Origin of the sequence: Methylorubrum sp. POS3 (assembly GCF_043352485.1) — a bacterium.
GTDB lineage: Bacteria > Pseudomonadota > Alphaproteobacteria > Rhizobiales > Beijerinckiaceae > Methylobacterium > Methylobacterium suomiense.
Genome location: NZ_JAPRBT010000001.1, coordinates 644,422 through 686,691, shown reverse-complemented (window position 1 = coordinate 686,691; position 42,270 = coordinate 644,422). Strand labels below are relative to the sequence as shown.

The 42,270-nt window shown below is 68.4% G+C and carries 42 protein-coding genes, 1 pseudogene and 1 riboswitch; of the genes and pseudogenes, 22 read left to right on the top strand and 21 right to left on the bottom strand.

Going from position 1 to position 42,270, the window contains the following annotated elements:
* Positions 1 to 543 precede the first annotated feature (543 nt).
* Positions 544 to 751, top strand: a riboswitch (cobalamin riboswitch).
* Positions 752 to 940: 189 nt separating this feature from the next.
* From OWC43_RS03305 to OWC43_RS03285, 5 genes are read left to right on the top strand one after another with little or no spacing between them, the layout of a single operon-like run.
* Positions 941 to 3,076 carry a TonB-dependent siderophore receptor gene (locus OWC43_RS03305; protein ID WP_393958478.1) on the top strand — a complete coding sequence of 712 codons (2,136 nt, stop codon included), beginning with the start codon at positions 941 to 943 and terminating at the stop codon, positions 3,074 to 3,076.
* The gene (locus OWC43_RS03300) at positions 3,076 to 3,819 is read left to right on the top strand and encodes an ABC transporter ATP-binding protein (RefSeq protein WP_393955700.1); all 744 of its coding nucleotides are present in this window, start codon (positions 3,076 to 3,078) and stop codon (positions 3,817 to 3,819) included. The genes OWC43_RS03305 and OWC43_RS03300 overlap by 1 nt, the downstream gene beginning before the upstream one ends.
* On the top strand, positions 3,816 to 5,228 hold the full coding sequence (locus OWC43_RS03295) for a DUF3526 domain-containing protein (RefSeq protein ID WP_393955699.1): 1,413 nt from the start codon (positions 3,816 to 3,818) through the stop codon (positions 5,226 to 5,228). Before OWC43_RS03300 ends, OWC43_RS03295 begins: the two co-directional genes overlap by 4 nt.
* Entirely contained in the window at positions 5,225 to 6,712 is a 1,488-nt protein-coding gene (locus OWC43_RS03290) for a DUF3526 domain-containing protein (RefSeq protein WP_393955698.1), read from the top strand. Before OWC43_RS03295 ends, OWC43_RS03290 begins: the two co-directional genes overlap by 4 nt.
* A gap of 56 nt (positions 6,713 to 6,768) precedes the next feature.
* Positions 6,769 to 7,902 (top strand): DUF1624 domain-containing protein, encoded by a 1,134-nt coding sequence (locus OWC43_RS03285; protein WP_393955697.1) that lies wholly within the window; start codon positions 6,769 to 6,771, stop codon positions 7,900 to 7,902.
* A gap of 624 nt (positions 7,903 to 8,526) precedes the next feature.
* Here the strand turns inward: OWC43_RS03285 and cysC are convergent.
* The 3 genes from cysC to OWC43_RS03270 form a co-directional block, all read right to left on the bottom strand.
* The gene (gene cysC / locus OWC43_RS03280; RefSeq protein WP_393955696.1) at positions 8,527 to 9,117 is read right to left on the bottom strand and encodes an adenylyl-sulfate kinase; all 591 of its coding nucleotides are present in this window, start codon (positions 9,115 to 9,117) and stop codon (positions 8,527 to 8,529) included.
* A gap of 70 nt (positions 9,118 to 9,187) precedes the next feature.
* Positions 9,188 to 10,228 (bottom strand): sulfotransferase family protein, encoded by a 1,041-nt coding sequence (locus OWC43_RS03275; RefSeq protein ID WP_393955695.1) that lies wholly within the window; start codon positions 10,226 to 10,228, stop codon positions 9,188 to 9,190.
* Positions 10,229 to 11,161, bottom strand: a complete 933-nt coding sequence (locus tag OWC43_RS03270; RefSeq protein ID WP_393955694.1) for a glycosyltransferase family 2 protein — start codon at positions 11,159 to 11,161, stop codon at positions 10,229 to 10,231.
* A 780-nt stretch (positions 11,162 to 11,941) separates the two neighbouring features.
* Between OWC43_RS03270 and OWC43_RS03265 the strand changes: the two are divergent.
* A pseudogene (locus OWC43_RS03265) lies at positions 11,942 to 12,283 on the top strand (SDR family oxidoreductase); the annotation flags it as partial.
* An 11-nt stretch (positions 12,284 to 12,294) separates the two neighbouring features.
* On the opposite strand, the gene OWC43_RS03260 reads toward OWC43_RS03265, so the two are convergent.
* Positions 12,295 to 12,672 (bottom strand): hypothetical protein, encoded by a 378-nt coding sequence (locus tag OWC43_RS03260; protein WP_393955693.1) that lies wholly within the window; start codon positions 12,670 to 12,672, stop codon positions 12,295 to 12,297.
* 103 nt (positions 12,673 to 12,775) lie between these two features.
* Here OWC43_RS03260 and OWC43_RS03255 point away from each other — a divergent pair, with 103 nt between their 5' ends.
* Together OWC43_RS03255 and OWC43_RS03250 are read left to right on the top strand one after the other, a co-directional pair.
* Positions 12,776 to 12,946, top strand: coding sequence for a hypothetical protein (locus tag OWC43_RS03255; protein ID WP_393955692.1), 171 nt, complete (start codon positions 12,776 to 12,778; stop codon positions 12,944 to 12,946).
* Positions 12,943 to 13,809 (top strand): C40 family peptidase, encoded by an 867-nt coding sequence (locus OWC43_RS03250; RefSeq protein WP_393958477.1) that lies wholly within the window; start codon positions 12,943 to 12,945, stop codon positions 13,807 to 13,809. Before OWC43_RS03255 ends, OWC43_RS03250 begins: the two co-directional genes overlap by 4 nt.
* 4 nt (positions 13,810 to 13,813) lie before the next feature.
* On the opposite strand, the gene OWC43_RS03245 is transcribed toward OWC43_RS03250, so the two are convergent.
* The 4 genes from OWC43_RS03245 to OWC43_RS03230 all read right to left on the bottom strand — a co-directional run bounded on the left by OWC43_RS03245 (position 13,814) and on the right by OWC43_RS03230 (position 16,900).
* On the bottom strand, positions 13,814 to 14,287 hold the full coding sequence (locus OWC43_RS03245; protein WP_137830126.1) for a low molecular weight phosphatase family protein: 474 nt from the start codon (positions 14,285 to 14,287) through the stop codon (positions 13,814 to 13,816).
* Positions 14,288 to 14,456: 169 nt separating this feature from the next.
* Positions 14,457 to 14,960, bottom strand: a complete 504-nt coding sequence (locus OWC43_RS03240; RefSeq protein ID WP_137830125.1) for a UPF0262 family protein — start codon at positions 14,958 to 14,960, stop codon at positions 14,457 to 14,459.
* Between the two features lie 145 nt (positions 14,961 to 15,105).
* Positions 15,106 to 16,401 (bottom strand): histidinol dehydrogenase, encoded by a 1,296-nt coding sequence (hisD, locus tag OWC43_RS03235; RefSeq protein ID WP_137830124.1) that lies wholly within the window; start codon positions 16,399 to 16,401, stop codon positions 15,106 to 15,108.
* 43 nt (positions 16,402 to 16,444) lie between these two features.
* Complete coding sequence (locus OWC43_RS03230) at positions 16,445 to 16,900, bottom strand: DUF2948 family protein (protein WP_393955691.1); 456 nt, start codon at positions 16,898 to 16,900, stop codon at positions 16,445 to 16,447.
* Positions 16,901 to 17,225: 325 nt separating this feature from the next.
* Here OWC43_RS03230 and OWC43_RS03225 point away from each other — a divergent pair, with 325 nt between their 5' ends.
* Complete coding sequence (locus OWC43_RS03225) at positions 17,226 to 17,651, top strand: hypothetical protein (RefSeq protein WP_393955690.1); 426 nt, start codon at positions 17,226 to 17,228, stop codon at positions 17,649 to 17,651.
* Positions 17,652 to 17,717: 66 nt separating this feature from the next.
* On the opposite strand, the gene murA is transcribed toward OWC43_RS03225, so the two are convergent.
* Positions 17,718 to 19,007 carry a UDP-N-acetylglucosamine 1-carboxyvinyltransferase gene (murA, locus tag OWC43_RS03220; RefSeq protein WP_137830121.1) on the bottom strand — a complete coding sequence of 430 codons (1,290 nt, stop codon included), beginning with the start codon at positions 19,005 to 19,007 and terminating at the stop codon, positions 17,718 to 17,720.
* A gap of 752 nt (positions 19,008 to 19,759) precedes the next feature.
* Between murA and hemA the strand changes: the two genes are divergently transcribed.
* Positions 19,760 to 21,172 (top strand): 5-aminolevulinate synthase, encoded by a 1,413-nt coding sequence (gene hemA, locus OWC43_RS03215; protein ID WP_393955689.1) that lies wholly within the window; start codon positions 19,760 to 19,762, stop codon positions 21,170 to 21,172.
* A gap of 11 nt (positions 21,173 to 21,183) precedes the next feature.
* On the top strand, positions 21,184 to 21,672 hold the full coding sequence (locus OWC43_RS03210; RefSeq protein ID WP_393955688.1) for a hypothetical protein: 489 nt from the start codon (positions 21,184 to 21,186) through the stop codon (positions 21,670 to 21,672).
* Here the strand turns inward: OWC43_RS03210 and OWC43_RS03205 are convergent.
* Positions 21,633 to 22,376, bottom strand: coding sequence for an MBL fold metallo-hydrolase (locus OWC43_RS03205; RefSeq protein ID WP_393955687.1), 744 nt, complete (start codon positions 22,374 to 22,376; stop codon positions 21,633 to 21,635). The two genes, OWC43_RS03210 and OWC43_RS03205, sit on opposite strands and share 40 nt — an antisense overlap.
* Positions 22,377 to 22,546: 170 nt before the next feature.
* On the opposite strand from OWC43_RS03205, the gene OWC43_RS03200 reads away from it, so the two are divergent.
* The 3 genes from OWC43_RS03200 to OWC43_RS03190 all read left to right on the top strand — a co-directional run bounded on the left by OWC43_RS03200 (position 22,547) and on the right by OWC43_RS03190 (position 25,023).
* A complete protein-coding gene (locus OWC43_RS03200) occupies positions 22,547 to 23,104 on the top strand; it encodes a DUF4337 domain-containing protein (RefSeq protein ID WP_393955686.1) in 558 nt (185 codons plus the stop codon).
* Positions 23,105 to 23,141: 37 nt separating this feature from the next.
* A complete protein-coding gene (locus OWC43_RS03195) occupies positions 23,142 to 24,284 on the top strand; it encodes a helix-turn-helix transcriptional regulator (protein ID WP_393955685.1) in 1,143 nt (380 codons plus the stop codon).
* A gap of 208 nt (positions 24,285 to 24,492) precedes the next feature.
* Entirely contained in the window at positions 24,493 to 25,023 is a 531-nt protein-coding gene (locus OWC43_RS03190; protein ID WP_137830115.1) for a phosphate-starvation-inducible PsiE family protein, read from the top strand.
* Between the two features lies 1 nt (position 25,024).
* Here OWC43_RS03190 and OWC43_RS03185 read toward each other — a convergent pair whose 3' ends face one another.
* Positions 25,025 to 25,264: a hypothetical protein gene (locus tag OWC43_RS03185; protein WP_393955684.1), complete on the bottom strand. Its 240-nt coding sequence runs from the start codon at positions 25,262 to 25,264 to the stop codon at positions 25,025 to 25,027.
* A gap of 170 nt (positions 25,265 to 25,434) precedes the next feature.
* On the opposite strand from OWC43_RS03185, the gene OWC43_RS03180 reads away from it, so the two are divergent.
* Together OWC43_RS03180 and OWC43_RS03175 are read left to right on the top strand one after the other, a co-directional pair.
* Entirely contained in the window at positions 25,435 to 26,082 is a 648-nt protein-coding gene (locus OWC43_RS03180; RefSeq protein ID WP_393955683.1) for a DUF938 domain-containing protein, read from the top strand.
* Between the two features lie 178 nt (positions 26,083 to 26,260).
* Positions 26,261 to 27,436: a tlde1 domain-containing protein gene (locus OWC43_RS03175; RefSeq protein WP_393955682.1), complete on the top strand. Its 1,176-nt coding sequence runs from the start codon at positions 26,261 to 26,263 to the stop codon at positions 27,434 to 27,436.
* A 41-nt stretch (positions 27,437 to 27,477) separates the two neighbouring features.
* Here OWC43_RS03175 and OWC43_RS03170 read toward each other — a convergent pair whose 3' ends face one another.
* The 8 genes from OWC43_RS03170 to OWC43_RS03135 form a co-directional block, all read right to left on the bottom strand.
* Positions 27,478 to 27,705 (bottom strand): DUF3606 domain-containing protein, encoded by a 228-nt coding sequence (locus OWC43_RS03170; RefSeq protein WP_393955681.1) that lies wholly within the window; start codon positions 27,703 to 27,705, stop codon positions 27,478 to 27,480.
* A 55-nt stretch (positions 27,706 to 27,760) separates the two neighbouring features.
* A complete protein-coding gene (locus tag OWC43_RS03165) occupies positions 27,761 to 28,897 on the bottom strand; it encodes an acyltransferase family protein (protein ID WP_393955680.1) in 1,137 nt (378 codons plus the stop codon).
* 111 nt (positions 28,898 to 29,008) lie between these two features.
* On the bottom strand, positions 29,009 to 29,386 hold the full coding sequence (locus tag OWC43_RS03160; RefSeq protein ID WP_393955679.1) for a restriction endonuclease: 378 nt from the start codon (positions 29,384 to 29,386) through the stop codon (positions 29,009 to 29,011).
* 88 nt (positions 29,387 to 29,474) lie between these two features.
* Positions 29,475 to 30,797 carry an AmpG family muropeptide MFS transporter gene (locus OWC43_RS03155; RefSeq protein ID WP_393955678.1) on the bottom strand — a complete coding sequence of 441 codons (1,323 nt, stop codon included), beginning with the start codon at positions 30,795 to 30,797 and terminating at the stop codon, positions 29,475 to 29,477.
* A 126-nt stretch (positions 30,798 to 30,923) separates the two neighbouring features.
* Positions 30,924 to 32,987 carry a family 2A encapsulin nanocompartment cargo protein cysteine desulfurase gene (locus OWC43_RS03150; RefSeq protein WP_393955677.1) on the bottom strand — a complete coding sequence of 688 codons (2,064 nt, stop codon included), beginning with the start codon at positions 32,985 to 32,987 and terminating at the stop codon, positions 30,924 to 30,926.
* Positions 32,974 to 34,365 carry a family 2B encapsulin nanocompartment shell protein gene (locus tag OWC43_RS03145; RefSeq protein WP_393955676.1) on the bottom strand — a complete coding sequence of 464 codons (1,392 nt, stop codon included), beginning with the start codon at positions 34,363 to 34,365 and terminating at the stop codon, positions 32,974 to 32,976. Before OWC43_RS03145 ends, OWC43_RS03150 begins: the two co-directional genes overlap by 14 nt.
* A gap of 483 nt (positions 34,366 to 34,848) precedes the next feature.
* The gene (gene cysE / locus OWC43_RS03140) at positions 34,849 to 35,727 is read right to left on the bottom strand and encodes a serine O-acetyltransferase (protein ID WP_393955675.1); all 879 of its coding nucleotides are present in this window, start codon (positions 35,725 to 35,727) and stop codon (positions 34,849 to 34,851) included.
* Between the two features lie 11 nt (positions 35,728 to 35,738).
* Positions 35,739 to 36,041, bottom strand: coding sequence for a hypothetical protein (locus OWC43_RS03135; protein ID WP_373324408.1), 303 nt, complete (start codon positions 36,039 to 36,041; stop codon positions 35,739 to 35,741).
* Between the two features lie 164 nt (positions 36,042 to 36,205).
* Between OWC43_RS03135 and OWC43_RS03130 the strand changes: the two genes are divergently transcribed.
* Genes OWC43_RS03130 through OWC43_RS03120 form a run of 3 tightly spaced genes read left to right on the top strand, consistent with a single transcriptional unit; the run spans position 36,206 to position 37,507 of the window.
* On the top strand, positions 36,206 to 36,634 hold the full coding sequence (locus OWC43_RS03130) for a TIGR01244 family sulfur transferase (RefSeq protein ID WP_137830105.1): 429 nt from the start codon (positions 36,206 to 36,208) through the stop codon (positions 36,632 to 36,634).
* 31 nt (positions 36,635 to 36,665) lie between these two features.
* Positions 36,666 to 37,082: a YeeE/YedE family protein gene (locus OWC43_RS03125; RefSeq protein ID WP_393955674.1), complete on the top strand. Its 417-nt coding sequence runs from the start codon at positions 36,666 to 36,668 to the stop codon at positions 37,080 to 37,082.
* The gene (locus tag OWC43_RS03120) at positions 37,079 to 37,507 is read left to right on the top strand and encodes a DUF6691 family protein (RefSeq protein ID WP_393955673.1); all 429 of its coding nucleotides are present in this window, start codon (positions 37,079 to 37,081) and stop codon (positions 37,505 to 37,507) included. The genes OWC43_RS03125 and OWC43_RS03120 overlap by 4 nt, the downstream gene beginning before the upstream one ends.
* Positions 37,508 to 37,529: 22 nt before the next feature.
* Here OWC43_RS03120 and OWC43_RS03115 read toward each other — a convergent pair whose 3' ends face one another.
* Together OWC43_RS03115 and OWC43_RS03110 are read right to left on the bottom strand one after the other, a co-directional pair.
* A complete protein-coding gene (locus tag OWC43_RS03115; protein ID WP_393955672.1) occupies positions 37,530 to 37,868 on the bottom strand; it encodes a hypothetical protein in 339 nt (112 codons plus the stop codon).
* 297 nt (positions 37,869 to 38,165) lie between these two features.
* Entirely contained in the window at positions 38,166 to 38,576 is a 411-nt protein-coding gene (locus tag OWC43_RS03110; protein WP_137830101.1) for a flagellar biosynthesis repressor FlbT, read from the bottom strand.
* Positions 38,577 to 38,779: 203 nt separating this feature from the next.
* Here OWC43_RS03110 and OWC43_RS03105 point away from each other — a divergent pair, with 203 nt between their 5' ends.
* The 3 genes from OWC43_RS03105 to OWC43_RS03095 all read left to right on the top strand — a co-directional run.
* Entirely contained in the window at positions 38,780 to 39,952 is a 1,173-nt protein-coding gene (locus OWC43_RS03105) for a flagellin (protein ID WP_393955671.1), read from the top strand.
* A 117-nt stretch (positions 39,953 to 40,069) separates the two neighbouring features.
* Complete coding sequence (locus OWC43_RS03100) at positions 40,070 to 41,515, top strand: PepSY domain-containing protein (RefSeq protein WP_393955670.1); 1,446 nt, start codon at positions 40,070 to 40,072, stop codon at positions 41,513 to 41,515.
* Between the two features lie 322 nt (positions 41,516 to 41,837).
* Positions 41,838 to 42,270 (top strand): ABC transporter ATP-binding protein (locus OWC43_RS03095; RefSeq protein ID WP_393955669.1); only part of this gene is annotated, 433 nt, incomplete at its 3' end.

The following is a 42,270-nucleotide window of genomic DNA, read 5'->3' as shown; positions in this document are numbered from 1 at the left end:
GCGCTTCATCCCGACCTCCTCAGATCGGAAACTACTCTACCAGATCAGGGCGTTTTCACACAGCCTGCACCCTTAGCGGACCTTTGGCTGTCGCGACTTTGCTGTCCCCTAGAATTTTATAGTTACCCCGGCAGCAGATCGAGTTACGCTGCAGACTTCAAAGGTGGTGGATGCACGAAAAGGGCAATTTTCATGCATCCGGTTTCAAGAGCCACGGGTGCAGCGTGAGCCACAGTTTTATGGCGTCTTTGCCCTATGCTTTCGGGGAGCCGCATCGCGCCATAAGCGGTCTTCGAATGGGGCTGCTGGAATGGCCGCTTGGCTTCTGAAAGTTGCCGTTGGCATGGAATGGCAGGTCCAGACGGTTACAACATCTCGACGATGTATTGCATTAAAGGGGCGGGCCGAGCCTGCCCGGCCAGGTGATAGATCGCGCGACGCGTGTGGCCCTGCGTATCGAGACACCTGTGTCCCAGATGCCACAAGAGATGTAACACTGTTGCATTGTGCGTTGCGGTGCATTGACCGGGCCAGCCTCATCGGCGAGGTTCGAATTGCCAAGGTTCCCGCGGATTTCGGTCCGTGGGCGAAGAGGGAATTCGGTGGGCTCTTTGGAGCGAGGCCGAAGCTGCCCCCGCAACTGTGAGCGGCGAGCCCCTGCCGTCCGGGTCACTGGTGCCACGCACCGGGAAGGCCAGGCCGGGGCACCGACCCGCGAGCCAGGAGACCTGCCTTGGGCAACGAAACGTCTCTCGGGCGGGGTGCCCCGGCGGAGCGCAGGAGTGGGCCCGGCTGAACATGCCGGTTCCCGCGAGGGCACCCGCACGGCCGCCGCTCGACAACCTTGAGCGCCTCGGTGACCGTTCGTTCGAACCCGCCTGTCCCGAACTCTGCGGCTTCCGCCGGAGGCCGCCGCGTCCCACGCCTCGCCCTGGCCGCGATCCTCTCGGCCGGCGCACCGGGCTTTGAGGCCCGCGCGCAGGAGAGCACGACGCTCGACGAGATCTCGGTCGCCGGAGAGGGCTCGGGTCGAGCAGCTGGCAACGCTCCCCCGTCGGGACGGGCGACGGTCCCCGGCGCGATCGGCCTGATCGGACCGACGCCGGGCTACCGGGCCGACCGGGCGGTCAGTTCGACCAAGACCGACACGCCCCAGCGCGACGTGCCCCAGATCGTCACAGTGGCTCCGCGCGAGGTCATCACCGATCTGGCCGCCACCCGCGTCGATCGCGTCTTCAACTACACGCCGGGCGTCGCCCAGCAGAACAATTTCGGCGGGCTGTCGATCTTCAGCTACGCCATCCGCGGCACCACCACCTCGGAGATCTACAAGAACGGCTTCCCGCTCAACCGCGGCACGCCGCCCCCGCCCGACGCCCAGAACGTCGAGCGCATCGAGGTGCTCAAAGGGCCCGGCGGCGGATTGTTCGGGCGCAGCGATCCGGGTGGGCTCGTCAACATCATCACCAAGCAGCCTACCGCGGAGCGCTTCGTCGAGATGGGCGGGCTGTGGGGCTCGTTCGAGCAGTTCCGCGGCACCGTCGATTCCGGCGGCGCGCTCAACGAGGACGGCACTCTCCTCTACCGCTTCAACCTCGCGGCGGGCCGTCAGAACAGCTTCCGCGATTTCGTGGACAGCGACCGGCTGCTCGTCGCGCCGGTGATCTCCTGGCAGGTCACGCCCGACACCAGGATCACCGTCGAGACCGAGTTCCTGCGCAACCGCATCGTATTTGATCGTGGCGTGATCGCAGTCAACGGACGGCTCGGCGTCATCCCGATCTCACGCTTCCTCGGCGAGCCGGGACAGAGCACGTACCAGACCAACAACTCGATGCAGGTACGGGTCGACCACCGCTTCGATGCCGACTGGCAGATGCGGCTCGCCACCTACTTCAACACCGGCACGCTTGAGGGTGAGTCCGCCGAAATCCGTGCAATTGCCGCCGACAATCGCACCGTCTCGCGCGACCGCAACGTGCGCGATTACCGCTGGGACGTGGCGATCGGGCAGGCGGAAGTCGTCGGTCGCTTCGACACGGCGGGCATCGGCCATACCCTGCTGCTCGGCTTCGAGCGCGAGAGCACCGACAGCCGGACGGTCTACAACCGCTCGACCATCGCGACGAATCCTTTTGCCATCGACATCTACGATCCACGCTACGGCCAGCCGCTCCCGCCGATCAATCGCTTTCGTAACAACATCGAGCGGATCACCAACACCGCCCTCTATGCGCAGGACCAGATCGCGCTGAGCCCGGAATGGAAGGCGCTGGTCGGCGCGCGCTTCGACTTCTTCGAGCAATCGTTCCGCGAGCGCATCCCCCGCTCTCAGGTGGACCAGACCTACTTCGCAGCCACGCCGCGCGCCGGTCTCGTCTACCAGCCGATCCCCGAACTCGCCCTCTACGCCAATGTCGGTACCAGCTTCCGACCGAATATCGGCCCGGACGCGGCCGCCTCGTCGCGCTCCGGCCCCTTCGCTCCGGAGACCGGCATCGGCTATGATGTCGGCGCGAAGATCGACCTGTTCGGCGGTGCCCTTGGCCTGACGGCGGCAGCCTTCCGGGTCGACCGGCGCAACGTGCTGACGCCCGACCCCAACAACACGGCCTTTTCACTGGCAGCGGGCGGCGTCCGCGGCCAGGGCTTCGAGTTGACTGCTGCGGGCCAGATCACGCCGGAGATCAAGCTGCTGGCAGGCTACGTCTTCGCCGACGCGGTGGTGACCGAGGACAACGTCCTGCCGGTGGGCTCGCCGCTCATCAACGTGCCGCGCCACTCGGGCAGCCTGCTCGCGGTCCACGAGGTGCAGGCCGGGCCGTGGAAGGGGTTCGGGATCGGCGGCGGCGTGCGCGGCGTCGGCGAGCGGGCAGCGGACTCCGCCAACACGTTCAGCCTGCCGGCCTATATCGCGGTCGATGCCTTGGCCTATTACCGCTACGAGAACTTCCGCTTCGGCCTGAACGTCGAGAACGTCTTCGACAGCGAGTATTACGAGAGCTCGCTCAACCGCTTCCGGGTCTATCCGGGCGCGCCGCGTCGCTTCACCGGCACGATGACGGTGCGGTTCTGATGGGCGCGTCCGTTCCTCCCACCGACGCGCCAGTTCTGGCGATCGGCGGCGCGGTCAAGCGCTTCGGGAGCCGGACGGCACTGAGTGGCCTCGACCTGCGCCTTGGCGACGGCGAAGTCTTCGCACTGCTCGGCCCGAACGGGGCGGGCAAGACCACGACGATCAACCTGATCCTCGGCTTCCTCAAGGCGGATGCCGGCACGGTCCGGGTCTGCGGGATCGATGCCGGAGCGGATCCCGTCGGCGCGCGGCGGCACGTGGCCTACATCCCTGAGCAGGTCGCGCTCTACCCCGGCCTCTCGGGCGTGGAGAACCTGCGCTACTTCACGACGCTCGCCGGCCTCGATCTGTCGAAGGACGAGGCGCACGCCCTGCTCGCCGAAGCTGGGCTCACCCTGGAGGCCCATAGGCGGAAGGCCGGCGCCTACTCGAAGGGCATGCGCCAGAAGGTCGGCATCGCGGTGGCGCTGGCGCGCCGGGCGCGGCTGCTGCTCCTCGACGAGCCGACCTCCGGACTCGACCCCAGCGCCGCCGCGGACTTCTCCGCCACCATCCGCGCGGCGGCCGGGCGGGGCACCGCGATCCTGATGGCGACCCACGACCTCTACCGGGTGCACGAGATGGCCGGCCGCGTTGGCGTGCTGAGCGGCGGGCGGATCGTCGAGGAGATAGATCCCAAGACCCTCGACCACGTCGCCCTGGAGCGCCTCTACATCGACCGGCTCGCGGAGAGCACGGCATGAGGAGGATCGGTGCGGAACTCGCTTTGTGCCTGCACGACGCGCGGCTTCGGTGGATCGGCGCGGTGCTGGTCCTGCTGCTCGCCGTCGCCGGGCTCGGCGCGTGGCGCGACGCCGTGCGCTATGGGGCCCAGGTCGACGCCGTCACCGCCGCCGAGCGCGCGCGCTGGCTCGGGCAGGATGCCAAGAACCCGCATTCGGCCGACCATTTCGGCCTGTGGGTGTTCAAGCCCTCGTCGCCGCTCGCCGTACTCGACCCCGGCAGCGAGCCCTATACCGGCCGGATGGTGCGGGTGGAGGCCCACGTCTTCAACGACGCGGTCTACCGCGCCGTTCAGGATGCAGGCCCGCTCGCCCGCGCCGGCCTCGGCAGCGTCGCCGACATCGTCGGACTTGTGGTGCCGCTCGCCGCGATCCTGCTCGGCTTCTCCGCCTTCGCGGCCGACCGGGAGCGCGGCACGCTGCGTCTCGCCCTCGGCAACGGCATCGCGCCGGGCCGTCTCTTCGCCGACCGGTTCGCGGCGCTGACGGCTGCTCTTGTCCTCGTTATCGGCCTGCCGCTCCTGGGGATCGGTACGCTCGCCGCCCTCGGCCGGGACGCCGCGAGCTGGCAGGACACCGCGGGCTGGCACGCTTGGCCGCGCCTGTTGGTCTGGATCGCGGCGCAACTCGCCTACGCCGCTCTGTTCCTGCTCGTCGCGATGCTGGTCTCCCTCAGGGCCCGCACGGCCCGCCATGCGCTGGCCGCCGCGCTCGCGATCTGGGTCGGCCTCTGCATCGTCGCGCCCCGCCTCGCCACCGCCGCGGTCGAGACCCTTGTGCCGGCCGTATCCTACCGCGAGGTCCGCGCCCGCATCGACGCAGAGATGCGCCCGCACCGGACGGCGGAGGCCAACGACGACCGCAGCCGAGAGATCCTGGCCCGCTACGGCGTGAGCCAGCCCCAGGAACTGCCCATCGACCTGCGCGGCTTGATGATGGTCGAGAACGACGACCACCACTTCGCCCTCTACGACCGCGAGTTCGGCGCCTTCTTCGACGGGATCGCGGGCCGGGAGCGGGTCTTCGCCTGGGCCGGCCTCCTCTCCCCGCGCATCGCTCTGCAAGCCCTGTCGCAGACGCTCGCCGGTACCGACTTCGCCGAGCACGCCCACTTCGTCTGGACGGCGGAGGCCTATCGCCGCTCGATCTCGGAGCGGATGAACACCGAGATCCGCGACCGCCCCCAGCACGGCGGCACGACCCTTGTCGCCGGACCCGAACTGTGGGGGGAAATCCCGCCCTTCGCCCATACGCCGCTGCCGTTGACCCGCGCGCTGGCGGACGCCGCCGTCCCGGCCCTCGTGCTCGCCCTCTGGCTCGCCGGGCTCGTCGGCCTGTGCGTCCCCCTGGTCCGAAGGCTGAAGCCGTGAGCGCCGCCCGCTTCCCCCGGCTGCTCGCGGCCGAACTGCGCCTGATCCTGCGCGAGCGCCTCACCTGGGCGATCCTGGTCGCCCTCGTCGCATCGCTCTGCTTCGCCGCATGGACCGGCGCCGATCGTGTCGCCGCCGCACGCACGGCCCTGGCGGCAGCCGTCGCCGACAGCGAACGCGCCGTCCGCGATGCCAAGGCGGCGCATCTGCGCTACGGCCGGCCGGCGGCGATCAAGGTCAACTACTGGCAGGATCCGACCGACGCCTTCGGCTATCGGACCTACTTCATGGCGGCCTACGCGGTGAAGCCGCCGACGCCGCTGGCCATCCTCGCCGCCGGCCAGTCCGACGTGCAGCCGGCGGTGACGAAGGTCGATTTCGGTTTCAGCACGGTCTTCGACGATACCGCCACCGAGATCGGCTCCGCCGCCGCCCTGCGGCTCGGCCCGTTCGACCTCGCCTTCGTCCTGATCGTCCTCGTTCCGCTCGCGATCATCGCGCTCGCCGGCACGCGGCTCTCCTCCGAGCACGACAGCGGCATCCTGCGGATGATCGCGGCGCAGCCCACGGGTCCGCGCCGCGTGGCCGGCGCCAAGTTCGCCGCCGCCGCCCTCGTCGCCGTCACTGCAACGCTCGGCGGGACGTCGCTCGCCCTCGTGCTCTCGGGCGGCCTCGGCGACTTCGCCGGTTGGTCGTGGACGGCGGCGCTGCTTGCGGCGGCGCTTGCGGCCTACGTCGTCTTCTGGGTCGCGGCCTGCGCGCTGGCGGCGAGCCTGTGGCGCGGGGCGGTGGGCGCGCTGGCCGGCCTCGTGCTGGCCTGGGCCTGCCTTACGGTCGCCCTGCCCACCGCGCTCGGCCTCGCGGTTGATGTCTTGTCGCCGATCCCGTCGCGGATCGCCGCAATCGACGCGAGCCGGCAGGCGCAGGCGCGCTTCTACGTCGGGGACGAGGCCCGGAGGGTCACGGCCGCGTGGCTCGCCACGAAGCTCCCGGAGGACGTGCGCCGGCCCGAACTCGCCGACGTGCCCGAACTAAAGCGCCTCGCCCGCGACGCCCATTACGACGAGGCCCTGGCCGACCATCACCGGGCGGCGTGCGCGCAGGCGCTGGCGGCCTCGGCCTGGAGCCGATGGCTCGCCCTGTTCTCGCCCGCCACCGCCCTCACGCTCGCGCTGGAGACCGCCTCGGGCACCGATGCCGGGCGGCATGCGGTCTTCCTCACCGAGGCCGCCGCCTACCGGCGAAGTCTGCGCGCCTTCTTCGAGCCGCGCATCCTCGCTCAAGCCGTCACCCCAGCGCCCGTCTGCGCGGGTTGCCCGGCGCGCCTCGACTTTGACGCCTATGACGCCGTACCGGCCTTCGCGCCCGCCGACGCACGCGCGGCCGCCGAGCGTCAGGCGTTTCTGACCCTGGCCTGCCTCGGAGCGGCGGCCCTCCTCCTCACGGCGCTCGCAGCGCGGCGTCTGAAGCAATGGCCGGCATGATTGCTCCCCACGTCGACCCGATGTCCGCACCGTCATCCACCGCAGGATCACTGGTCGTGCCCGCCCGCATCGTCTCGATCGATGCCCTGCGCGGACTGGTGATGGTGCTGATGCTCCTCGACCACCTGCGCGAAACGTGGTTCCTGCACGTGCCGGTCGCCGACCCGATCGACGCGAGGACCGCCCTGCCGGCCCTGTATCTGGCCCGCCTCGCGGTCAGCCTGTGCGCGCCGATCTTCATCGCGCTGACGGGCGTGGCCGCCTACCTGTTCGGCACCCGGCATACCCTGGCGGAGACGCGCACCTATCTGGTGAAACGCGGTCTCGTGCTGATGGCCTTCGAGATCCTCTACCTCTCCGAGCTGTACTGGGGCGTGGCCAGCCCTACGCTCTGGCTCCAGGTGATCTGGTGCATCGGCGTGTGCATGATCGTCCTGGCGGCGCTGATCGGCCTGCCGCGCTTCGTTCTCCTCGCGGTCGGGCTCGTGATCGTGTGCGGTCACAACCTCCTCGACCCGATCCAACTCCGGCCCGACCAGCCGCTGTTTCCCGTCTGGGCCATGCTGCACCAGCGCGACGTCATCGCGCTTCCGCTCGGGCTGGTTGCCAAGACGACCTATCCGGTGCTGCCCTGGATCGGCGTCATCGTGCTCGGATACGCCATCGGCCCGTGGTTCCTGCCCGGCGTCGCCCCGCACGCGCGCGAGCGCCGTTTCGTGGTGCTCGGCGGCGCGATGCTGGTCACCTTCGTGCTGCTGCGCCTGACGAACGGCTACGGCGACACGCCCTGGTTCGTCGTCGAGGACAGCGCCCTGCGGACCGCAATGAGCTTCTTCGCGTTGACGAAGTATCCGCCGTCACTGCTGTTCCTGCTGCTGACCCTCGGGACCGGGGCGCTGCTGCTCGTCGCGCTGGAGCGGATCGGCAACCGCCCGCTCGTCGCGGCGCTGGCAGTGTTCGGCGGCGCGCCGATGTTCTTCTACCTGTTCCATTTAACGGTGCTACGGCTGCTCTATCACGGCGCCTTCGCGATCTGGGGCGCGACCCAGGGCACCGTGTTCGGCGTCGCCGACTACGGGTGGGTTGTGGTGTGGTACGCCGGGCTGATCGTGCCCCTTTACCTGCCGACGGCCCGGTTCTCACGCTTCAAGGCGTCGAGGCGCGACATCGCTTGGCTCAAGTACCTGTAGGGTCAAGTCGATCGGTCTGGCCAGGCGAAGGGCTTCTTATGGCGCGAAGCCGAACAAGGTGGAGGCGAACTCCTGACCCGTTGCGGACTTTCGACTGTTGCCCCGTGGATGTCCGCTGCGCTTCGAAAGCTGCCCTGAGGGCCAATTAATCCATGGGTGCTGCAGAGGTTTTTGGGGAACCCGAAAAGGGCGATTTTCATGCATCCGCTCTCATTAGCCACGGGTGCAGCGTAAGCCACTGATTCATAGCGGCTTTGCCCCGTACACTTGGGGCGCCGCATTGTGCGATGAGCCGACCTTGGGCCGGCACGTACTGAACCGCCGCTGTGAACCGCCGCTTCCGACCCTAATCGGACCCTCTTAAGGTCCGCTTGTGGCTGACTCGAATCGGTCTAGACCCTTGGCATCACGTGCCTCGAATTTCTGATTCAGACCCGCATGAGACGACAGAAGCGTCTCACGGCGCCGCCTCGCTTGGGCATACCCGAACGGGCGTTGCGCCACCGGTGTTTTACCCGTGAGTTTCGGCACGGCTAACTCGCTGGCGGGGCGCGTGGTGCCCAGTCGGTCGAAACTCTTGATTTATGAATATCCGGCGAGGCTTAACTGCACATAGATCTAATATCAATTGCGCCCAGTTGACAAAATGTTATCTACATCGTCACTAAACGATTTGAGCATCTCTAATCTACTAAGGTTGAGCAAAGCATCGAACAGTGGGCGTGCCGTGTCTGCGACCGTGAAGCCGGGAGTGGATAGCGTCAGGTCCGGCGCCGCAGGCCGTTCGTATGGCGCAGAAATACCGGTGAAATCGGAAATCACTCCGGCGCGTGCCCGGTCATAGAGCCCCTTCGGGTCGCGCGCTTCGCAGACTGCCAGCGGGGTATCGATGAAGACTTCCAAGAAGGGGATATCGCCCGCAAGCACCCGCGCTGCCTGTCGTTCGGCCTGAAATGGCGAAATCAGCGAGACGATTACGACGAGGCCGGCGTCCGCCATCAGCCGAGCAGTTTCGGCAGCTCGCCGAATGTTCTCCACCCGATCGGCTGCGGTAAAGCCGAGGTCCCGGCTGAGCCCGTGACGCAGGTTATCGCCGTCGAGCACCATGCTGCTGCGACCAGCCTCGGTGAGTGCCCGGTCAACGGCGTTGGCGACGCTCGACTTGCCAGCACCCGAGAGACCGGTCAGCCAAGCGATGACGGGACGCTGTCCCATCCGCTCCCATCTCACCTCGCGCGGTTGCAGCGGCTGCGGTGTCAAGTTCGTGCCTATCTCATGCAAAGTGCTAAACCGATCTCCCACGTGCCCTCGAAATCAAATAATCACTAATATTCGATATGCGGTGCCGATTTGCCAGGAAAGCTCTAATAACATTGAGCGGTAGCAAGCATAGCTCGCTCATTATATAAGTATAACTCTTTTGAGCGGTGCCGCCCTGATAGTTAAGGGCCGCCATGGTGCGGCCCGTGACCAATTCGATGAGGCCGATCTCTTTCTCGGACAATGTCCGAGTCCAGCGCCGGCTCGGTTCGTCGGAAACGCCGCGAACCGTGCCGGCATCCGTATAGGAACTGTTCACCTGCATGATGTCGAGCATGTTGGGCGAATAGGGCAGATCGAGCCAAGCACAGAGCGGTCTGATCGTCCCACTCGGGTCACTCAACAGATCCTCGAATTTCAAAAAGTAGATCGCATTCTCACCATGCCTCGTTCGGGCTGCAACGGCCGACTTGACGGCGCTGTTCCACATCAAACACTGAATGAGGAGGCTGTAGGACTTTCGGACCCGATCTTCTTCTGCCCTGAGCCGGCCTTTCATGTCTTCGTCAAGGATCTGCCCCTCGAACCACCGGTTTTTCCAATCTCGATATGACGCGACGACGCCCCTCGGATCGCGATGACAGAAAATGATCCGAGCTGACGGATAGGCGCGTCGAATGTCGTCGATTCGAAAAACGTGCCGTGGGGTTTTCTCGCCCCAGAACGGCAGCCAGTCAGGCATTTTCGCCCTGCAATGTTCTTCGAACATCTCGTCTGCGGACCGGGCTCGGACACCGTGCCGTTGCGTGATCGCCACGTGGGCCGGACTGGCCGCCGGATATCGGTGCAAGCCGTAGGCGTGATGCTGCAGAGCTTCGAAATATGCTGTGACGAGACCAGCATCCTGCGCATCGCACTCGCTATCGGGGCGTTTGAGGCGCGGGCGCAAATCGTCGAAATAATGCGTCTCTTTCGAGATATGGACCGACGGGCAATTGTTGAGGATCGAGCGAGTCAGCTCCGTACCACTGCGCGATGGGCCGACGATGAAAATCGGGATCGACATTCAATGCGCTCTCGAACTCTGGTCTTTGCCCCATTCGTACGTTCTTAAAGGCGTCGTGTACGCCCAGATACGTCCAATCATCACACCCAGAATATAAATCGCGACTTTCGGCCAAGGCTGCGAGCCACCGATCCTCGGACCGGATGGCGCTACAGCCTCGCGCGGTTGGTAACCGAGCGACCGAAGCTGTCGCAGACCGAGCGCGATGCGCCGTCTGACACGGATGATCGGTCGCCATCTCGTCGGCAATCTTACAATGATCTGGATTTCGTCCGCGATGATCCGCTCCTCCGGCGGAACGGAAAGGCGCATGAATGTATCGTCGGCCAGAACATCCGGCATCTCTCCCCAGCATGCCCGGCCTTTCTCGGAAAGGCCGATGACGTACTGGAAAGCGCCGTTCCGTATATAGTTTGAAGCGATCCACACGTCGTTGAACGCTTTCGCGAAGCAGGTCGCCCCCTCATAGCGAAACGCCGCTCGAGGGCTAATCATCATCGCGTTCGACGTGGCGAGGCGCGCAGCGAGACGGGAGAGGTCGGATCCTCGGATCTCGACATCGGCGTCGACGTAAAAGCGCGGAAACCGGTCGGTGATCGCCTCTGCGGCTCGGATGCCGCGCGCCTTGCCGGGTCGGATTGTCTCGACCGTACGAATGCGCGCATCCGAAACGCTGGCGACGATCGTCGCACTCGCATCGGTGCAGCCGTTCAGCGCCACGACGACCTGCGCATCCGGTGGCAAGCCGTCGCGAATGAGGCGGAGAAAGCGCTCAAGCACAGCGGCTTCATTGTAGACGGGTACGATGACGGCAAAACCCACGGATGCGTAGGATGTCTTGGCAGTATCGACTTTGCAATTTGAAGCGTCTTCAGACAATTGCAACTCAATCAGCTCCAGCGCCGCTTCTATCGGTCTCGTATATTCCAGCAATCCTGTTTGATTCGGATCGTGGTCATCCTGCGCCCATGAACGGAGGACAGCCGACGAAGACTAAACAGCGATCAGCGGTCGGATCAAGGGTGGTGACCGAAGGTACGACTATAGCAAAGTGTGTAGCGAAGCTATTATTGCGTCTTCCGCGGCAATTGCAATGTCCCTTCGTAAGGGCTTCAACGTTGAGGCCGCCGCTATTGCCGGAGCGAAGATTATTGGTTTCTATTGCCACCCGCGGACTATATGTTAGACATGAAAACAGCTTCGGCACATCGTTGTTGGGTCTCAACTTGGTACTTGCAAGGGCTGTATTGATAGCTTCAGTGCGATTGATGCAAACTACACAATCGCCTAGAACTTGTGCCAACCGTAGGACAACAATCCCTGCTCGAAAATTTTCGAGAATAACGTTTATCGAAAGTCTCGATCTGTCCAGAAGCGCACATGCTGAGTTGCGCTCGGTTCCGTAGGCGCCCCTTGTGCGAATATCGGGAAACGTGGACTGCGTCCGCTTCCAGGCGTCGAGCTACTCCCCGCTCCCCACCCGATGCGGTCCCTGAGAAGGTCCGCTTCCAGGCTGTTGACCCACCCGTGCCCTCGTTAGGGCCAACGAGATGTCGAGCCGGAACTAAACATTCGACTGGCGGGAACAACCTGCATCTATCGGTGCGTTCCGATCCCCACGGGGATGGGCGTGTGACCTTGCCCCCTGTTTGCCCCCGTTCATAACCAGAGTCCGTTCTGGTTCTGGTCCTGTTTGGACCGGGTTGCAAACGCGCCGAAGCCTTCGCCGACACCCTCGCACCCGGCGGAACGCTGGCCTTCATGTCATCGATCCTCGGCAGCGTCGCGCTCAACGAGGATGGCGGTTGGGAGAATTACCGGGCCAGCAAGGCGGCCCTGAACACCAACGCCCGCAGTTTCGCCGTACGCCACGCCGAGCGCGATTACGGCATCCTGCTGCTGCATCCGGGTTGGGTCCGCACCGATATGGGCGGCGCCGAGGCCGATCTCGACGTGGAAACCAGCGTCGGCGGCATGATCGCGGTGATCGAAGCCTTCGCCGGGCGCCGCGACGTGGCCTATCTCGACCACCGCGGCGAAACGCTGGCCTGGTGACCGGACGGGGGTCAGCGCCGCGGTTCGAAGGGGCGTCCGCGGCGCTCGACCACGACGGCGGGGCGACTGCGCCGCTCGACGATCACCGCCCGGGGCGGTGCCCGGTTGGGGCTCGCGGGCGACATGATGCGCTGCTCGATGCGCTGCTCGGGTGACCGCTGCGGGCGGGAGGCGGCCTTGGCCGCCGAGAGCACGTGCGGACGCACCTCGTCCGCAGCGAGGCCGATCAGGCCCGCGGCGATCTCGACCTGCTGCTCGACATCGTCGGCCAAATCCTGCGCGGCGGCGACCGCCTCGGCGATCGTCGGCGGCTCGCGCCGCACCCGGATCGGCGGCAGATCCTGGAAGCTCTTGGGCGTCTTCTTCACGGCACGACTCGCGGTGTTCATGCGTGATCTTAGGATGGTCCGCTCGGTTTGTGCATTGCAACGAAATCGGGCGTGACGGACCACCGGCCGCATGGCTGCCCGGTGGATGCTCCCAACGGCGACCATGCAGGATGCGCGCCGCGCCGGTTCCGACACCATCACATTCGTTGAAGTGAGCGCCGAAGCTGCGACCGATCGACCCATTCCGGTCAATATGCCGCAACGCAGCAGCGAAGCGGCTGAATTTGGCGGCGTCGAAATCCCGCCCGGATCATGCGTTCAATCGAAGCGATGACCTTCGATCTCGATCCCCGACTCACCCCCGCCCGGCCCGATCTCGCCGATATCCGCCTGCGCGGGCAGGTCGAGGCGCAGCGTTTCGTCGAGGGCCGCGCTGCCCGGATCGTCGTTCCCTCCGCCCCCTTGCGCCGCCGGCCGGACCCGGAGGCCGGGCTCGAGACCGAGGCGGTGATGGGCGACGCCGTGACGGTCTACGACATCCGTGACGGCTTCGCCTTCGCCCAGATCGCGCGGGACGGCTATGTCGGCTATCTGCCCGAGGCCGCCCTCGGACTCGCGGACCCGGCGCCGACCCACCGGATCGCGGTTCTGCGCAGCTTCATCTATCCCGCTCCCGATCTGAAGCGGCCACATATCGCGCATCTGAGCCTGGGCGCCGCCTTCGCGGCCGAGGCGCGCGAGGGCGAGTATTGGCGGCTGGGAAGCGGACGCTACGTCTTCGCCGATCACGCGGTGCCGCTCGGACGGACCGAACCGGACGCCGTTGCGGTCGCCGAACGCCTCGTCGGCACACCCTATCTGTGGGGCGGACGGACCAGCCTCGGGCTCGATTGCTCCGGTCTCGTCCAGCTCAGCCTGGAAAGCGCGGGACTGCCCTGTCCACGGGACGCCGACCAGCAGGAGCGGGCCCTCGGCACGGCTTTGCCCCCCGGCCTCGAAGGCTTGCGCCGCGGCGACCTCGTGTTCTGGAAGGGCCATGTCGGGATGATGCTCGACGCGGACCGCCTCATCCACGCCAACGGCCACCACATGACGGTGGCGGTGGAGCCGCTCACGGTCGCCGTGGCGCGGATCGCCGAGAAGAGTTTCGGGGCGGTGACCTCGATCCGGCGGCTGGCGGCGACCCCGGAGGCCTGACGCATCACCCCTTCAGGCGCGCCTTGATCCGGTAGGTGAGGCCGTCGCGCACGTCGCGGTAGCCGTCGAGGCGCTGCTCGCGCGTGCCGTCCTGGTTGAGCGTCGGGTCCGGTGTCGGCCAGTACTCCACATCCGCCGCGATCGTATGGGTCAGCTCCAGCGCCCGGTGATGGGCTTCGGGCGAGAGGGTGACGATCAGGTCGAAGTTCAGCCCCTCCCAATCCTCCAACTGCTCGATGGTGCGCGGCTTGTGGCGGGTCGCGTCGATGCCGATCTCGTCGAGGGCGGCGATCATGAACGGATCGCTCGGCTCGCCCGAGCGCACGCCCGCCGATTGCACGTAGATCGACTTGCCGAAATAGTGACGCGCGACCGCCTCCGCCGCGAGCGAGCGCACCGCGTTGAAATTGCACATGAACAGGACGGACTGCACCCGCCGTTTCTTCGGCCCGCTCCCCGGGATCGCGTCGTCCGCCATGCCCCGCCTTACGAAGGCCGTCTCGGGTTTACCGTCATAGGGGCGCCCCGCGCTCCTCGAAAGCGCAACGTTCTGCCGCTCGGCGCGAAGCCGCGGGCAGGATGATGCGCGTGGTTCCTCGCCGCATCGGCGGTCTCCGAAAACCGGCGGCCACCGCTCGGGCCGGGCTTCACCCCTTCCAGTGCAAGGCGAAGACCAGGGTGAACAGGCGGCGCGCCGTGTTGTGGTCGAGATCGACCTTGCCCTCGAGGCGTTGGCGCAGCAGCTCCGAGGCCTCGTTGTGCAGGCCGCGCCGGCCCATGTCGATCGCCTCGATCTGCGTCGGCGAGGCGGTGCGGATCGCGCTGTAATAGCTCTCGCAGATCATCTCGTAGTCGCGGATGACCCGCCGGAACGGCGTCAGCGAGAGCAGATGGGTCATGACCGGCTCGCCGGCCTCCGTCGTGATCGCGAAGGAGAGCTTGTTCTCCACGAGGCCGAGCGCCAGCGCGTAGGGGCCCTCGTCGCGATCGGGAATCGTGAAGGTGTTCTCCTCCAGGATGTCGTAGATCGCGATGGCGCGCTCGTGCTCCTGGTCCGGGTTGCCGCGGCCGATCGAGGCCTCGTCGAGGCGCACCGCCGCGAGCCGGTTCCTCGGTTTCTCCCCCGCCGCTCGCGCCGCTTCGGCCTTCATCGCCGCCGCCTTCTTCTTCCGGTCCCAATCCGGGGCACCGCTTCGGTCACATGAGCCGAAAGCCCGCGCCACAGGCAAGTTTTTAGTGTCTCTGATGAAACGCGCGCCGCCGCACCGGACCCGGAGGGAGCGTCCGGCGCGGTCCTCAGAGATTCAGGCGGATCGCCACCGAGCGGGCATGCCCGTCGAGCCCCTCCGAATGCCCCAGCGCGATGGCCGCGGGTCCGAGGGCCCGGAGCGCCTCGGGGTCGCAGCGTAGGATCGAGGTGCGCTTCATGAAGTCGAGGACGCCGAGGCCCGAGGAGAACCGGGCCGAGCGCGCGGTGGGCAGCACGTGGTTCGGGCCGCCGACATAGTCGCCGATGGCCTCCGGCGTGTGCGAACCGAGGAAGATCGCGCCGGCATTGCGGATCTTGCGCGAGAGGTCGTCGGCGTCCTCGGTCTCGATCTCGAGATGCTCGGGGGCGATGGCATCGACCAGAGGCACCGCCTCATCGAAGTTCCGCACCCGGATGATCGCGCCGTAATCGCGCCAGCTGGCCCGGGCGATGGTCTCGCGCGCCAGGGTCGCCAGGGCCCGCTCGACCGCCTGCTCGGTGGCCTCCGCCAATTCGTCCGAATCGGTGATGAGCACGGCCTGGGCCGCGACGTCGTGCTCGGCCTGGGCCAGGAGGTCGGCGGCGATCCAGTCGGGATTGGCGTGGCCGTCGGCCAGGATCAGCACCTCGGAGGGGCCGGCGATCATGTCGATGCCGACCTGCCCGAACACCCGGCGCTTGGCCGCCGCGACCCAGGCGTTGCCGGGGCCGACGATCTTGGCGACCGGTGGAATGCTTTCCGTGCCGTAAGCCAGCGCGGCGACGGCCTGCGCGCCGCCGACGCGATAGATCTCGGTCACGCCGGAGAGATGGGCCGCCGCGAGCACCAGCGGGTTGAGCTGGCCTTCCGGGGTAGGCACCACCATGACGATGCGCGGCACGCCGGCCACACGGGCCGGCACGGCGTTCATCAGCACCGATGAGGGGTAGCTCGCGGTCCCGCCCGGCACGTAGAGGCCGACCGATTCGAGCGCGGTCCAGCGCCAGCCCGCGGTGACGCCGAGATCGTCGGTGGAGAGGTGGTCCTCCGGGATCTGGCGGCGGTGATAGGCCTCGATCCGCTCGGCGGCGAGTTCGAGGGCGGCGCGCGCCTCGGCCGGGCAGGCCGCGACCGCGGCCTCCACTTCCTCGGCGGTGATCCGCAGGGAGGCTTCCGAGAAATCCTGGCCGAGACGGTCGAAGCGGCGGGTGTAGTCCACCAGGGCGGCGTCGCCCCCCGAGACGACGCCACTGATGATGCCGCGCACGGTCTCGTCCACGTCCTCGGCGATCTCGCGCTTGAGGCCGAGCAGGCGCTTGAAGGCTTGCGCGAAATCGGGCGCGCGGCTGTCGAGACGAATCATCGGGCGGGGCCGGTCTTGAGAGGACGGGGGGCGGAAATCGGGATCACGGGCGGCTCTCGACGAGGGGGCGCACGGCCTCGTGATCGGGCGTGCCGTCGGCTTCCCAGACGGGGCCGAGATCCTTCAGACGCACCTCGATGCATTCGAGGTCGAGGCGGATCGCGGCACCGCCGGAGAAGACGAGCGTCGCGGTCCCGGAGGGGGCTTCGCCCTCCTCGAAGGTGATCGCGAGCAGGCTCAGGGTGTCGTCGGTGGCGGCACCCGGGGTGATGCCTCGCGTCTTCACGCCATTGACCCGCTCGAAATGCACCCCGGCGAGGCGCCGCCGGGGCGGCTCCCCGGGCGCGACCGACCGGTCGAAGCGGCGCGCCGCCAGCACGAAGCGGTGCTCGCCCGGCAGCCACGCGAGATCGCCCGCCCGGAGGACCGCGTCCTGAAGGTGCGCGGAGATCACGGCGAGATCCTCGGCATCGAGGGCAGCGAGCTTGAGAAGCTCCATCGTTGGCTCCGGGCGCCCGAGAGGGGCCGATGACGGGAGAAGTTGGGGCGTAGGTAGCGACGCGGTCCCGTCCCGGCAACCGGACCGGTGCCCGGGCTCGGTTCTCGAACACCGATCGACCCGTGAGCCGGACTGGCCGGGGGCCGGTTTTCTTCGCCTGCGCGGTCCGCCGATCACCTGTCGGGACCGGTCAGTCCCGTTGCCGACCTGCACGAATATCCATTTTTCAGGTTTCGCGCGACAGAGATGGATCAATTTCAATCATCATCGACTGTTCAGGCATCCCTGTGCAGATTTCCCCGCCGCATCTGCAAGGGGGAAAACAATGCGACGTGGACTACCGGCGTTGGGCGCCGTTCTGATTTTCGGCTGGGCCATCGGTCCGGCGGCGGCCCAATCCTGGTACGGGGACGAGCCGGCCTACCGCTCCCGCTATGCGCCCGGCTCCAGCTCCGGTTACCCGGGCGGGTATCGCTCCGGCTATGGGCATGAGGTCGGCCCGGGCTATCGCTCAGGCTATGGATACGACGACGGGTACGGTCCGCCCCGCCGTCCCGCACCGCCTCCCGCGTATGACGGAAGAAAGCCACCGCCGCCGCCGGCACGGGTGCGCCGCTACGACGGGGATCCCCGCGCGAGCCTCTGCGTCACCCCACGCGGCAATTGCTCGACCTGGGTCGCGCCCTACGACAGCCCCTGCGCCTGCGACATTCCGGGTTTCGGGGTCAAGCGCGGCGCCGTCCGCGGCTGAGCGTCGAGCCGCAAGGGGGATCGGCGTCGGGCATCGGCTTTCGGCCCGATGCCCGGATCGCATGGTTCAGGCGCGCACGCGCTCGATCTGCGCGCCGCAACGGGCGAGCTTGGCCTCCAGTGCCTCGAAGCCGCGATCGAGGTGATAGACCCGGTTGATCTGGGTCTCGCCCTCGGCGGCCAGCGCCCCGATCACCAGGGAGACCGAGGCGCGCAGATCGGTGGCCATCACCGGTGCGCCCTTGAGGCGCTCCACGCCCTCGACCACGGCGAGGTCGCCGTCGAGGCGGATCTTCGCGCCGAGCCGCGCCAGCTCCTGCACATGCATGAAGCGGTTCTCGAAGATCGTCTCGCGGATGCGGGACTGACCCTTGGCCAGGGTCATCAGCGCCATGAACTGGGCCTGGAGATCGGTCGGGAAGCCGGGGAACGGGTCGGTCGTGATGTCCACGGGGTTGATCCCGCCGCCGTTGCGGCGCACCCGGATGCCGCCCGGAATCTCGCTGACCTCGGCGCCGGTGGCCGACAGCGTGTCGAGGGCGGAGGCCAGCAGGTCGGCGCGGGTGTTGACCAGCGAGAGATCGCCGCCGGTCATGGCCACCGCCATGGCGTAGGTCCCGGTTTCGATCCGGTCGGGCAGCACCTCGTGGCGGGCGCCGGACAGGCGGGCCACGCCCTCGACGACGATGCGGGAGCTGCCCGCGCCCTCGATCCGCGCGCCCATCTTGGTGAGGCAATCGGCGAGATCGACCACCTCCGGCTCGCGGGCGGCGTTGTCGATCACGGTGGTGCCGTAGGCGAGCGCCGCCGCCATCAGCGCTACATGCGTGCCGCCGACCGTGACCTTGGGGAAGTCGATCGCGGCACCGCGCAGGCCGTTCTTGGTCTTGGCGACGACGTAGCCGCCGTCGATCTCGATCTCGGCCCCGAGCTTCTCCAGCGCCATGATCAGCAGATCGACCGGCCGCGTGCCGATGGCGCAGCCGCCCGGCAGCGACACCTTCGCCTCGCCGAAGCGCGCCAGCAGGGGCGCGATCACCCAGAAGCTCGCCCGCATGGTCGAGACGAGATCGTAGGGCGCGGTGGTGTCGATGACGTTCGAGGCGGTGAGCCGCACCGTCTGACCGGTCTCGGTGGTCTGGCCCGGACGCTTGCCGACGACCATGTGATCGACGCCGTGATTGCCGAGGATGCGGGTGAGGGCGGCGATGTCGGCGAGCCGCGGCACGTTGATCAGTTCCAGCGTCTCGCCGGTCAGCAGGCTCGCGATCATCAGCGGCAGGGCCGCGTTCTTGGCCCCCGAGATCGGGATCGTGCCGTTGAGCGGCGCGCCGCCGGTGATGTGGATACGGTCCATGGGGGTCCTCGGCTCGCGCCCCTCGGGGGCTGCGCGGCGGTCGCGTCGCTGTCCTGCGGATGCGCGGCGGGCCGGCGCATCGTCGTCAAGGGGTGGTATAGGCGCAGTCCGGCGAAAAGAAGAAGCGTCACCGCAGGATCGTTGCCCGTGCGGGGTCAAGGATCCGAACGATCCCGCTCCGGCGGCGGCGATGGGGCGGGCGGTGCTGTCTCGGCTGGCTCCTCATGGCTGCGGCCGCGGGCCTGCGCCTTGCGGCGGCGGAGGTTGTCGCGGAGGGCCGCCTTGAGTCGGGCGGCGCGGTCATCGTTCGTGGACATGGGAATCCGGGCCTGCGGGGCTGCGGAGGAGATTACACGGTGGCCGTCCCACGCCGAAGCCGGCCGGCTTCCTCGCCCGTCCGTTCGTCGCAGCGCCGAACTCGCGACGCATCGTCGCCCGAACCGGCCTCTTTCCCGACCTGTGGAACGCGCGATTCCGTCGCGTTTGGGGCCATGCAAAGCAGGAATGTCTCTAACCTACCTTGAACCAGTTCGAAAATACGACCAATCTCGCGGCTGTAGCGGAACCGGCGTGAGGCGGGACCGCCGGCCGGACGATGACGCGCTGATGAAGCGCCGCCCGCGAAGGACGGGCGATCCTCGTCGTCGGACCGCGAGCGGCCCGGACCTGCCCAACGGATCAGGCTCAGGCCCGGATTCTTTACCCGAGGCGTCCAAGAAGAACGCCCGGCCAGCACACAGCGTCGAGGACGGATGCCCGTGAACCTGATGCCCGTGAAAGTCGCCGACCGTGCCGCCACCAAGGCGGCAATCCCCGACCATGCACTCATGGGCGGTGACGGCGGCGTGGACGACGCGACCGCCATCGACGCTTGCAACCTTCATGCCGGAGCCGGCCGCCAGGCCGCCGCACGCCCGGCCGGCCCGCGCACCGATTACGAAACCTATTTCCGTGGCGCCCTCGACCGGCTCCATAGCGAGCGCCGCTACCGCGTCTTCGCCGATATCGAGCGCATTTCCGGCCGCTTCCCACAGGCGACGTGGCGCCGGCCCGAGGGCGGGACCCGCGAGATCACGGTGTGGTGCTCCAACGATTATCTCGGCATGGGCCAGCACCCCGAGGTCGTCGAGGCCATGACCCAGACCGCCGCCCGTTGCGGCGTCGGCGCGGGCGGCACCCGCAACATCGCCGGCAACAACTCGCCGCTGGTCGATCTGGAGCGTGAACTCGCCGATCTCCACGGCAAGGAGGCTGGCCTCGTCTTCACCTCGGGCTACGTCTCGAATCAATCCGGTATCTCGACGATCGCCAAGCTGATCCCGGACTGCCTGATCCTGTCGGATGCCTTCAACCACAATTCGATGATCGAGGGCGTACGCCATTCGGGCTGCGAGAAGCGCGTCTTCCGCCACAACGATCTCGGCCATCTTGAGGAGCTCCTGATCGAGGCCGGCGACCGGCCGAAGCTGATCTGCTTCGAATCGGTCTACTCGATGGACGGCGACGTGGCCCCGATCGCCGCGATCTGCGACCTCGCCGACGCCTACGGCGCCATGACCTATCTCGACGAGGTCCACGCGGTCGGCCTCTACGGCGAGCGCGGTGCCGGCATCGCCGAACGCGATCGGGTGATGCACCGGGTCGACGTGATCGAGGGCACGCTCGCCAAGGGCTTCGGCTGCGTCGGTGGCTACATCACCGGTTCGGCCATCCTGTGCGACGCCGTCCGCAGCCACGCCGCCGGCTTCATCTTCACCACGGCGCTCCCGCCCGCCATCGCCGCCGCGGCCCGAGCCTCGGTGCGCTACCTCAAGCGGTCGTGCACGGAGCGCGAGGCGCATCAGCGTCAGGCCGCCCAGACCAAGGCGGCACTCGCCGCGGCCGGCCTGCCGGTTCTCGCCACCGAGACCCATATCGTGCCGGTGATGGTGGGCGATGCCGAGCTGTGCAAGGCGGCGGCGGACCATCTGCTGGAGCGCCACGGCATCTACATCCAGCCGATCAACTATCCGACCGTCCCGCGCGGCACCGAGCGCCTGCGCATCACGCCCTCGCCGTTCCACGACGAGGCGCGCATCGCCGCGCTGACGGCAGCCCTGGTCGAGACCTGGGACACGCTGGACCTGCCGCGAGCTGGCACGGTGTTCGCAGCGGCAGCGGAATAGTCGGACCTCTCGTGAGGCCCGCCAGCCTCTGCGAGGTGGTCGAGCGGGCCCGCGGCGACGGCGATTGGGATCATCACCTCCAGAACTTCCTCGATGCCTTCTACGCGCGCGATGGTGATGGCGCGGCGCAGCTCGCGATGATCGCGGAGGATCCGGGCTTCCTCGATCGGGCCCGGCCCGATGCGTTCCTCGGCGGAGTCGGCGAGCATCTCGCCCGGCGCTGGCGCCTGCCCTCCATTCCGCTCTGGGTGCGCGACGCACGACGCTACCTCGCCACCGCGATGTTCTGGCCCGACGAGCGCAATCTGCGCGGCTACCTGCTCTGCGTGAGCCCGGTCGCCTTCCGGGTCCGCCTGATCTTCACCGGACCCGATCCGCTTCAGCGCGCCCGCTTTCCCTATCATCGCGGCGTCATTCGCTATCCCCTGACCTTTCCGCCGGAGGCCGCCGCGGCACCGGATCAGAAGACGACGACGAGCCCATCCTCCGCCGCGATGTAGCCGTCGGGCTCGCGGGCGAGCATGTCCGGGCTCATATGGGTCAGCATCAGTCGCTTGGGGGCGATCTCCGGCAGGCGGGTCCGCAGCGTGGCCCAGTCGAGATGGAACTTGACCGGGCGGGTGTCCGTGTAGCCCTCGGCGATCATCAGGTCGGCCCCGTGCCCGGCCGCGACGATGTCCTCCACCCATTCGGTATCGCCGGTATAGGCCACCACCTTGCCGCCCCGACTCAGGCGCAGGGCTTGCGCGGGCGCGCCGGACGGATGGCGCATGGTGAAGGCTTCGGCCCGCACGCCGTCCACCTCCACCGGGTGCCCGGCCGCAATCTCCACGATCTCTACCGGGAAGCGCCGCTCGGCGGTGCTGGAGCCGGGAAACAGCACTTCCATCGCCGCCGGCAACCGCTCGCGCAGGCCCGGCGGCCCGACGATCGTCAGGGGTGATTCGCGTCCGCTCACCAGCTGACCGTCGAGGATCAACCAGGGAAGGCCGCCGAAATGGTCGCCGTGGAGATGGGTGAGAAACACCGTGCGGATGCCGTTCGGATCGACGCCGAACCGGCGGATCGCGATCAGCGCCGAGGCACCGCAATCGATCAGGAAGGCGCCGTGCCCGTCGCCCTCGCGCGCTTCGACATGGAAGCAGGTGTGGAAGCGCCCGCCCGAGCCGAAAGCATCGCCGCAGCCGAGAACCTGAAGGCGCATGGTGTCCAGCCGAATCCAGAATGAAACATCGCCCGGCATTTCGGGCGCGCAACGCTGCGGGCAACCGCGCGAAGCCGCGTCGAGCCGCCTTTTGGGTTTGCACTCCGGTCGAAGATCGGCTGTGACTCCCGGTTAACGAAACCGGTACTCACAAGCGAAGGACGGACGGCATGTCGGGTGGGCACGGAGCGGTCGAGAGTTCGAACAAGCGCGTCGCGTTGCTGATCTCGGTGCTGGCGCTGTTTCTGGCCGGGGCCGAGACCTTGGCCAAGAGCGCGCAGACCGAGGCGCTTGGTGCCAATATCGAGGCCGCCAACCAATGGGCCTATTTCCAGGCCCGCACCATTCGCGGCACCGTGCTCAAGACCGCCGACGAGGCGCTCGCCCTGCTGCCGCCGGGCGCCGATCCGGCCGCGCTCAAAGCCAAGCGCGACGAGTGGGCCGCCACCATGGCGCGCTGGGAATCGGATCCCGCCAAGGGCGAGGGCCGCAAGGAGCTGTCGGCCAAGGCGCAGGGGGCGGAGGTGCGGCGCGACCTCGCCCTCGAACGCTACCACCATTACGAACTGGCCTCCGCGGCGATCCAGATCGGCATCGTGCTGGCCTCCGCCGAGGTCATCACAGGGATCGTCGCGCTCGCCTTCGCGGGCGGGTTGCTCGGCGTGATTGGCCTTGGGCTTGCGAGCTTCGGCCTGTTCGCCCCCCACGCCCTGCCGTTCTTCCACTGATGCCGCGCAGGGAAGAACCGGTGATGCCACTGCCGCCATGAACGTTCCGCGGCGCCCGTTCCGGCCTCATCTCGACCTCGAGTCCGCCGTACCGTCGGCGGCCTCGCTGGCGCTGATCGACCGGATCTACGAGGCGGCGGCGGTTCCGGAATTGTGGCGGTCGGTGCTGATCGACCTCGCCCGGCTCGCCGGAGCACCGGAGGCGGTGCTGATCGTCTCGACCGGCACCCGCTTCCGCGACTGGGTGACGACATCGCCGGAATTCGATGCCTTGGTGGTGGCGCATACCGAGCGCTTCCCCGACAACATCCGCACCCGGCGGCTGCTGGAGGCGCGTCATCCGGGCTTCCTCGCCGATCTCGAAGCGGTCGCGCCGGAGGAGATCGCCACCGAACCCCTCTATCAGGATTTCCTGATCCCCCGCGGCTACGGGTCGGGCATCGCCACCGCCGTGATGGTGCCGAGCGGCGACAGCGTCATCATCAATTGCGAGCGTCCGCATGCCGCGGGAGCCTTCGACCACCAGACGATCGCCGCCCTCGATACCTTGCGCCCGCATCTCGCCCGGGCGGCCCTGCTCTCGGCGCGGCTCGAGATGGAGCGGATCGCCACCACCACCCGCACCCTCGAAATGCTCGGCCTGCCCGCCGCCGTCCTCGGCACGGGCGGCCGCCTGCTCTCGGCCAATGCCGGACTCACCGCGCTGATGCCGCACACGCTCAGCGACCAGCCGACCCGGCTCGCCGTGGTCGATCCCGCCGCCGACCGGCTCTTGCGCGAAGCCCTTGGCGGTCCCGGACAGGCCGGGCCGATGCCGGTGCGCTCGATCCCGATCCCGGCGCAGGGGGAGCGCCCGCCGGTGATTCTCCACCTCGTGCCGGTGCGGGGCGCGGCTCACGACGTGTTCGCCCGGGCCCGCGCGGTGCTGATCGCCACGCCCGTCGTCGCCCGCGAGGTGCCGAGCGCGGAGGTGGTGCAGGGCCTGTTCGATCTGACACCGGCGGAAGCCCGCCTCGCCGCCCTGATCGCCGCGGGCGACGCCCCGGTGCCGGCGGCGGCCAAGCTCGGCATCACGCCCAGCACGGCCCGCTCCGTGCTCAAGCGCGTCTTCCAGAAGACCGGCGTGTCCCGGCAGGCCGAACTTGTGGGCTTGCTGGCCGGTACCGCATTGCCGGAATAGGGCAGCCGACCACGCTCGGTACGGCGATCAAGTGAAGTGTCGTCACGGCTTCAGCCCGACACCCACCGCGCCGATCTGTGCCGCCCGGTAGAGAAAGTCTCCGAAGCGTGTCGTCACGCCCGCCGAACGAGCGGCGAGGACTTCCCGTCGCGCTGGACGATTGTCCGCCGATCCTGTCAGATCGGCAAAACGATCGGGGAGGCAAGCGATGACTGACAACGGGGAAGATCAAGGCCGACTGACGCGGGCGGCAAGCTTCGTTTTTCTCCATACCGAGCACGCGATCTACGCAGCACTCGGGATCCTGCTCGCCCTCACCGCCCTGGTGGCTTTGATCGACGCCGCAGGACTGACATTCAGCGCCATGCTCGCCCTCGGGGGCGCGGATCAGATCCTCGAAGTGGTGGATCGGCTGCTGTTCCTGCTGATGCTGATCGAGATCCTGCACACGGTGCGGGTGTCGATGCGCTCGGGCCGATTGACCTGCGAACCGTTCCTGATCGTCGGGCTCATCGCCTCGATCCGCCGGGTGCTGGTGATCACCCTGCAATCCTCGGAGATCACCCACGCCAAGGATTGGTCGCCGGAGAAGCAGGCGCTGTTCCAGGCCTCCATGATCGAACTCGCCGTGCTGGCCGGGCTGATCCTGACCATGGTGTTCGCGATCTTCGTTCTCCATCGCGCCCGCGACGACGGCAGGCCGGCGGGCGAGGAGACGCAGGAGCATGCCGGCGGCTGACTCAACCGTCCCGCTTCACCCCGGCCGCGTGCTGAAGCGGGCGCTCCTCCAAGAGCACGAGGCAGGCGAGCGCCAGGCCGAGACAGGCGGCCGGCAGCATCATGGCGACGAGGCCGATCAGGATCGAGCGGGTCTCCGCCGGGTGAGGGCCGGACTCGGACGCAGCGGTCCATCGGCACGATGCGGTGCATTCAAGACGGCAAGCCCCGGGGAGCGGGACGATGGATCGGCGAGGGGCCATCGGGCCCGCTTCGTGGGCCGGGATGGCGCGTGGGAGAGCCCGGCAGGGGCCGGCGCCGGGCCGAGCGGATTGCGCCGAGGAGAGCTTGATCGGCGCCCCGGGGGGACGCAAGCAGGGAGTATCCGGCCGAACCTGCGGTCGAGTCCAGGCAGGATTGCGAGAGTGACATCGTGAGCGGCGCGCCCATCGGTGACGAGGCCCTGTTCGCGCCGGCGGCGGCCCGCAACGGTTCTGCGATCCTCGATGTCCTGCGCGGCATCCTGCCGCCCATCGGCCATGTGCTGGAGGTGGCGAGCGGGACGGGCGAGCATGCCGTCCGGTTCGCCGCGGCCCTGCCGGCCCTCCGTTGGCAGCCGACCGATCCGGAGCCGCGCGCGCTGGGGAGCATCGCGGCCCATGCCCGGGCCGCCGCCCTGCCGAATGTCCTGGCACCGATCGAGCTCGACGTCCGGGCGCAGGTCTGGCCGGTGACGCGGGCGGACGCGATCCTGTGCATCAACATGATACACATCGCGCCCTGGGCGGCGACCGAAGGGCTGCTCGCCGGCGCCGGCCGCCTGCTGCCGGAAGGCGGTCCGCTCTTCCTCTACGGTCCGTTCCGCCTCGGCGGCGGCCACACCGCCGAGAGCAATGCCCGCTTCGACCTAGATCTGCGGTTCCGCGATCCGGATTGGGGCGTGCGCGATCTCGAGGCCGTTCTCGCCGAAGCGGCCGGACACGGCCTGCATCTCGCCGAGCGGATCGCCATGCCGGCCAACAATCTCAGCGTCGTCCTGCGGAAAGACGGCCCGCCCGCCCCCTCGACCACCACAGGGTGAGCGAAGGGTGAAGGTTTTGCGCCGTGCTTTTAGTCGCCATTAACCAAGATCCCGTTCAATGACGGAGGCTTAAACGAAGATCCTCTCCTAACGGCGGAGCCCTCCCGGGCCTCACCCGCATGTCCGCGGGGGAGGGCGGGCGGCCGTGTGGGAACCCCGCGTTGCTGAGTATCCCCGCATGGACATCGCCGCGCTCGTTCAGGGCCAGCCCGCCCGGCCCGTCCGCCGCCGCAACCGTCTGCCGGTCGCGGCCCTCGCCCTCACGGCGGTGAGCGGCCTCGCCCTTGCCGGCCTGCTGCGCCAGGGTGAGACGCCGAAGATCGCGACGGTCGAGGTCGCTCCGGCGATCCACGCCGCTTCGCTTCCGGAAGAGGCGATGCCGGCCCCCGCCGACCTCGCCTGGATGCTCGATCCCAACCCGACCGTCGACACCCAGACGTCGGGCTTCGCGCCCCGGGCGGCGTCCGTCGCGACGGCTTTCCGGACGCCCGAGCCGGCAGCGCGCGCGACGCAGGTCGCCGGTCGCGCCGTCGAGACCGCGGCCCCGATCGCCGCGATGGCGGCACCCGAGCCGGCAACGGCCCGGACGCCGGTCTCCGCCCGTCTCGCCCTCACCGTGCCGCTGCCGGTGCGTCGCCCGGCCGAATTCCGCTACGAGCCGCGGGAGCAGACCGCCCGCCTCGCGACCCCGATTCCCCGCGCGACGTCGCGGCAGGCCCGGGAATCGACCCGGCAGGTGTTCAGCGCGGCCGTGACCGACGATCGCTCCTTCTTCGAGAAGCTGTTCGGCGGCGAATCCTCACCGAATACCGCGCCGGCCAGCTCGGGTACGGCCCTGGCTTATGCCGGGCTGGAGAGCGGGGCGGTGGACTCGGCCGCGCGGCGGCGGCTCGTCCCGGGGCCGGTGGCCGAGCCGGGCGTTGCCGTCTACGACATCAGCGCGGCGACGGTGACCTTGCCGAGCGGCGAGGTGCTGGAGGCGCATTCCGGCCTCGGCGTCGCGCAGGACAATCCGGATTACGTCCATCTGCGCATGCGTGGCGCCACGCCGCCCGGCGTCTACGACCTGCGGGAGCGCGAGGCATTATTCCACGGCGTGCGGGCGATCCGCCTCAATCCGGTGGGCGGCTCGGCGGCGATCCACGGGCGCGACGGCATCCTCGCCCATACCTACATGCTCGGGCCGAGCGGCGCCTCGAACGGCTGTGTCGTGTTCCGGCAGTACGACCGCTTCCTGCGGGCCTATCTGCGCGGAGAAGTCCGACGCATCGTCGTCGTGCCCGGCACCGCCCCCGGCATCTTCGCCAGCCGACGCGGCACCCGCCGCTCGGCCTCCGCCGCCGACGGGAACTAGCCCTTCGCCTTGTTCGGCGGAGCGGCCTCGCGCGTCCGAAATCAGACGATGCCGCTCGCCTCGTAGGGCCAGGGCTTGCCGAGATGGGCGGCGACCTGAGCCGGGTCGGGGCCGACGGCCTCGACCGCCGCCTGGACCTGCTCCACCGGAACCTCGAAGCGGCGCGCCCAGTAGGCGCGGTCGCGCGGCTCCTTCAGGACGACCGCGGCAGGGTCCCCGCTCGCCTCGCCCGCCATCCGTCCCTCCGCACCGATCCGCTCGTCCGCCATGCTCCGGCCGCTCCCTGGTGGCCCGGACCATCCGGGCGCTCGCCGGGGAGAACCGTCACGGGGCGGGCGCGGGTTCCGGGCGTGCGAGACCGGGTGAGGCGCGGCGGGACTTCGCCGGCTCGGGGACGATGTGGAAGGCCGCCGGGCGACGGAACAGGAAGTCCAGCCGCGTCCCCCGCACGAAACGCTCGAAGGCGAGGGGCACGACGACGGCGACCGCCGTCACGATCAGGCTGGCGAGCCCGATATCGATGGCGATCCCCGACTTGGCGATGACCGTGCGGGTCACGGCCATCGGCAGGAAGAAGCCGAGATAGATCACGATGGAGCGCTGGCCGCAGGCGCGGAGCGCCGCCGTGACCGGTCCGCCGGCGCGGGTCATCAGGTTGGCGAAGGCGACGATGGCGAGCGCGCCGATGCTGCCGAGGGCGAGGCTCACCACCGGCAGGCCGGCGGCGGAGGGGTGCGAGGGCAGGCCCGTCGGTGCGAAGACCAGTACGGCCTCCAGCAGCGCCCAGGCGGCCAGCCCGGCGAGCGCGAGTCCGGCACGGGCGCGCACCCGGTCGGCAAACCGAAAGATCCACTCGGCGAACAGGTAGCCGCCCAGGAAATAGACGTAGCGGGCGCAGAACTCGTCCACGAGGAGCGGCAGGCTCGAGGTCGGCAGCAGCTGGAGCAAAGCGGCGGCGCCGAGCAGGACGAGCGGCGGCACCCGGCGGTGCAGGAGTTTCGTCACCACCGAGAACACGGCGAGCAGGTAGACGAACCACAGGGTCGAGTACGGCACCACCAGGGCCTCGGCCAGATGCAGGCCGAAGGCCGCGAGCTTACCCTCCGTGCCGACCGCGTCGGCGGTGATCAGCCCGACCTTGAACAGCGACTGGATCAGCACCCACAGGACGTAGAAATAGGCGAAATGGACCACGCGCCGGTCGGCGAACAGGCGCCAGTCGCGGTCGATCACGCGGCCGAGGAACAGGCCCGAGAGCAGGAAGAAGTCGGGGATCCGGAACGGCTTGGCGAAGGCCACGATCGTATGCATGAAGCCCTCGCCTCCGAGCGCCTCGCCGGTGCCGAGCGTCGAATGCATCATCACGACGAGGATGATGCACAGGCCCTTGGCGACATCGACCCAGGCCAGCCGGGACGTTTCCTCGGGATGCGGGCGGAGGGGTTGCGTGGCGCCAGCCATGGAAATCCGGGCCTCGTGATCGGGCGAACCATCCCCGACCCTGACGGCACGCGGTTAACCCGGCCCCGCCGCCGCACCGAATGTTGGCGATGTGGTTAATGCCGCCGAACCTCACCGGCGCGCCCGGCCCTCGCCGCGGCGCTCGCGGGTCTGGCGGGTGGGGGCGTGGAAGTCGTCGGGCTTGTCCCGCACCCAGGCGAGGAAGCGGGCGATCTCGGGATCGGCCCGCAGCGCCTCGACCTCCGCGAGCCGTCGGGCGATCTCGGCCTCGCTGTAGCGGGCGTGGATCGCCGAATGGCAGATCTGATGGAGCCGCACGGTCGCCCCGCGGGCCCCGCCTTTCAGCTTCGGAGTCAGGTGATGGACGCTCTGGCGGGCATGGCGCGGGATCGGCCGCTCGCAGAGCGGGCAGACCGGGAGCGCATCGGGCTTCGGCCCATGCGTATCGGGATCATCGTCGCGCCAGCGCCGGACCCTGCGCCCTACCAAGCGTCCCTCCCTTCTTGCGGTGAGAGAACGGCGAAGGCGGTCGTTGTTTCCGCAGGCATTCGGGCTCGCGCCGGCCGCCGGAATGCGGTCAATGCCCCGTACGCGGCGGCGCCTCGTCGGAGATGCCGACCTTGGCCCAGACGTAGACGGCGAGCAAAGCCACCGGCACGCCGATCAGCGAGGTGAGGACGAAGAACCACGCGAAGCCCGTCCACTCGACGAGGAATCCCGAGAACCCGGCGAGCACGCTGCCGGGAAAGGCGCAGAGCGAGGTCAGAAGCCCGAACTGGCTCGCGGCATGCTCGGTCGAGGCCAGGGTCGACATGTAGGTGATCAGCACCACCGAGGCGAAGGCGTAGGCGAACCCGTCGATGCTGACGGCGGTCGCGAAGGTCCAGAAGGCCGTCCCGCCGTCGCCGCCATGCGCGGCGAGATAGGCCAGGCTCAGATGCGAGGCCGAGGCCGCGACGGTGCCGATGAGGAGGCTCGGCAGCATGCCGATGCGCGGGATCAGCGCACCGGCGAGGAAGGTGCCGCCGAGCCCGATCCAAAAGCCGAACAGCTTGGTGACCGTGGCGATGTCGGTGTTGGAGAAGCCCTGATGCTTGAACAGGGGCACCGCCATCGCGTTCGCGACGTAGCCCGGCATGCGGAAGCCCGCGACCAGCAGCAGGATCGCCGGCGCCATCGGCCCGAGCCGCCGGAGCAGGTCGCGGATCGGGCTCCAGACCGTATCGACGAATCCGGCCCGGGGCGGGTGGGGCGCTTGGTCCGAGGGCGGTTCGGGGGCGAACACGGCGGCGACCATGCCGACCAGCATCAGCGCGCCCATGGCGAGATAGGCGCCGCGCCAGCCGATGCGGTCGGCCAGGAACAGGGCGCCGGCCCCCGCCGCGAGGTTGCCGATCCGCCAGCCGATCTCGGTCCAGGAGGAGAGCACCGCCTGCTTCTCGGGCGGGCGCACGCTGGTGATGCGCCATCCATCGATGACGAGGTCGAGCGTGGCGCCGGCAAATCCCAGGGCGACCGAGAAGGCGATCGTCCAGGCGAGCCAGTGGGCCGGGTCGCCGAAGGCGATGCCGGTCAGCATCGCCATCACGCCGAGTTGCGCCACGACGATCCAGCCGCGCCGCCGGCCGAGGAGGCGCCCCAGCAGCGGCGGGTCGTAACGGTCGAGGAACGGCGCCCAGACGAACTTGAACTTGTAGGCCAGCGTCAGCTCGCTGAGCAGGCCGATCGTCGCGAGCGAGATGCCGACATCGGACAGCCACGCCGATTGCGTGCCGTAGACCAGCAGGAACGGCATGCCGGAGGTGAAGCCGAGCCCGAGCGCGGGCGCGATCCGCCGGTCGGTGAACAGGGCCGACCAGAACGGCGTGCTCTCCGAAACCGCTTTCGTCGGCGCGTTCATGCTGGTCCGGCTCCGCTGTGGATGGGCTTGATAGGCCGCGCCGTGAGGGTGCGCCAAGCGGTTCGCAGACGCCAAGCGGCCGCCACGGGATCGCGGCGGCCGCTCGGTCTTGCACGGGCCGTGCCCTCAATGCCGCGGCAAGGTCCGCAGCGCGCGCAGGAACACGTCCACATCCTCGCGGGTGTTGTAGAAGGCGAGCGAGGCGCGCACCGATTGGTCGACGCCGAAGCGGCGCAAGGCCGGCAGGGCGCAGTGATGCCCCGAGCGCACGGCGACGCCGTGGGCATCGAGATGGTGGGCGACCGTCTCGTTCTTGAGCCCATCGACCGTGAAGGACATCACGCTCGCCTTGTGGCGGGCGGTGCCGATCAGGCGCAGACCCTTGATGTCGGCCAAGCCTTCCTGCGCATAGTCGAGCAGGTCGTGCTCGTAGGCCGAGATCGCCGGGAGCCCCACGCTCTCGAGGTAATCGAGCGCCGCACCGAGGCCGACCGCACCGGCGATGTCCGGCGTGCCCGCCTCGAACTTTTCCGGCGCGCCCTTGTAGACGGTCTTCGCGAAGGTGACGTCCTCGATCATGTGGCCGCCGCCCTGCCACGGCGGCATCGCCTCCAGCAGGTGCTTCTTGCCGTACAGGGCGCCGATGCCGGTCGGCCCGAACACCTTGTGACCGGAGAACACCAGGAAGTCGGCGTCGAGCGCCTGCACGTCGATCGGGATATGCGGCGTCGATTGCGCGGCATCGACCAGCACCGGCACGCCGTAGGCATGCGCGAGCGCGATGATCTCCTGGATCGGGTTCACCGTGCCGAGCGCATTGGCGACATGCGTCACCGAGACGATCTTGGTGCGGCCCGAGAGCAGGGCGGCGTATTGCTCGAAGATGATGTCGCCGCGGTCGTCCACCGGGATCACCCGGATCGTCGCGCCGGTCTGCTGCGCCAGGAGCTGCCAGGGCACGATGTTGGCGTGGTGCTCGATCGTCGAGACGATGATCTCGTCGCCGGGGCCGATATTCGCGCGACCGTAGGAATTGGCGACGAGGTTGATCGCCTCCGTCGTGCCGCGCAGGAAGACGATGTCGTCCTTCGAGGGCGCGTTGAGGAAGCGGCGGGTCTTCTCGCGTCCGCCCTCGAACAGGTCGGTCGAGCGCGCCGCCAGCGTGTGCGCCGCCCGGTGGATGTTCGAGTTGTGGCGACCGTAGAACTCGGATGTCGCGTCGATCACGCTCTGCGGCTTGTGGGTGGTGGCCGCGTTGTCCAGCCACACGAGGCGGTGCCCGTTCACGCTTTGATGCAGCGCCGGGAAATCCTTTCGCACATGCTCGACATCGAACGGCGCGCCGGCCGGCACCGAGCCGTGCGAGGTCACCCGCGGGGCGGGGCCGTGATGGCGCGACGGCTCGACCCGGGGCTGGGCGTGACCCTTGGCCTTACGCGCGGGCGGGGGTGCCGGGCTCAGGAAGTAGTAATCGCCCGTGTTGTCGGGTGCCGGCACGCTCGGATGCGGCAGATGGCCGGTGCGCGAAAAGTGTTCCTGCGCCACATCCTTTCCGCCCCCTTTGCCGCCTTGCGACGGATCGGCGGGCACGAGCTGCGGCGCCAGCGCGTGGGCGAAGCCGTTGGCGCGCGGATGGTCGGACGCGATCTGGCGATGCAGGTCGGGCCCGCCGGGGATCGCGGCGGCGACGTCCGGTACGCTCGGCACGAAGTATTCCGGAAACCGGTTCTGGTTCGGGAGCGGGTGCACCGAGGGAATCCCCGCCACGTCGAAGACGTTCGCGCTCGCCGGCGCGGGCGTCGCGCCCACGGGATTGGCGTGCGACGGGCCGGAAAGGCCCGGCAGGCCGACCGGCGGCGCGCCGAACGAGCGGGCCGCCAGCGCCGACAGGTCGGGCTGGAAGCCCGCGGGGAGGGGCCCCGACGGCACGGAGGGCGTGCCAAGGGGCGCGCTCAGGGTGGCGCCGGGCAGCGCGGGCTGCCCGGAACCGGAGGGAAGGCTCTCCAAGCCCTGGGGGACTTGAGGCGTCTGCGGCAGGTGAGGCTGAAACGGGGCGCTGGCCGCCTGTCCCTGGCCGTAGATCTCGCGGGCGAGACGCCCGACGAGATCGGCATGCGCCAGATCGCCCGCGCTGCCGGTCGGAAGGCCGGGGGCCGGAAACCCCACGAGCCCGGCGTCAGGCGTAGTCATGGTAGTTTCCCAGCAGCACGTTATCGAGACGGGCGATGGCGTCCTCGACCAGCACGGCGGCCGAGAAGTAGCGGGTCACGAGGTGCGAGGCGATGGAATGGTCGTTGGTGCCCATGTAGCGCACCGACAGGCCGGGCTCGATCTCGCCGGTGACGCCGGACTTCTGCAGGCCGACCACGCCCTGCTCGCCCTCGCCGACGCGCAGCAGGAGGATCGAGGTGGTCTGCGCCCCGGTCGCCGGATCGATGTCGATCGGCAGCTTGTCGCTGGGAACGAGCGGCACGCCGCGCCAGGTGATGAAGGGCGCGCCGAACAGGTGGACGACGACCGGCGGCACGCCGCGGCGGGTGGCCTCACGGCCGAAGGCCGCGATGGCGCGGGGATGCGCGACGAAGAAGGCGGGCTTCTTCCAGACCAGCGTCAGCAACTCGTCGAGATCGTCCGGGGTCGGCGGGCCGGAGCGGGTCGGGATGCGCTGGCGCCCCGAGACCTCGTGCAGCAGGCCGAATTGCGAGTTGTTGAGGAGTTCCCATTCCTCGCGCTCCTTCACGGCATCGACCGTGAGGCGGATCTGCTCGCGCAACTGGTCGATCTCATTGGAATAGAGATCGGTGACGCGGGTATGGGTGTTGAGGATCGTCTGGATCGTCGAGAGGTGATACTCCCGCGGATCGATCTCGTAGTCGACGAAGGTGGTTGGCAGGCGCGGCTCGCCGGTATGGACCGCCAGTAGCTCGATGCCCTGCTCGCCGTAGGAATTGGTGTGGCCCTTCAGCCGGTCGCGCTCCTCCTGATACTGGTCGATGCGCGCCCGGATGCCCTCGTCCTCGACCGCGGCCGGATCGAGCGTCAGCAGGGTGACCGCCGACAGCGCCTTCACGGCCGGGGCCGGACCCGCCTCGCCGACGAGGGCGCCCTCGCCGAAATAGTCGCCGCGGGTGGCCAGTCCCTGGCGGAGACGTCCCTTATAGGGTCCCGACAGGGTCAGCTCGACGGTCCCGTCGGCCACCACGACGAGGCTGCGGCCGGACGAGCCCTCCTCGGCAATGGTCTCGCCGGCCTTGTGCTTGCTCTCCGTGAACTTGCCCGCGAGCGCGGAGAGTTCCGCGTCGCCCAGGCGGCTGAACAGCGGCACGGAGCGCAGCGAGCCGGGACGGACGGCGCGCGTGCCCTCCTCGCTCGCCAGGTCGATGCGGCCGGACTTGGCCAGCACCACGGCACGGCGGTTGACGCGGTAGACGCCGCCCGCGACGTCCACGAAGGGGAGGAGCCGCAGCAGGAAGCGGGGGGTGTTGGCGACGTTCTGAACCGAGGTGACGGTCGCGGTTGCTAGATTGCGCGCGGCGGATGCGCTCACGCTCAGGCCCGGTCCACTCATCTGTCGTCGTCTCCGTGATCGGTTCGCTGTGCCGGGACGAGCGCCCATGCGTCCGCAACGATGCGGACGAAGTCCAGCATCGGTGCCGCGCTGTTGTTGACGCGTCCGGCTCAAGATTGGGAATGTCTTGTTCCCCCGCGGGCCCTACTTGTTTTGGCCATCCGGGTTGGCCGAAAACTAGGCTCGACTCCGAACGTCCGTCAATAGAACCGTATTCTCAATTTTGACCATGTCGAAGAACAGTTTGCTGGGTATGTCGTATATATGCGATGAAAATTCTACATATTGACAATAAATTAGAATGAAATTTTGCCAATGCGTTTCATGAAGGAATACTTGAATGGAAATTTCATCTCCTGCCTCCTCCGTACGCACAAGGCAGGCCGATGGGGAGCATCGAAAGCGGAGGCGCGGCTGCGGAAACGTGCTCGAAAGTGCCGTGATCCGAGCGTGGAAGACCTCGAATCGGCGCGCGGCTCCGCTTCAGATGCCGTCCCCGTAGCCGACGAAGGATTGATCCATGCTCTGAGCCGGATTGTCGTCGGCGGCGAGTCGCGAGACGACGCGGGCCGGCACCCCGGCCACGGTGGTGTGGGCCGGCACCTCGTGCAGCACCACCGCGGCGGCGGCGACCTTCGCCCCCTCGCCGACCCGGATGTTGCCGAGCACCTTGGCCCCGACGCTCAGGAGCACGCCGCGGGCGATCTTCGGATGGCGGTCGCCGCTCTCCTTTCCGTTGCCGCCGAGCGTGACGGATTGGAGGATCGACACGTCGTCGGCCACCACCGTGGTCTCGCCGATGACGACGCCGGTGGCATGGTCGATGAATACGCCCGAACCGATCCGCGCGGCGGGGTGGATATCGCAGCCGAACACTTCCGAGATGCGACTCTGGACATGGAGCGCCAGCGTCGCCCGGCCCTGCGCCCACAGCCAGTGCGCCACCCGGTAGCCTTCCAGCGCCGCGAAGCCCTTGTAGAACAGGAACGGGTCGAGATAGCGCCGGCAGGTCGGGTCGCGCTCGCGGATGGCCACGAGGTCGCGCACCGCCTGCGCCGAGAGATCCGGATCGGCCTCGAAGGCCGACAGGCAGAGATCGCGCACCGTGAGCCGCGACAGGTCGCCGTCGCCGAGGCGGTGGGCGAGGCGGTAGGCCAGGGCACCGGAAAGCCTGCGCTGGTCGAGCACGGTGGCCTGGATCAAGCCCGCATAGAGCGGTTCCTCGATCAGCGCCGCCTCGGCCTCGCTCCGCAATTCCCGCCACACCTCGTCTTCCGCCGTGCCCCGGTGAGTGGCGCGCAGGGGAGGTTGCAAGGAGAGTGGGTCGAGGCCCGCGCGGGCCTCGATGGCGCCGGTCGTCATGGAGGGGCGTCCTAGTTCACGCGCCGGAACATCGCCGGCAGGTAGGCCTGCAGGGTCTCGTGGCCCTCGAACTTCACGTCGACCGTGTCCGCCGCGCCGTCCGACACGCCGTCCGCCGCATGCGTGCCGACGACCCGCCCCGTGGCATTGCGCCAGATGCCGAGCGTCTCGGCGAGATCGAGCCGGGCGAACATCACGGCGTCGCCCGGCCTCATTCCGCCGACGGGCCCGCCGCGCTCCGCTCCCTGGCGGGCCGCCGCAGCCCCGTCGGGAAATCTCTTCCAAGTCCGTCCGTCGTGAGGGAAGACTTCCATCGCGCGGTCTCCTCGCCCTAGCAAAATATTCGCTAAGTCATTGTTATAGAACGATATTTATGGATGGATGACCGCTTGGCAAGCCTTGCCCGGAAAGAATCCGCAGGCTACCCCGCTGATCGCGGCCCGTGCGGACGATCCGTTCGGGCCCGGAGGCGGATGTCATGAAGCGCACGATCATCGACCCGACATTCTCCGTGGCCGGGCAGCCCTCGCTGGACGAGATCGCCGCCCTCGGCCGGGAGGGCGTCGCGCTCCTGATCAACAACCGGCCGGACGGCGAGGAGCCGAGCCAGCCGGGATCCGCGGCCGAGCGCGCCGCGGCGGAAGGCGCCGGCCTCGCTTATCTCGACCTGCCGGTGACCGGGCCGACCATCACCCGCGCGGCGGTCGAAGCGTTTCACGCGGCCGTGGAGGCGGCGCCGGGCCCGGTGGTGGCCCATTGCCGAAGCGGCACGCGTTCGCTGACGCTCTGGGTGCTCGGCGAGGTGATCGCCGGGCGCCTGCGCCGCGAGGACCTTCCGGAGCTCGGTGCGCGCCACGGCTTCGACCTGTCCGGGGCCCTGCGCTGGCTCGATGCGAACGGGCTCTGACGCTGAGATCGCGAGATTGAGGGAGACGTCGATGCACCCCTATTGGGCCGGCCTCGCCGGCGGCGCGCTGATCGGCCTATCGGTCGCCGGGCTGATGCTGCTCAACGGCCGCATTGCCGGCATCAGCGGGGTGGTGGCCGGGCTCGGTCAGGATCGCGGCGAGCGGCGCTGGGCCGATCTCGCCTTCGTCGGCGGCTTGATCGGCGGGCCGGCCCTGTTCGCGTGGCTCTCCGACGGATGGCCGACGATGCGCTTCGTGGCCTCGCTGCCCGTCCTGGCGCTCGCCGGTCTCCTCGTCGGTTTCGGCACGCGGCTGGGCTCGGGCTGCACCAGCGGCCACGGTGTGGCCGGTCTCGCCCGGCTCTCGCCTCGCTCGCTGGCCGCCGTCCTCACCTTCCTCGCCGCCGGTATGGTGACGGTGGCGGTGCTTCGCGGGCTCCCTCAATGACCGGCGCCGCCCCCCGTCTCGCCGCCGCCCTCGCCATGGGCCTGCTCTTCGGCCTCGGCCTGTCGCTCTCCGGCATGCTCGACCCGGCCCGCGTCCAGGGATTCCTCGATGTGGGCGGCGCCTGGGACCCGACCCTGATCTTCGTGCTCGGCGGTGCCGTGAGCGTCGCGCTGGCGGGCTTCGCGCTCGCCCGCCGCCTGCCGCGCCCGGTCTTCGACGCCCGCTTCGATCTCCCCGCCCGCCGCCGGATCGACGCGCCGCTGATCGGCGGCGCGGCCCTGTTCGGGGTCGGCTGGGGTTTGTCGGGCCTGTGCCCCGGCCCGGCGGTGGCGGCCCTCTCGACCGGGGCGTTGCCGATTCTGGTCTTCGTGCCGGCGATGCTCGTCGGCATGGCGGCCTTCCGGCTCATCCAGGGCGCCCGGTGAGCCTACCGCGTTGTTCGAGGGATCAAGGCGTGCGCAGGGAGCGGAGGAAGCGCGGGATGAAGCGGCTGCGCCCTCGCATGCCCTCCCCCTCGTCGGCCCCGTCGCTGGACGCCCCGTCCATCAGCGCATCCGGCGCGCCGTCGGTCTCCGACCGGCCATGGAGACGGTTCAGCACGTCGATCACGAGATCGGGGACCGGATGTCGGCAATCCTCCAGCAGGTGGGCGGCCTCGTCGAGGGCCGTCACCTTCGCGACGGACGGCGCGCCGAGCATGCTTTCCAGAAGAATCTGATCCGCCAGTTCGCCGGCCAAGCGGGATACTTCGGAGAGCCGATCAGGGGAGGGGCTCGGTTCGGCCATCGGATGCTTGCGCCTCTCCAGCACTCTTCGGATGCGCGGGCAGGCGAAGAGGCATCAACATAGGTTGCTGACAAGCGCAGTACGGCTCGCCTTGCGGCAAAATCTATATTGATGCGTCTTTCTCGACAACGATTTGTCGCAAAATCGTTGCGTCGGGTCACAGACGTTCGTGGATAAGCTCGATCTTGGCTTTGGGCGGAGGCAATTCGAGCCAATATTCGGGTTGTGCTCGGAGAGAGGTCGGTGCGGTGGGTCGTGCCGGTACCGCTTGCGCGGGATCCGGCCACGGCCCTCTTCTTATTCCTGCGCTCCGCGATCCGGGTGCACCAGATGGGCGTGGAGACTCTGCTCGTAGGCGACGAGGTCGCGGCCCCGCTTGACCGCCCGGTGGTATTGCCGGGCGGACAACTCGTCCTGGATGGCCAGGATGTAGGGGGCCATGCTCGGCGCTGCCTCCAGCAACTGGTTCGCCTGCTGCACGAACAGGTCGTCGGCCTCCGCCGGGTTGTCGGCGAGATAGATCAGTTGGAGCGTCACGCAGAGGCGCTTGGCGGCGGTGTCGGCGTCCGCCTCGAAGATGATCTCGCTCTCGCGCAGGAACTTGCACTGGTTCTCGATCATGAAGACCGATCGCCTATCGCCGTTGCGGATCAGCGCCCCGTTGATGATCAGCCGTTCGTTGGGTTTCAGCTCGATGCGCAGCGGCATGGTTACCGGTTCCTCAATGAGTCGAATGTGAGACTTGTCTCGGGGGATTGCTTAACTATCATCACGAGTGGGCCGGTTCGACTTGGCTGAATCGATCGATACCGCGTGAAATAGCCGATCGGATTAAGGTCTCGGCAAGACGCAGGGTGAAATGTCCGGGGGCCGCCAGAACGACGGCTTCCAGACCCAATAGGATCGCCCCCATGTCCTCCGGTATCACCCTTTCGTCCGCGACCCGCCAGAACCTGCTCTCGCTGCAGGACACCGCCTCGCTCACCTCGACGACCCAGAACCGCCTCGCCACCGGCCTCAAGGTGTCCTCGGCCCTCGACAGCCCGGTCAACTTCTTCACCGCCCAGGCCCTGTCCAACCGCTCGGCCGATCTCGGCGGCCTGCTCGACTCGATCTCGAACGGCGTGCAGGTGATCCAGGCGGCCAACCAGGGCATCACCTCGATCCAGAAGCTGATCGACTCGGCCAAGTCCACGGCCAACCAGGCCCTGTCGACCCAGGTCACCACCACCGGTACGGCCAAGGACGACTTCACCGCCGCCGCTTCCACGGTCGCGTTCTACGTCAACGGCACGGCCAAGAGCACGACGCTGGCGGCCACGGACGACATCGACGCGGCGATCGGCAAGCTCAACACCTCCGCCGGTTCGACGATGTTCTCGAAGGACACGACTGGCAAGAAGATCGTCCTGAACGCCAGCGCCGATGTCGAGTTCAAGGACACCGCCAGCCAGACCGCCCTCGGCTTCTCGGCCGGCTCCGGCACGGCCCCGAACTACGGCACCGCCAACACCACGGTGGCCCAGGCGAAGGAACTGACGGTGTCGGGTGTCGACAGCCGCAAGAAGCTCGCCGAGCAGTTCAACACCTTGCTGACGCAGATCACGCAGCTGGCCAAGGATTCGAGCTTCAACGGCGTCAATCTGATCTCGAACGGCGATCCGACCAACAAGCTGCACATCGCCTTCAACGAGAAGGACACGGCCAACCTCGACATCCAGGGTCAGGATCTGACCTCGGACGGCCTCGATCTCGATGCGATCACCGCTGGCACCACCGGCACCGGCAACTTCCTGCTCGATGCCGACGTCAAGACGACGCTGTTGAGCCTCGGCGCTGCCTCCGACACGCTGCGCTCGGCGAGCTCGACCTTCGGCTCGAACCTCTCGGTGGTGCAGAACCGGCAGGACTTCACCAAGCGTCTGGTCAACATCCTCGATACCGGCGCGGCGAATCTCACCAACGCCGATCTCAACGCGGAAGCGGCGAATTCCCAGGCGCTGTCGACCCGTCAGTCGCTGGGCATCTCGGCGCTGTCGCTGGCCAACCAGGCCCAGCAGGGCATCCTCCAGCTCCTGCGCTGACGCGGTCCCGCGCCGGACGCGCCCGCGCCCGCGCATCCCCGACTTCCCAACCGTCGGATCGCCGGTCTATGGACCGGCGGTCTGACGGCGTTCGCCGTCCCGTCGATCGATCCCGCCTTGCGAAATCTCGGCAAACGCCTCCTGCGCTGGCTTCTGCTCGGCCATCGCTGGCTCGGTATCGCCACCGCGCTTCTCTTCGCCGTCTGGTTCCTGTCCGGAGCGGTGATGATGTATGTCGGCTTCCCGCGACTGACGGAGACCGAGCGCCGCGCCGCCCTGCCGCCGCTGGCCCTGTCGTCCGGCCTGATCGGTCCCGACGCCGCTTTCGCCGCCGCCCGACAAACCGCACCGCCCGCGCGCATCGATCTCGGCATGCTCGGGGACGAGCCGGTCTATCGCATCCAGGCCCTCGACGGCGCCCGCACCATGATCGCCGCCGCCGACGGTCGGCGCATGGAGCGGGTCGATTCCGATCGCCTCCTGCGCATCGCCGCCGGCCACCCTGCCGCCCGGACGGTGGAGGATCTCGGTTCGATCCTGCGCGATCAGTGGACGGTGCATCAGCGCTACGATCCGCTGCGCCCGTTCCGCCTCGTGGCCCTCGGCGACGTCGCCGGGACGCGCCTCTATCTGTCGGAGCGCACCGGCGAGATCGCCCTCGACACCACGCGAACGGAGCGGTTCTGGAACTGGCTCGGCGCCGTGCCGCACTGGATCTACCTCACGCCCCTGCGGGCCGAGCCCGCCCTGTGGCGCGATGTGGTCCTGTGGGTCTCCGGCATCGCCATCGCGGTGGCGGCGAGCGGCACCGTCCTCGGCTTGTCCCGCCTGCGGCTGCGCCCGCGCTACGCCAATGGGCGGACGACACCCTATCGCGGGATCGCGGCGTGGCACCATCTCGGCGGTCTGATCGGCGGGACGGCGATCCTGACCTTCATCGTCAGCGGCTGGCTGTCCATGAATCCGAACCGCTGGTTCTCGCCGACCATGCCGGATCCGGCCGCCCTGGCGCGCTATCTCGGCCCCGAGGCGGCCGTGCGCGCCTTCGATCCTGAGGCGGCGACCCGCACCTGCCCGGATCTGAAGGAGATCCGCTTCGTCCGGGTCGGCGATGCCCCGCTCACCGTCGCGATCTGCGGCGAGGATGCGCCGCGCCCCTGCTGCGGCACCGCGGCGCCGGATCCGGAGAACCTGCACCGTGCCCTCGCTCGCCTGATGCCGGGGGAGGCGCCGCCGCGCATCGAGCGGATCGAGGCCGAGGATTCCTACTGGTACGGTCCCCGGGAGACGCGCCCGCTGCCGGTTCTGCGCGCCGTCTTCGCGGACCCGGCCGCGACCTGGATCCATATCGATCCGACGACGGGCGAGATCCTCGGGCGGATGGATCGCTCGAACCGGGTCTCCCGCTGGTTGTTCAACGGGCTGCACACCCTCGATCTCGCGGTGCTGCGCCGCCGCCCGGTCTGGGACACGGTGATGGCGCTCTGGCTCTCGGCCGGCTTCCTCGTCGCGGTGACCGGGATCATCATCGGTTGGCGGCGTCTGCGGCGGCGCTTCGGCTGAAGATTTCGGCCCGATCTTCTCTGGATTGACAGATTGCGATCCGGATCTTCGTCGACATCGGCGGGCCACGATGTGGGTCGGATGCGTCTTTCGAGTTGCGCATTGTGACGATCGGCCGTCACGGGATCCGCTAATATTCTATAAATATCGATGACCCCGTCGATACGGGCCTCCCGGCAGGGGGCCGCTTCCCACGACTGATTTCCGATCATCGTCTGGAAGGCTTGAGCATGGCTGCCATGTCGTGCCGCGGCTGTCGGGCCCGCTGTCCGCAGGTTAGCGGAACGAGTGCAAATAATTTTTGAGTCGCCCACAAAATAAAATGAAAAATAACGGGCGTCGACTCGGCCCCTCCGGCTGCGGCAAGTCCACCCTGTTGCGCCTCGTCGCCGGGCTGGAGCCGCCGGAGGCGGGCCGCATCGCGGTCGATGGACGGCGGGTCGAAGGCCCCGATCCGTCGCGCCTGCTCGTGTTCCAGGACCCGACGCTCTATCCCTGGCGCACCGTGCAGGGGAATGTGAGGCTCGGGCTTGAGTCCCGCGGCGTTGCGAAACCGGAGCGCGCAGCGAAGGTCGAAGCGGCGTTGCGCCTCGTCGGGCTCGATGGCTTCGCCGAGGTGTTTCCGCACCAGCTCTCCGGCGGCATGGCGCAGCGCGCGGCGCTGGCCCGCGCGCTAGTGAACGCGCCGCGCCTGCTGCTGCTCGACGAGCCGCTCGGCAAGCTCGACGCCCTGACCCGGCTCGCGCTGCAGGCCG

Coding starts and splice junctions, on each gene's coding strand:
- OWC43_RS03300 (WP_393955700.1), top strand. CDS start 3,076: ATGGGCGCGTCCGTTCCTCCCACCGACGCGCCAGTTCTGGCGATCGGC.
- murA (WP_137830121.1), bottom strand. CDS start 19,007: ATGGACCGTATCCACATCACCGGCGGCGCGCCGCTCAACGGCACGATC.
- OWC43_RS03240 (WP_137830125.1), bottom strand. CDS start 14,960: ATGAAGGCCGAAGCGGCGCGAGCGGCGGGGGAGAAACCGAGGAACCGG.
- OWC43_RS03175 (WP_393955682.1), top strand. CDS start 26,261: ATGGACATCGCCGCGCTCGTTCAGGGCCAGCCCGCCCGGCCCGTCCGC.
- OWC43_RS03190 (WP_137830115.1), top strand. CDS start 24,493: ATGACTGACAACGGGGAAGATCAAGGCCGACTGACGCGGGCGGCAAGC.
- OWC43_RS03275 (WP_393955695.1), bottom strand. CDS start 10,228: ATGTCGATCCCGATTTTCATCGTCGGCCCATCGCGCAGTGGTACGGAG.
- OWC43_RS03200 (WP_393955686.1), top strand. CDS start 22,547: ATGTCGGGTGGGCACGGAGCGGTCGAGAGTTCGAACAAGCGCGTCGCG.
- OWC43_RS03110 (WP_137830101.1), bottom strand. CDS start 38,576: ATGCCGCTGCGCATCGAGCTGAAACCCAACGAACGGCTGATCATCAAC.
- OWC43_RS03260 (WP_393955693.1), bottom strand. CDS start 12,672: ATGAACACCGCGAGTCGTGCCGTGAAGAAGACGCCCAAGAGCTTCCAG.
- cysE (WP_393955675.1), bottom strand. CDS start 35,727: ATGACGACCGGCGCCATCGAGGCCCGCGCGGGCCTCGACCCACTCTCC.
- OWC43_RS03125 (WP_393955674.1), top strand. CDS start 36,666: ATGCACCCCTATTGGGCCGGCCTCGCCGGCGGCGCGCTGATCGGCCTA.
- OWC43_RS03195 (WP_393955685.1), top strand. CDS start 23,142: ATGAACGTTCCGCGGCGCCCGTTCCGGCCTCATCTCGACCTCGAGTCC.
- OWC43_RS03115 (WP_393955672.1), bottom strand. CDS start 37,868: ATGGCCGAACCGAGCCCCTCCCCTGATCGGCTCTCCGAAGTATCCCGC.
- OWC43_RS03145 (WP_393955676.1), bottom strand. CDS start 34,365: ATGAGTGGACCGGGCCTGAGCGTGAGCGCATCCGCCGCGCGCAATCTA.
- hisD (WP_137830124.1), bottom strand. CDS start 16,401: ATGATTCGTCTCGACAGCCGCGCGCCCGATTTCGCGCAAGCCTTCAAG.
- OWC43_RS03120 (WP_393955673.1), top strand. CDS start 37,079: ATGACCGGCGCCGCCCCCCGTCTCGCCGCCGCCCTCGCCATGGGCCTG.
- OWC43_RS03225 (WP_393955690.1), top strand. CDS start 17,226: ATGCGACGTGGACTACCGGCGTTGGGCGCCGTTCTGATTTTCGGCTGG.
- OWC43_RS03155 (WP_393955678.1), bottom strand. CDS start 30,797: ATGAACGCGCCGACGAAAGCGGTTTCGGAGAGCACGCCGTTCTGGTCG.
- OWC43_RS03105 (WP_393955671.1), top strand. CDS start 38,780: ATGTCCTCCGGTATCACCCTTTCGTCCGCGACCCGCCAGAACCTGCTC.
- OWC43_RS03250 (WP_393958477.1), top strand. CDS start 12,943: ATGACCTTCGATCTCGATCCCCGACTCACCCCCGCCCGGCCCGATCTC.
- OWC43_RS03185 (WP_393955684.1), bottom strand. CDS start 25,264: ATGGCCCCTCGCCGATCCATCGTCCCGCTCCCCGGGGCTTGCCGTCTT.
- OWC43_RS03295 (WP_393955699.1), top strand. CDS start 3,816: ATGAGGAGGATCGGTGCGGAACTCGCTTTGTGCCTGCACGACGCGCGG.
- OWC43_RS03135 (WP_373324408.1), bottom strand. CDS start 36,041: ATGGAAGTCTTCCCTCACGACGGACGGACTTGGAAGAGATTTCCCGAC.
- OWC43_RS03245 (WP_137830126.1), bottom strand. CDS start 14,287: ATGGCGGACGACGCGATCCCGGGGAGCGGGCCGAAGAAACGGCGGGTG.
- OWC43_RS03230 (WP_393955691.1), bottom strand. CDS start 16,900: ATGGAGCTTCTCAAGCTCGCTGCCCTCGATGCCGAGGATCTCGCCGTG.
- OWC43_RS03255 (WP_393955692.1), top strand. CDS start 12,776: ATGCAGGATGCGCGCCGCGCCGGTTCCGACACCATCACATTCGTTGAA.
- OWC43_RS03205 (WP_393955687.1), bottom strand. CDS start 22,376: ATGCGCCTTCAGGTTCTCGGCTGCGGCGATGCTTTCGGCTCGGGCGGG.
- OWC43_RS03165 (WP_393955680.1), bottom strand. CDS start 28,897: ATGGCTGGCGCCACGCAACCCCTCCGCCCGCATCCCGAGGAAACGTCC.
- OWC43_RS03130 (WP_137830105.1), top strand. CDS start 36,206: ATGAAGCGCACGATCATCGACCCGACATTCTCCGTGGCCGGGCAGCCC.
- hemA (WP_393955689.1), top strand. CDS start 19,760: ATGCCCGTGAACCTGATGCCCGTGAAAGTCGCCGACCGTGCCGCCACC.
- cysC (WP_393955696.1), bottom strand. CDS start 9,117: ATGGGACAGCGTCCCGTCATCGCTTGGCTGACCGGTCTCTCGGGTGCT.
- OWC43_RS03150 (WP_393955677.1), bottom strand. CDS start 32,987: ATGACTACGCCTGACGCCGGGCTCGTGGGGTTTCCGGCCCCCGGCCTT.
- OWC43_RS03170 (WP_393955681.1), bottom strand. CDS start 27,705: ATGGCGGACGAGCGGATCGGTGCGGAGGGACGGATGGCGGGCGAGGCG.